At 71.5% G+C, this 55,676-nt stretch carries 56 protein-coding genes and 1 tRNA gene (2 of these 57 only partly in view); 25 read left to right on the top strand and 32 right to left on the bottom strand.

Annotated features, from left to right (window positions below; translation table 11 throughout):
• Positions 1-1,835 carry the start of a pullulanase-type alpha-1,6-glucosidase gene (gene pulA, locus RH861_RS02965; protein ID WP_310519679.1) on the bottom strand. It extends 4,423 nt beyond the left edge of the window, so 1,835 of the gene's 6,258 nt are visible here — the first part of the coding sequence; it begins with the start codon at positions 1,833-1,835; its stop codon lies beyond the left edge, outside the window.
• Between the two features lie 235 nt (positions 1,836-2,070).
• Between pulA and RH861_RS02960 the strand changes: the two genes are divergently transcribed.
• The gene (locus RH861_RS02960) at positions 2,071-4,173 is read left to right on the top strand and encodes a carbohydrate binding domain-containing protein (RefSeq protein ID WP_310519678.1); all 2,103 of its coding nucleotides are present in this window, start codon (positions 2,071-2,073) and stop codon (positions 4,171-4,173) included.
• A gap of 249 nt (positions 4,174-4,422) precedes the next feature.
• On the opposite strand, the gene ccsB is transcribed toward RH861_RS02960, so the two are convergent.
• The 5 genes from ccsB to RH861_RS02935 all read right to left on the bottom strand — a co-directional run bounded on the left by ccsB (position 4,423) and on the right by RH861_RS02935 (position 9,327).
• Positions 4,423-5,418 (bottom strand): c-type cytochrome biogenesis protein CcsB, encoded by a 996-nt coding sequence (ccsB, locus tag RH861_RS02955; protein WP_310520272.1) that lies wholly within the window; start codon positions 5,416-5,418, stop codon positions 4,423-4,425.
• 114 nt (positions 5,419-5,532) lie between these two features.
• Complete coding sequence (resB, locus tag RH861_RS02950) at positions 5,533-7,335, bottom strand: cytochrome c biogenesis protein ResB (RefSeq protein ID WP_310519677.1); 1,803 nt, start codon at positions 7,333-7,335, stop codon at positions 5,533-5,535.
• On the bottom strand, positions 7,313-8,065 hold the full coding sequence (locus RH861_RS02945; protein ID WP_310519676.1) for a cytochrome c biogenesis CcdA family protein: 753 nt from the start codon (positions 8,063-8,065) through the stop codon (positions 7,313-7,315). The genes resB and RH861_RS02945 overlap by 23 nt, the downstream gene beginning before the upstream one ends.
• Before the next feature lie 12 nt (positions 8,066-8,077).
• Positions 8,078-8,683: a TlpA family protein disulfide reductase gene (locus tag RH861_RS02940; protein WP_310519675.1), complete on the bottom strand. Its 606-nt coding sequence runs from the start codon at positions 8,681-8,683 to the stop codon at positions 8,078-8,080.
• Positions 8,683-9,327, bottom strand: coding sequence for a histidine phosphatase family protein (locus RH861_RS02935; RefSeq protein ID WP_310519674.1), 645 nt, complete (start codon positions 9,325-9,327; stop codon positions 8,683-8,685). The genes RH861_RS02940 and RH861_RS02935 overlap by 1 nt, the downstream gene beginning before the upstream one ends.
• 107 nt (positions 9,328-9,434) lie before the next feature.
• Between RH861_RS02935 and aspS the strand changes: the two genes are divergently transcribed.
• Positions 9,435-10,778, top strand: a complete 1,344-nt coding sequence (gene aspS / locus RH861_RS02930) for an aspartate--tRNA(Asn) ligase (RefSeq protein WP_310519673.1) — start codon at positions 9,435-9,437, stop codon at positions 10,776-10,778.
• Positions 10,779-10,846: 68 nt separating this feature from the next.
• Here the strand turns inward: aspS and RH861_RS02925 are convergent, their stop codons facing one another.
• Positions 10,847-11,755, bottom strand: a complete 909-nt coding sequence (locus tag RH861_RS02925; protein WP_310519672.1) for an endonuclease domain-containing protein — start codon at positions 11,753-11,755, stop codon at positions 10,847-10,849.
• A 251-nt stretch (positions 11,756-12,006) separates the two neighbouring features.
• On the opposite strand from RH861_RS02925, the gene RH861_RS02920 reads away from it, so the two are divergent.
• Entirely contained in the window at positions 12,007-12,918 is a 912-nt protein-coding gene (locus tag RH861_RS02920) for a formylglycine-generating enzyme family protein (RefSeq protein ID WP_310520271.1), read from the top strand.
• 4 nt (positions 12,919-12,922) lie between these two features.
• On the opposite strand, the gene RH861_RS02915 is transcribed toward RH861_RS02920, so the two are convergent.
• The 3 genes from RH861_RS02915 to RH861_RS02905 all read right to left on the bottom strand — a co-directional run bounded on the left by RH861_RS02915 (position 12,923) and on the right by RH861_RS02905 (position 15,111).
• Entirely contained in the window at positions 12,923-14,575 is a 1,653-nt protein-coding gene (locus RH861_RS02915; protein WP_310519671.1) for an FAD-dependent oxidoreductase, read from the bottom strand.
• 81 nt (positions 14,576-14,656) lie between these two features.
• On the bottom strand, positions 14,657-14,932 hold the full coding sequence (locus tag RH861_RS02910; RefSeq protein ID WP_310519670.1) for a glutaredoxin family protein: 276 nt from the start codon (positions 14,930-14,932) through the stop codon (positions 14,657-14,659).
• A gap of 80 nt (positions 14,933-15,012) precedes the next feature.
• Positions 15,013-15,111: a 30S ribosomal protein bS22 gene (locus tag RH861_RS02905; protein ID WP_003792170.1), complete on the bottom strand. Its 99-nt coding sequence runs from the start codon at positions 15,109-15,111 to the stop codon at positions 15,013-15,015.
• A 139-nt stretch (positions 15,112-15,250) separates the two neighbouring features.
• Here RH861_RS02905 and RH861_RS02900 point away from each other — a divergent pair, with 139 nt between their 5' ends.
• Complete coding sequence (locus tag RH861_RS02900) at positions 15,251-15,760, top strand: GNAT family N-acetyltransferase (protein WP_310519669.1); 510 nt, start codon at positions 15,251-15,253, stop codon at positions 15,758-15,760.
• A gap of 5 nt (positions 15,761-15,765) precedes the next feature.
• Here RH861_RS02900 and RH861_RS02895 read toward each other — a convergent pair whose 3' ends face one another.
• Entirely contained in the window at positions 15,766-16,206 is a 441-nt protein-coding gene (locus tag RH861_RS02895; RefSeq protein WP_310519668.1) for an ArsR/SmtB family transcription factor, read from the bottom strand.
• Between the two features lie 64 nt (positions 16,207-16,270).
• On the opposite strand from RH861_RS02895, the gene RH861_RS02890 reads away from it, so the two are divergent.
• Both RH861_RS02890 and RH861_RS02885 read left to right on the top strand, forming a co-directional pair.
• Positions 16,271-17,737 carry a TrkH family potassium uptake protein gene (locus tag RH861_RS02890; RefSeq protein ID WP_310519667.1) on the top strand — a complete coding sequence of 489 codons (1,467 nt, stop codon included), beginning with the start codon at positions 16,271-16,273 and terminating at the stop codon, positions 17,735-17,737.
• Positions 17,730-18,398, top strand: coding sequence for a potassium channel family protein (locus RH861_RS02885; RefSeq protein WP_067948273.1), 669 nt, complete (start codon positions 17,730-17,732; stop codon positions 18,396-18,398). Before RH861_RS02890 ends, RH861_RS02885 begins: the two co-directional genes overlap by 8 nt.
• Before the next feature lie 19 nt (positions 18,399-18,417).
• Here the strand turns inward: RH861_RS02885 and RH861_RS02880 are convergent, their stop codons facing one another.
• The gene (locus RH861_RS02880; RefSeq protein ID WP_067948271.1) at positions 18,418-18,813 is read right to left on the bottom strand and encodes a hypothetical protein; all 396 of its coding nucleotides are present in this window, start codon (positions 18,811-18,813) and stop codon (positions 18,418-18,420) included.
• 101 nt (positions 18,814-18,914) lie between these two features.
• Between RH861_RS02880 and RH861_RS02875 the strand changes: the two genes are divergently transcribed.
• From RH861_RS02875 to rlmC, 3 genes are read left to right on the top strand one after another with little or no spacing between them, the layout of a single operon-like run.
• Entirely contained in the window at positions 18,915-19,847 is a 933-nt protein-coding gene (locus tag RH861_RS02875; protein WP_310519666.1) for an ABC transporter ATP-binding protein, read from the top strand.
• Entirely contained in the window at positions 19,844-21,466 is a 1,623-nt protein-coding gene (locus RH861_RS02870; protein ID WP_310519665.1) for an ABC transporter permease, read from the top strand. The genes RH861_RS02875 and RH861_RS02870 overlap by 4 nt, the downstream gene beginning before the upstream one ends.
• Positions 21,467-21,518: 52 nt before the next feature.
• On the top strand, positions 21,519-22,649 hold the full coding sequence (rlmC, locus tag RH861_RS02865) for a 23S rRNA (uracil(747)-C(5))-methyltransferase RlmC (RefSeq protein ID WP_310519664.1): 1,131 nt from the start codon (positions 21,519-21,521) through the stop codon (positions 22,647-22,649).
• A 130-nt stretch (positions 22,650-22,779) separates the two neighbouring features.
• Here rlmC and proC read toward each other — a convergent pair whose 3' ends face one another.
• The gene (proC, locus tag RH861_RS02860; protein WP_310519663.1) at positions 22,780-23,631 is read right to left on the bottom strand and encodes a pyrroline-5-carboxylate reductase; all 852 of its coding nucleotides are present in this window, start codon (positions 23,629-23,631) and stop codon (positions 22,780-22,782) included.
• Positions 23,632-23,654: 23 nt separating this feature from the next.
• On the opposite strand from proC, the gene RH861_RS02855 reads away from it, so the two are divergent.
• Positions 23,655-24,617: a cation diffusion facilitator family transporter gene (locus RH861_RS02855; protein ID WP_310519662.1), complete on the top strand. Its 963-nt coding sequence runs from the start codon at positions 23,655-23,657 to the stop codon at positions 24,615-24,617.
• Entirely contained in the window at positions 24,614-25,399 is a 786-nt protein-coding gene (locus RH861_RS02850; protein WP_310519661.1) for a glutamine amidotransferase-related protein, read from the top strand. Before RH861_RS02855 ends, RH861_RS02850 begins: the two co-directional genes overlap by 4 nt.
• Here the strand turns inward: RH861_RS02850 and tadA are convergent.
• A complete protein-coding gene (tadA, locus tag RH861_RS02845) occupies positions 25,324-25,794 on the bottom strand; it encodes a tRNA adenosine(34) deaminase TadA (RefSeq protein ID WP_310519660.1) in 471 nt (156 codons plus the stop codon). The genes RH861_RS02850 and tadA overlap by 76 nt on opposite strands.
• A 77-nt stretch (positions 25,795-25,871) precedes the next feature.
• On the opposite strand from tadA, the gene upp reads away from it, so the two are divergent.
• From upp to RH861_RS02830, 3 genes are all read left to right on the top strand, one after another.
• The gene (upp, locus tag RH861_RS02840) at positions 25,872-26,504 is read left to right on the top strand and encodes a uracil phosphoribosyltransferase (RefSeq protein WP_310519659.1); all 633 of its coding nucleotides are present in this window, start codon (positions 25,872-25,874) and stop codon (positions 26,502-26,504) included.
• A 529-nt stretch (positions 26,505-27,033) separates the two neighbouring features.
• Entirely contained in the window at positions 27,034-27,837 is an 804-nt protein-coding gene (locus RH861_RS02835) for a winged helix-turn-helix domain-containing protein (RefSeq protein ID WP_310519658.1), read from the top strand.
• 310 nt (positions 27,838-28,147) lie between these two features.
• Positions 28,148-28,627 (top strand): MarR family winged helix-turn-helix transcriptional regulator, encoded by a 480-nt coding sequence (locus RH861_RS02830; protein ID WP_248597960.1) that lies wholly within the window; start codon positions 28,148-28,150, stop codon positions 28,625-28,627.
• A gap of 36 nt (positions 28,628-28,663) precedes the next feature.
• Here the strand turns inward: RH861_RS02830 and RH861_RS02825 are convergent, their stop codons facing one another.
• The 4 genes from RH861_RS02825 to RH861_RS02810 all read right to left on the bottom strand — a co-directional run bounded on the left by RH861_RS02825 (position 28,664) and on the right by RH861_RS02810 (position 32,081).
• The gene (locus tag RH861_RS02825) at positions 28,664-29,545 is read right to left on the bottom strand and encodes a manganese catalase (protein ID WP_310519657.1); all 882 of its coding nucleotides are present in this window, start codon (positions 29,543-29,545) and stop codon (positions 28,664-28,666) included.
• Between the two features lie 438 nt (positions 29,546-29,983).
• The gene (locus RH861_RS02820) at positions 29,984-30,301 is read right to left on the bottom strand and encodes a GNAT family N-acetyltransferase (RefSeq protein WP_310519656.1); all 318 of its coding nucleotides are present in this window, start codon (positions 30,299-30,301) and stop codon (positions 29,984-29,986) included.
• Positions 30,298-30,750 (bottom strand): Hsp20/alpha crystallin family protein, encoded by a 453-nt coding sequence (locus RH861_RS02815; RefSeq protein ID WP_310519655.1) that lies wholly within the window; start codon positions 30,748-30,750, stop codon positions 30,298-30,300. Before RH861_RS02815 ends, RH861_RS02820 begins: the two co-directional genes overlap by 4 nt.
• A gap of 83 nt (positions 30,751-30,833) precedes the next feature.
• A complete protein-coding gene (locus RH861_RS02810; protein WP_310519654.1) occupies positions 30,834-32,081 on the bottom strand; it encodes a DUF998 domain-containing protein in 1,248 nt (415 codons plus the stop codon).
• Positions 32,082-32,270: 189 nt separating this feature from the next.
• Here RH861_RS02810 and RH861_RS02805 point away from each other — a divergent pair, with 189 nt between their 5' ends.
• On the top strand, positions 32,271-34,208 hold the full coding sequence (locus RH861_RS02805; protein ID WP_310519653.1) for an alpha-amylase family protein: 1,938 nt from the start codon (positions 32,271-32,273) through the stop codon (positions 34,206-34,208).
• Between the two features lie 62 nt (positions 34,209-34,270).
• On the opposite strand, the gene RH861_RS02800 is transcribed toward RH861_RS02805, so the two are convergent.
• Positions 34,271-34,343: transfer RNA gene (locus tag RH861_RS02800), tRNA-Arg, on the bottom strand.
• Positions 34,344-34,571: 228 nt separating this feature from the next.
• Between RH861_RS02800 and RH861_RS02795 the strand changes: the two genes are divergently transcribed.
• The gene (locus RH861_RS02795; protein ID WP_310519652.1) at positions 34,572-35,240 is read left to right on the top strand and encodes a DUF6766 family protein; all 669 of its coding nucleotides are present in this window, start codon (positions 34,572-34,574) and stop codon (positions 35,238-35,240) included.
• Positions 35,241-35,297: 57 nt separating this feature from the next.
• Here RH861_RS02795 and RH861_RS02790 read toward each other — a convergent pair whose 3' ends face one another.
• From RH861_RS02790 to RH861_RS02775, 4 genes are all read right to left on the bottom strand, one after another.
• Positions 35,298-36,242 carry a carbohydrate ABC transporter permease gene (locus RH861_RS02790; RefSeq protein ID WP_310519651.1) on the bottom strand — a complete coding sequence of 315 codons (945 nt, stop codon included), beginning with the start codon at positions 36,240-36,242 and terminating at the stop codon, positions 35,298-35,300.
• Entirely contained in the window at positions 36,239-37,246 is a 1,008-nt protein-coding gene (locus RH861_RS02785) for a carbohydrate ABC transporter permease (RefSeq protein ID WP_310519650.1), read from the bottom strand. Before RH861_RS02785 ends, RH861_RS02790 begins: the two co-directional genes overlap by 4 nt.
• Positions 37,246-38,631, bottom strand: a complete 1,386-nt coding sequence (locus tag RH861_RS02780; RefSeq protein WP_310519649.1) for an ABC transporter substrate-binding protein — start codon at positions 38,629-38,631, stop codon at positions 37,246-37,248. Before RH861_RS02780 ends, RH861_RS02785 begins: the two co-directional genes overlap by 1 nt.
• Positions 38,632-38,792: 161 nt before the next feature.
• Positions 38,793-39,974, bottom strand: coding sequence for an alcohol dehydrogenase catalytic domain-containing protein (locus tag RH861_RS02775; RefSeq protein WP_310519648.1), 1,182 nt, complete (start codon positions 39,972-39,974; stop codon positions 38,793-38,795).
• Between the two features lie 105 nt (positions 39,975-40,079).
• Here RH861_RS02775 and RH861_RS02770 point away from each other — a divergent pair, with 105 nt between their 5' ends.
• Positions 40,080-40,403, top strand: coding sequence for a DUF7882 family protein (locus tag RH861_RS02770; protein ID WP_310519647.1), 324 nt, complete (start codon positions 40,080-40,082; stop codon positions 40,401-40,403).
• A gap of 27 nt (positions 40,404-40,430) precedes the next feature.
• Here RH861_RS02770 and RH861_RS02765 read toward each other — a convergent pair whose 3' ends face one another.
• Entirely contained in the window at positions 40,431-40,634 is a 204-nt protein-coding gene (locus tag RH861_RS02765) for a hypothetical protein (RefSeq protein ID WP_310519646.1), read from the bottom strand.
• 137 nt (positions 40,635-40,771) lie between these two features.
• On the opposite strand from RH861_RS02765, the gene RH861_RS02760 reads away from it, so the two are divergent.
• Positions 40,772-41,365, top strand: a complete 594-nt coding sequence (locus RH861_RS02760; protein ID WP_310519645.1) for an SRPBCC family protein — start codon at positions 40,772-40,774, stop codon at positions 41,363-41,365.
• A 4-nt stretch (positions 41,366-41,369) separates the two neighbouring features.
• On the opposite strand, the gene RH861_RS02755 is transcribed toward RH861_RS02760, so the two are convergent.
• Together RH861_RS02755 and RH861_RS02750 are read right to left on the bottom strand one after the other, a co-directional pair.
• Complete coding sequence (locus RH861_RS02755; protein WP_248597950.1) at positions 41,370-41,735, bottom strand: DUF7882 family protein; 366 nt, start codon at positions 41,733-41,735, stop codon at positions 41,370-41,372.
• Positions 41,736-41,811: 76 nt separating this feature from the next.
• Complete coding sequence (locus tag RH861_RS02750; protein ID WP_197466993.1) at positions 41,812-41,976, bottom strand: hypothetical protein; 165 nt, start codon at positions 41,974-41,976, stop codon at positions 41,812-41,814.
• A gap of 282 nt (positions 41,977-42,258) precedes the next feature.
• Here RH861_RS02750 and RH861_RS02745 point away from each other — a divergent pair, with 282 nt between their 5' ends.
• The 4 genes from RH861_RS02745 (at position 42,259) to RH861_RS02730 (ending at position 45,695) form a co-directional block, all read left to right on the top strand.
• A complete protein-coding gene (locus RH861_RS02745) occupies positions 42,259-43,140 on the top strand; it encodes an SDR family oxidoreductase (RefSeq protein WP_310519644.1) in 882 nt (293 codons plus the stop codon).
• A gap of 34 nt (positions 43,141-43,174) precedes the next feature.
• Positions 43,175-43,447 carry a DUF7218 family protein gene (locus tag RH861_RS02740; protein WP_067948234.1) on the top strand — a complete coding sequence of 91 codons (273 nt, stop codon included), beginning with the start codon at positions 43,175-43,177 and terminating at the stop codon, positions 43,445-43,447.
• 10 nt (positions 43,448-43,457) lie between these two features.
• Complete coding sequence (locus RH861_RS02735; RefSeq protein WP_310519643.1) at positions 43,458-44,441, top strand: DNA topoisomerase IB; 984 nt, start codon at positions 43,458-43,460, stop codon at positions 44,439-44,441.
• Between the two features lie 153 nt (positions 44,442-44,594).
• Entirely contained in the window at positions 44,595-45,695 is a 1,101-nt protein-coding gene (locus RH861_RS02730; RefSeq protein ID WP_310520270.1) for a fatty acid desaturase family protein, read from the top strand.
• Positions 45,696-45,755: 60 nt separating this feature from the next.
• Here the strand turns inward: RH861_RS02730 and RH861_RS02725 are convergent, their stop codons facing one another.
• The 3 genes from RH861_RS02725 to RH861_RS02715 form a co-directional block, all read right to left on the bottom strand.
• Positions 45,756-46,103: a DUF7882 family protein gene (locus RH861_RS02725; protein ID WP_310519642.1), complete on the bottom strand. Its 348-nt coding sequence runs from the start codon at positions 46,101-46,103 to the stop codon at positions 45,756-45,758.
• A 111-nt stretch (positions 46,104-46,214) separates the two neighbouring features.
• The gene (locus RH861_RS02720; RefSeq protein ID WP_310519641.1) at positions 46,215-48,704 is read right to left on the bottom strand and encodes an ATP-dependent DNA ligase; all 2,490 of its coding nucleotides are present in this window, start codon (positions 48,702-48,704) and stop codon (positions 46,215-46,217) included.
• Between the two features lie 90 nt (positions 48,705-48,794).
• Positions 48,795-49,292, bottom strand: a complete 498-nt coding sequence (locus tag RH861_RS02715; protein WP_310519640.1) for a hypothetical protein — start codon at positions 49,290-49,292, stop codon at positions 48,795-48,797.
• Between the two features lie 163 nt (positions 49,293-49,455).
• On the opposite strand from RH861_RS02715, the gene RH861_RS02710 reads away from it, so the two are divergent.
• From RH861_RS02710 to RH861_RS02700, 3 genes are all read left to right on the top strand, one after another.
• The gene (locus RH861_RS02710) at positions 49,456-50,805 is read left to right on the top strand and encodes a glucose-6-phosphate dehydrogenase (protein WP_310519639.1); all 1,350 of its coding nucleotides are present in this window, start codon (positions 49,456-49,458) and stop codon (positions 50,803-50,805) included.
• Positions 50,806-50,855: 50 nt separating this feature from the next.
• A complete protein-coding gene (ku, locus tag RH861_RS02705) occupies positions 50,856-51,797 on the top strand; it encodes a non-homologous end joining protein Ku (protein ID WP_310519638.1) in 942 nt (313 codons plus the stop codon).
• A 62-nt stretch (positions 51,798-51,859) separates the two neighbouring features.
• Positions 51,860-52,171 (top strand): hypothetical protein, encoded by a 312-nt coding sequence (locus RH861_RS02700; protein WP_248597943.1) that lies wholly within the window; start codon positions 51,860-51,862, stop codon positions 52,169-52,171.
• 21 nt (positions 52,172-52,192) lie between these two features.
• Here RH861_RS02700 and RH861_RS02695 read toward each other — a convergent pair whose 3' ends face one another.
• From RH861_RS02695 to treY, 3 genes are all read right to left on the bottom strand, one after another.
• A complete protein-coding gene (locus RH861_RS02695) occupies positions 52,193-53,320 on the bottom strand; it encodes a hypothetical protein (RefSeq protein WP_310519637.1) in 1,128 nt (375 codons plus the stop codon).
• A 69-nt stretch (positions 53,321-53,389) separates the two neighbouring features.
• Positions 53,390-55,141, bottom strand: a complete 1,752-nt coding sequence (gene treZ, locus RH861_RS02690; RefSeq protein WP_310519636.1) for a malto-oligosyltrehalose trehalohydrolase — start codon at positions 55,139-55,141, stop codon at positions 53,390-53,392.
• Positions 55,138-55,676, bottom strand: the 3' portion of a protein-coding gene (gene treY, locus RH861_RS02685) for a malto-oligosyltrehalose synthase (RefSeq protein ID WP_310519635.1). Its footprint extends 1,858 nt past the window's final position; only the last 539 of its 2,397 coding nucleotides appear in the window; its start codon lies beyond the right edge, outside the window — the gene reads right to left on this strand; its stop codon occupies positions 55,138-55,140. Before treY ends, treZ begins: the two co-directional genes overlap by 4 nt.

Here is a 55,676-nt window from a genome sequence, read left to right as displayed (position 1 = left end):
AGCCCGGCGATGTGCTCGTAGAGCGGCGCGTCGGTGCCGTAGCGGTCGACGCTGCCGGCGTTCTCGCCGGTGACGAGCGGCTGGTTCACGTACTCGTCGACCTGGCTCGCGAAGAGCGTCTGGCGAGCGTCCTTGTCGCCGCCCGTGCCCGCGAAGCCCTGCTCGTCGCCGTAGTAGACGACCGGCTGCCCGCGCGTGAGGTACATGAGCTCGTGCGCGAGCTCGTTGCGCTGCACCGCGGTGGCGCCCGAGTTCGCGAGGAAGTAGCCGATGCGACCCATGTCGTGGTTGCCGAGGAAGGTCGGCAGTGCCGTGGCCGACGAGTCGGGCGTCGTGTAGTAGTCGTCACCGGCGAACAGCGACTGCAGGTTCTTCGCCGAGTTGCCCGCCGCGAACGACACGGCCTGCGACTGGAAGGTGAAGTCGAGGACCGAGTTCATGTCGGTCTTGCGCACGTACGGCGACAGCTTCACCGGGTCGGCGTCGTAGACCTCGCCGAACATGAAGAAGTCGGGCTTGCCCTGGGCATGGGCGTAGTCGAGGACCTCGGTCGACCACTCCTCCCAGAACTCGAAGTTCACGTGCTTGGCCGTGTCGATGCGGAAGCCGTCGATGCCGAGGTCGACCCAGTCCTGGTACACGTCGATGAAGCCGTCGACCACGGTCGGGTGCTCGGTCATCAGGTCGTCGAGGCCGACGAAGTCGCCGAACGTCACCGATTCGCCCGACCAGGTCGAGTCGCCGCGGTTGTGGTACAGCGTCGGGTCGTTGAGCCACGCGGGGACCTTGACGTCGGCCTCCTCGGGCGCGACGGTCGGCGTGTACGGAAAGCTCGTGGCCGGGTCGAGCGCCGGGAAGTCGGCGCTGCCCGCGATGGTGCTCGGGTCGAACACGTTGCCGTCGGCGTCGCGGTACGGGCTCGTGGCCTTGTCGATGTACGAGTACTGGCCCTCCTCGTACGAGATCACGTCGGCCGTGTGGTTCGTGATGATGTCGAAGTAGACCTTGATGCCGCGCTCGTGCGCCTCGTCGATGAGCGCCTCGAGTTCGGCATTCGTGCCGAGGTGCGGGTCGATCTGGGTGAAGTCGGTGATCCAGTAGCCGTGGTAGCCGGCGCTCGCGTTCGCACCCTCGCCCTGCACGGGCTTGTTCTTGAAGCTCGGCGTGAACCAGATGGCGGTCGTGCCGAGGCCCTCGATGTAGTCGAGGTGATCGCGGATGCCCTGGATGTCGCCCCCGTGGTAGAAGCCCTTGTCGGTGGGGTCGAAGCCGTGCGCGAGGCGGTCTCCCTCGATGCCGGCGGTGTCGTTCGACTCGTCGCCGTTGGCGAAGCGGTCGGTCATGACGAAGTAGAAGTTCTCGGCGCTGCCCGCCTGGCGGACGGGCGGCAGCGCGAGCGCGGCATCCGCCTGCTCGTCGTACGCGCCACGGGTGCTCAGCAGCTCGAGGCCGACGCGCTTCTGGGTGTCGTCGAACACGACGCGCACGTCGGTGTCGCCGCCGACCGTGAGCGGGATGTTGTCGCCGCCCCCGTCGAGACCCCACGAGGCGTCCCACGCGTCGTTCGCCGCGACCTTGTACTCGTACGAGCCCGCCGGGACGGTGAACTCGGCGGCGTACAGGCCCGCGGTGTCGGTGGGCAGCAGCTCGGTGGCCTCGCAGCTCGGCTGCCAGTCCTCGGAACAGCCCAGTTCGCTCTGCAGCGAACCGACGAGTGCGAACGTGTCGCCCTCCTCGGCCGCAGCCCCGATGGGAACGACGGCGAGCACGGATGCCGCGACGGCGCCCGTCACCCCCAATGCCAACCAGCTGCGAGCGCGCGCTCGATGCGTCATCTTCGACTCCCGATTTCACGGCACGACGACGTGCCTGAACGACATTGGGTGCGACGCTATCGCGGCAGCACGGTTAATGCAAACGCTTGCAACACACCTCTTGCGCTCGTCGGACCCCGTGCCTATCTTGGGGGGCAGTCGTCGTCGTGACGCGGCTGCCGCAGCGACGCGGCAGTGGCGCGGTCTTCTCAGGGATCCCGGCCTGGAACCGCAGAACTGCAAAGGAATCGGCTCCATGACAGGCCTTCCCGACTCCGGGACGCTTCGACGCCCCGGCCCGCGCAAGCGTTTGCGAACGCTGATCGCAGTCACCGCCGCCGCGGTCCTCGCCGGCCTCGCCGCGATCGGTCCCGGCGCCCCCGCCGACCCCGCCGAGGCGGCCGCCCCCGGCCCGAAGGACGCCACCGCGGTGCTCTTCTCGTACACCTGGAACGCCATCGCCCGCGAGTGCACCGAGAACCTCGGCCCCGCCGGCTACGGCTACGTGCAGACCTCGCCGCCGCAGGAGCACGTGCAGGGCCCGCAATGGTGGATCCACTACCAGCCCGTCAGCTACCGCGTCGAGTCGCGCCTCGGCACGCGCGCCGAGTTCAAGGCCATGGTCGACACGTGCCACGCGGCCGGCGTGAAGGTCATCGCCGACGCCGTCATCAACCACATGAGCGGGTACAGCGCGGGCGGCGTCGGCTGGGCCGGCTCGTCCTTCCAGCACTACTCGTACCCCGGCATCTACCAGTCGCAGGACTTCCACTCGTGCCGACGCGACATCGCGAACTACCAGGACCGGTGGGAGGTGCAGGAGTGCAACCTCGTGAACCTCGCCGACCTGAACACCGGCTCGGCCTACGTGCAGGGCCGCATCGCCGCGTACCTCGACGACCTCGTCTCGCTCGGCGTCGACGGGTTCCGGATCGACGCCGTCAAGCACATCTCGGCGGCCGACATGAACGGCATCCTCTCGCGCGTCAACGACCAGGCGCGTCTCTACCTCGTGCAGGAGGTCATCCGCGCCGACGAACCCGTGCAGCCCGAGGAGTACCTGGGCCTCGGCGACATCCACGAGTTCGCGTACGCGCGCAAGCTCAAGGAGGCGTTCGGCGGCCGCACCCTGAACTGGCTCATCAGCGGCGCCGGCATCGGCCCGAGCTGGGCCGGCTTCCTGCAGAACGCGGATGCGGCGGTGTTCGTCGACAACCACGACACCGAGCGCAACGGCGAGACGCTCAGCTACCGGGACGGCGCGGCGTACGACCTCGCGCAGGTGTTCACACTCGCGTGGAACTACGGTTCGCCGTCGATCCACTCCGGCTACCAGTTCTCGAACAAGGACGCCGGACCGGCGCTCGCAGGCGACGGACGCGTGGTCGATCCCGTGTGCGGCCAGAACGGCTGGACCTGCAAGCACGCCCAGACGAACATCGAGAACATGGTCGGCTTCCGCACGGCCACCTACGGCACCGCCATCACGAACAAGTGGGACAACGGCTCGTCGGCGATCGCGTTCGGTCGCGGCGACAAGGGCTTCGTCGCCATCAACCGCGGCACCGGGGCGGTCGACCGCACCTGGCAGACGTCCCTGCCGGCCGGGCGCTACTGCAACGTGATCGTGGGGCTGCCGACGGCGAGCGGATGCAGCGCCGGAGGCGTGATCACGGTCGACTCGAGCGGTCGGTTCGCGGCATCCGTCGCCGCCGACACCGCGCTCGCCCTGCATGTCGGCGCGAAGGCCGGCGGCACCGGCACGACCCCGCCGCCGACCGGATCGACGATGACCGTGTACTTCGCGACCACGAAGGGCTGGACGAACCACTACGTGCACCACCGCGTCGGCTCGGGCGCATGGACCGCCCTGCCCGGCGCAGCGATGGCGGCGGCGTGCACCGGTTGGGTGTCGAGGACCATCGACCTCGGATCCGCGACGGGCATCACCGCGGCGTTCACCGACGGCGCGGGCGCTTGGGACAACAACGGCGGCCGCGACTACGCGCTGACCGGATCCGTCGCCGCCGTGAAGGACGGGGTCGTCACCGCGACGAACCCGTGCGCCGCGCAGCCCACCTCGACCACGGTGTACTACGCGACCGGATGGAGCACCGCGAACATCCACTACCGCGTCGGCTCGGGGTCGTGGACCGCCGTGCCTGGCGTCGCGATGGCGAACGCCTGCGCGGGCTGGAAGTCGAAGACCATCGAGCTCGGCGCGGCATCCGGCATCACTGCGGCCTTCAACAACGGCGCCGGCACGTGGGACAACAACGGCGGGAAGGACTACGCGATCGGGGCGGGCGCGATGAAGGTGCAGAACGGCACCGTCACCGCCGGGAACCCGTGTAGCTGAGAGACCTCACGGCGGCCGGGGCTTCCGGCGCCGTGAGCCGGGAAGGGGCGGCGTCGGCGATCGCGTCGGCGTCGCCCTGCCTCCGTCGGCTCGAGTCCGGACTGCCAGCCTCGCTACTCGCGCACGAACCGACGGCGGCGCCGCGGCAGCCGCTCGAGTGCGCGGTTTCGCGACGAGCGCGCATGCCTGTTGGCGCGCACTGGTCGCGAAACCGCGCGCTCGACGAAGGGACGCGCGCGGGCGGCCGGATCAGAGACCCGAGTACGCGTGCAGGCCCTTGAAGAACAGGTTCACCACGGTGAAGTTGAACAGCACCGCCGAGAAGCCGATGATCGCGAGCCACGCCGAGCGGGTGCCGCGCCAGCCGCGCGTCGCGCGAGCGTGGATGTAGCCGGCGTAGACCACCCAGATGATGAAGGTCCACACCTCCTTGGTGTCCCAGCCCCAGTAGCGGCCCCAGGCCTTCTCGGCCCAGATCGCTCCGGCCATGAGGGTGAAGGTCCAGAGGATGAAGCCGATGATGTTGATGCGGTACGCGAGGTTCTCGAGCGAGGCCGCGCTCGGGAGGGTCGCGAGGAACGACTTCTTCGCGGCATCCGCCGTCGCGGCGATCGCCTCGCGACGCGACTGCATGAGCTGCACGACCGACAGCGCGAAGCCGAGCGCGAAGAAGCCGACCGCGGCGGTCGCCACGAACACGTGGATGACGAGCCAGTACGACTGCAGCGCCGGCGGCAGCGGAACGACGCTGACGTAGAAGTTCACGGTCGCGACGCCGAGCGAGACGAGCACGAGGCCCGTGATGAACGTGCCGAGGAAGCGCAGGTCGGTCGTGCGCGAGAACGTGATGACGACGAGGTAGACGGTCGTGATGACGAGGGTGCCCGTGAGCGCGAACTCGTACATGTTGGCCCACGGCACGCGCTCGGCGGCGATACCGCGCAGCACCGTCGCGGCGAGGTGCAGCGCCCACGCGATCACGGTCATGGCCACGGCGACGCGCAGCGACGGCGAGCGGCCGTACGCGACGGCGCCGTCGCGGTCCGGTCGAGCGGATGCCGCCTTCGCCGGGGCGTTCGCCTTCACCGCGGTCTGCACGGAACCACCGGCCGCCGCGGTCGCGGCGGCCTTCGAGGTCGCGCCGGATGCGGCCGCGACCTGGGCGTCGGCCGCCGTGGCGGACGCCGCCGATCGCTTGGCGAGGTCGATCGAGTAGGCGATGAACGCGATCGCGTACACGGCCATGGCCGAGTACACGGAGAGGATGGAGATCTCGTCGAGCGTCACTGTTCTACCTTACGTCGAAGAATGTTCGGGTTCGCTGGGCGGGTCTCGGTACGCGTGCGGCTCCGCCGCGCACTACTCGGCCACCGGTTCCTTCCCGGCGTGCGCGTCGGCGAACTCCTCGACCGCGCGCTCGAGGCCCGGGTCATCGCCGCGGGCGAGGCCCGCGTACTGCAGCACCGTCGAGCCGTCCGCTCGGGTCACCGCCTTGACCCACATGCGCCGGCGCGGCACGAACAGCGACAGCAGCAGCCCACCGAGGATCAGCACCGAGAACACCAGCACCCAGCCCTGCGACGGGTCGTGGTGCACGTCGAACGAGGCGAACCGCGGCACGCTCTCGGAGTAGTCGCCGTCCGCGGAATCCGGGGTCGCGTTCTCGAACTCGACCGTGCCGAGCCCGTTCGGCAGCTCGGCGGACTCGCCCGGCATGAGCTCGATCGAGTCGACGCCGGTCTGGCCGCCCGTGAGCTGCTCCATGCCGCTCGTGTCGAGCTGGTAGACCGAGCGCGGGGTGCCCTCGTCGATGCCGAGGTCGCCCTGGAACACGTTGAGCGTCAGGACGGGATACACGAGGTCGGGGTACGACGACGTGAACGCGCCGGACGACAGCGTGGTCTGCGTCGGATAGAAGAAGCCGACCATGCCGACCTGCTCGTCGAGGCCGTCCGGCACCTTGACGACGCCGATCGAGGTGAGGTTCGCGTCCTGCGGGAGGAACGGCACCGAGTCGGTGAACACGACCTCGCCGTCGGGGTCGCGGACCGTGATCGTCGGGGCGTACCCGTTGCCGAGCAGGTACACGTCGGTGCCGTACTCGTAGAGCGGCTCGTTGACCTTGAGCTCGCGGGCCGCCGCCTCGCCGTCGCCCGTGATCGAGACGCGCGCCGTGAAGTCGATCGGCTGCCCGAGCGCGTCGCGGTTCTCGGTCTCGTAGACCGCCTCGAGCTCGTCGAGCGTGAGCCGGTACGGGGTGAGCGACGTGTCGTCGAAGAACCGGCCGGGGTTGAACGAGTCGTAGGCGGCGAGGGTGTTCACGAACGACTGGCCCTCGACGATGACGCGCTGACCCGCGAAGCCGAACCCGCCCCCGATGCCGACGGCGACGAGCACGCCGACGAGCGCGGTGTGGAACACGAGATTGCCGGTCTCGCGCAGGTAGCCGCGCTCCGCCGAGACGGACGGCGCGCCGCGCACGTCGTAGCGCTCCACCCGGTATCCGGCGCGCTTCAGGTCGGCGGCGGCCCGCTCGATCGCGGACTCCGCGGTCGGGCCCTCATCCGTCGCGTCCGACGAGGCGAGGGGGCGCTCGACGTACGCCGGCAGCCGCTCGAGCCGCGCCGGGGTCTTCGGCGGCCGGGCACGCAGCGCCTGGAAGTGGTGCTTCGTGCGCGGCACGATGCAGCCGATGAGCGAGACGAACAGCAGCAGGTAGATCGACGAGAACCAGACCGACGTGTACACGTCGAACATCTGGAACGAGTCGAGCACCGGCGCGAGGTCGGGGTTGTCGGCGAAGTACTGCACGACGCCGTTCGGGTCGCTCGAGCGCTGCGGCACGAGCGAGCCGGGGATCGCGGCGATCGCGAGCAGCAGCAACAGCAGCAGCGCCGTGCGCATGCTCGTGAGCTGCCGCCACGCGAAGCGCAGCCACCCCACCGGTCCGAGCTTCGGCGCCGTGACGGCGTCGCCCCGGTTCCGGTCAGCGGATGCCGCGCGGCCGGGGTCGCCCGCGTCCGCGCCCGCGTCCGTGCCCGCACCCGCGTCCGCGCCCGTCGTGCCGTCGTCGTAGTCGGACGGGCGCAACGGGTCGACGCCGGTGTCGCGCGCGGACGCGGCATCCGCTCGCTCAGCCTCAGATCGCCGGGACGAAACCACTGATCACCGCCTGCAGGTCGTACATCCAGATGGTCCACAGGCCCGACACCATCAACAGGCCGATCACGATGAGCAGCGCGCCACCGACGATGTTCACCGCACGGATGTGGCGCCGCACGAACGCGAGCGCGTTCGCCGCCCAGCCGAACCCGAACGCGACGAGCACGAACGGGATCCCGAGCCCGATGCAGTACGCGAGGCCCAGCAGCGCACCGCGACCCGGGTTCGCGGAATCCGCGCTGAGCGCGAGCACGACGGCGAGGGTCGGGCCGATGCACGGCGTCCACCCGAGGCCGAACACGATGCCGAGCAGCGGTGCCCCCGCGAGCCCCGTCGCCGGACGCCACGACGGCTTGATCGTGCGCTGCAGGAACGTGAACTGCCCGATGAACACGAGACCCATGACCACCAGCACCACGCCGAGCACCCGGATGATCAGGTCGGAGTACAGCCGCAGCCATGCCCCGAGCACCCCGAACGCGGTCGTGAAGATGAGGAACACGAGCGTGAACCCGGCGATGAACAGCAGCACCCCGAGCAGCAGGCGACGACGCGCGCGGCGCTGCTCGTCGACCTCGGCGCTCGCCTCGGCGAACCCGCCCAGGTAGCCGAGGTACCCGGGCACGAGCGGCAGCACGCACGGTGACAGGAACGACACGAGGCCCGCCGCGATCGCGATGGGAACGGCCACGAGCAGCTGGCCGCTGAAGACGATCTCGCCGAGTTCCATCCGTCGCCGCCGCTACGCCGCCGCGGCCTCGTCGACGAGGTCGCCGACGATGGTCGACAGGATCGACGCGTCCTTCAGCTGCCCGAGGATCCGCGCCGCGACCCGGCCCTCGGCGTCGAGCACGAGCGTGGTCGGCACGGCCGACGGGGGCACGTCGCCCGCGAACGCGTACTGCACGGCGCCGTCGTTCACGTCGATGATCGACGGGTAGGTGATGCCGTAGTTCTCCTCGAAGGATGCCGCGGTCGCCGCCTGGTCGCGAACGTTCACGCCGACGAACGCGGCGCCCTCGCCGTCGAACTCCTCGTGCACCTGCTGCAGCAGCGGCGCCTCGGCGCGGCACGGCGCGCAGCCGGCGTACCAGAAGTTCACGACCACGACCTCGCCCGCCAGGTCGGCCGAGTCGATCCTTTCGCCCTCGATGGACTCGCCCGCGAACTCGACCGGCTCGCCGCGCTGGTCGGCGGGGAACTCGGCGATCGTGCCGTCACCGGCGATGTAGCCCTTGTTGTCGCCCGCGCGGTACTGCTCGGCCAACGGGTCGCTCGAGCATCCGGCGAGCACGAGCACGGATGCCGCGGCGAGCGCCACCGCAGCGGAGAACCTCCGGTGGCCCATCACACCGCCCCCACATCGGTCGCCTGCTCCTGGAGCCCGGCGGCGGGGTCGCGGTACCCGACCTCGACGAAGCGGCGGCCGCGCCGCTCGAACGTGGTGATGCTCGAGAGCGCGCAGCGGCGGCGGCGCGGGTCGTGCGCGAGGGACTTGCCGGCCACGCGGCGGTGCACCATCCAGATCGGGAGCTGGTGGCTGACGAGCACCACGTCACCGCCGTCGACGGAGTCCGCGGCGTCGGTCATGGCGGCGAGCATGCGGTCGGCGATCGAGCGGAACGGCTCGCCCCAGCTCGGCTCCCACGGGTTGACGAGGAACGCCCAGTTGCGCACGTCGCGCAGGGCCGAGTCGCGCCCCGACATCCGCTTGCCCTCGAACCGGTTCGTCGGCTCGATGATGCGCTCATCGAACGTCGGCTCGAGCGAGAACGCCTTGCCGATCGGCTCAGCCGACTGCTGGGTGCGCTGCAGCGGCGAGGAGATGAGCGCGGCGACGTCGCGCTTGCGCATCGCGAGGTCGACCGCGGCCGCCTCGGCCATCGCGTGACCGAGGTCGCTCAGTCCGAAACCGGGGAGGCGACCGTAGAGCACGCCCTGGGGGTTGAAGACCTCGCCATGGCGCACGAGATGGATCTGCTCGGCCGGCACGCCCTCCAGTCTACGAAGCGGTTCCCTTTGAATCCCCCGAGCGCCGGCGCGGGAGCGGGAAGGAGCCCGGTCCGGCGGGGAAACCGCGGCCGGTAGGATGGGCGCTCGTGAACACGCGCACCCTGGTCAAGCAGCTCGCCGCCCTCCCCGACGGCCCCGTCACCGTCGCCGGATGGATCGAGACCGTCCGTGATCAGAAGAAGGTGCAGTTCATCATCCTGCGCGACGAGTCGGGCGCGGTGCAGCTCGTGAACCCGGCCGTGCGCGAGCTCGACCCCGAGGGCGTCAGCGTCGGCGCGGCCGAGGCGTTCGCGCTGACCGAGCAGATCTCGGCGCTCGGCCACGGCACGTTCATCACGGTCACTGGGCAGCTGAAGCACGACGAGCGCGTGAAGCTCGGCGGGCTCGAGGTGAAGATCGAGTCGCTCGAGGTCGTCACCGAGGCCGAGGAGACGCCGATCGCGGCGGACTCGAGCCTCGACAAGCGCATGGACTGGCGCTTCCTCGACCTGCGCCACCCGAAGCAGAATCTCATCTTCCGCGTGCAGACCACGTTCCTGCACGCGCTCCGCACGTACTGGGTCGAGCGCGACTGGGTGGAGATCCAGACGCCGAAGCTCATGGCCTCGGCATCCGAATCGCGGGCCGAGCTGTTCGAGCTCGGGTACTTCGAGGGCAAGGCGTACCTCGCGCAGAGCCCGCAGTTCTTCAAGCAGATGGCGCAGCCCGCGGGCCTCGGCCGCGTGTTCGAGGTGGGCCCGGCGTTCCGCGCCGACCCGTCGTTCACGTCGCGCCACGCGACGGAGTTCACGTCGATCGACGCCGAGATGAGCTGGATCGACTCGCACGACGACGTCATGCGGATGCACGAGGAACTCCTCGTCGCGGGCTTCACGGCCGTGAAGGAGAAGCACGGCGCCGAGATCGCCGAGCTGTTCGGCGTCGAGGTGACCGTGCCGACCACGCCGTTCCCGCGCATCCCGCTCGCCGAGGCGAAGGAGATCGTCGCGTCCCGCGGCTACGTCGTCCCGCGCGCCGACGCCGACATGGACCCGGAGGGCGAGCGCCAGATCTCGCAGTACGTCAAGGAGGAGCTCGGCCACGAGTTCGTCTTCCTCACCGACTACGCGTCGAGCATCCGGCCGTTCTACCACATGCGCCACGAGGGCGACCCGTCGCTCACGAACTCGTACGACCTGATCTACAACGGCGTCGAGATCTCGACGGGCGCGCAGCGCGAGCACCGCATCGACGTGCTCGTCGAGCAGGCGAAGGAGAAGGGCCTCGACCCCGAGGAGCTCGGGTTCTACCTCGACTTCTTCCGCTACGGCGTGCCTCCGCACGGCGGCTTCGGCATGGGCCTCGCGCGCCTGCTGATGCTCATGCTGCACGAGCACTCGATCCGCGAGACGACCTACCTCTTCCGCGGTCCCACCCGCCTGCTCCCCTGACCGTCTCCCCGTGAGCGCGTCGAGATGACGCGGAACGTCGTCCACCGGCCCGTGAACAGCCGATCGCGTCATCTCGCGGCCGACGCGGTCCAGCCGGCGGCGGCGAGGGCGTCGCGCACGCGTTCGATGCGGTCGCTGCGGCGACGGCCGACGTGCGTGGCGTTGAAGCGGATGACGCGCCACCCGGCGTGCGCCAGGTCGTCCAGCCGATCGACGTCGCGGCCGTACTGCCGCCGCTCGAGCCGGTGGTGCTCCCCGTCATACTCGACGATCACGCGCCACTCGGGGTAGACCAGGTCGGCGATGGCGATCTGCCGTCCGTGGGCGTCGTGGATCGCGACGTTCACCTCGGGCTCGGGCAGCCCCGCGTCGATGAGGTCGAGCCGGAGCTCGGTCTCAGCCGGCGAGTCCGTGCGGGCCCGCACCTTCGCGAGGGCGCGCACGAGCTTCCGGCTCCCGCGCCGCCCGGCCATGCGCCGCGTCGCGGCCCGCAGCTGCTCGAGCGTGGCCGGTGCATGGCGCCGGCGCACGAGCGCGTCGCCCAGCACGACCAGCTGCCGCTCGGTGAGCTCGGCCGCGAGCTGGCACCACGCGTCGACCGGCGAGACGACCCTCAGGCCGTCGAGCTCGACGACGCTGATCAGGTCGGGCCGGAGACGGTGCCCGCGGACTCCACGGGCGCGCGGGATCCCGTGGGGTTCGCACGCCCCCACGTCGATGAGCCCGTCGCCTCGCGACGGGACTGGGAGGCCGTGCAGTGCTGCCGCGGTCAGGTGCGTGAAGGCCTCGCAGGGCCGCATCCGCTCGCCGTACGCCCGGCATCGCACGCGCAGGTCTGGGTCGACGGATGCCGCGAGCCGGACCCCGTGGAACGGCCGGGTGAGATCGGCGCCCCGGAGCCGGCCCGGCCCGAGGCCGGCGGCCCGGCCCCGCTCGAGGGAGAACGGGCCGCTCGCGACCTCGTCCGGCAGTCTCACGCGCGCACCCACCGCGCCAGTGTCCCGCCCGCGCACCGACGCCCTCACCCGACCGCCCCTCCCCGTGGACGCGCCCCCCGTCCCCCCTTCCCTGTGGAGAACCAGTCCCCCCTCCCCCTCCCCACCCCCTCCCGGCCGTGAGATGACGCGAAGCGCCGCTTCGGCGCGCTCCACGAGCGATTCGCGTCATCTCACGGCCCGGCGCCGAGGGGCGGGCGTAGGCTCGGGGCGTGGGGGCGACGACGACCCGGATGGTGCGGCTGCCCGGCGGCGCGTTCCGCATGGGCTCGACCGAGCAGCCCGAGGAGGGCCCGGTCCACGTGCGCGAGGTGCGCGCGTTCGAGCTCGACGTGCACCCGGTGACGAACGCGCAGTTCGCCGCGTTCGTCGACGCCACCGGGTATCTCACGGTCGCCGAGCGCGACCTCGACCTGTCCGACTTCCCCGGCGCGGATCCGGCCGAGCTCGTGCCCGGGTCGCTCGTGTTCACGCCGACCGACGGGCCGGTCGACCTGCGCGACTGGCGCCAGTGGTGGCGGTGGGTGCCGGGCGCGAGCTGGCGGCATCCCTCCGGGCCGGGCACGACCGTCGACGACCGGCCGGACCACCCGGTCGTGCACGTCGCCTTCGAGGACGCCGCCGCCTACGCGGCCTGGGCCGGCAAGCGGCTCCCGACCGAGGCCGAGTTCGAGTTCGCGGCGCGCGGCGGGCTCGACGGCGCCCGGTTCGCGTGGGGCGACGAGGAACGCCCGGGCGGCCGCCTGATGGCGAACAGCTGGCAGGGCGACTTCCCGTACCGCAACATCGGGGCGAGCGGATGGCGCGGCACCTCCCCCGTCGGCGCCTTCCCGCCGAACGGCTACGGCCTCGTCGACATGACCGGCAACGTGTGGGAGTGGACGACCGACTACGCCACCCCGCGCCACGTCGTGCCGGGCGCCGAACCGGGCCGGGGCGTCGACCGCGGCGGCCGCCGCGACCTGCTGACGGATGCCGCGGCGAGCGCCGAACCCGGCTCGCGCATCCCCCGCCGGGTGCTCAAGGGCGGTTCGCACCTCTGCTCACCGCAGTACTGCCTCCGCTACCGACCCGCAGCCCGGTCGCCGCAGGCGGAGGACTCGTCGACGACGCACGTCGGCTTCCGCTGCGCGCGGGACGCCTGACGCGTCATCCGCTCGTCGTCGCGCTGCGCGTGGCGGTGGGGCCGGGTGCTGCCTCGCCGCCCACGGCAGCCGGTTCCTCGACCCCGGCGTCGCGTTCGGCGGTCGCGCTCGAGCGCGCGGCGCGGAGCACGACCTCGAGCGGTGCGGCGTCGGCTCGGGCGAGGTCGGCGACTGCGGGCCCCTCGATGCGGCGTCCGCGGTGGTCGAACCGGGAGGCGTGCAGCGGGCAGTCCCAGGTCGACTCGGCGGCGTTCCAGTTCAGCACTCCGCCGAGGTGCGGGCACACGGCCGACACCTCGCACGTGTCGCCGCCGACCGTCGAGATGCCCACCGGGCGGAGTCCGCGCCGGGCGATGCCGCCGGCCCCCTCTGTGGGCGTGGGTGCGATCTCCGCCTCGGGGGAGCGGAGCGCGCCGACCCATCCCTGCACCGCCGCGACGCCGGTCCGGATGCCGGCCACGGCCCCGTTCGCGACGTCGGCGGGCCGGGTGAGCCGCGTGCCGATCGTGCGGGCCCAGTCGGGTCGGCGAGCGCCGAGGATCTCGTGCGAGATGCGGATGCCGGCGGCGACGCCGTTGGTGAGCCCCCACTTGCCGTACCCGGTGCCGAACCAGACGCGGCCGCGGCCGCGTGGCATCCGCCCGACGAACGGCACGGTGTTGAGCGAGTGGTAGTCCTGCGCGGCCCAGTGGTCGGGGTCGCCCGCTTCCGGCCACCAGGCGCGGGTCCAGTCGAGGATCTCGTCGAGCAGCTCGGCGGTGTCGGCGCGACCGGTCGGGTGGTCGCCCCCGCCGACGATGAGGCGGGTGCGTCCGCCCCAGTCGGCCGAGCGGATGCTGCGGGACGGGTCGTCGACCGACAGGTAGAGCCCGTCGGGCAGCCCGGTCCCACCGCCGCGCGATCCGGCCGGTCCCGCCGACGGCAGCTCGAACGACACGAGCATCGAGCGCACGCCGCTCGCCTTCGCCCAGTACAGGCCGCGGTCGAGGATGGGCGTGCCGGTCGCGATGACGACGGATCCGGCGGTGAAGACGCCCGCCGAGGTGCGCACGCGCACCGGGTCGGTCGCCCGCACGCCCAGCACCCGGATGCCGGTGACGAGGTCGCCGCCTGAGGCGACGAACAGCTCGGCGAGTCCGCGCATGAGCTCGGCCGGGTCGAGCGCGAGCTGTCCGTCGAGCGCCGCCGCCCCGGCGAGCGGGAACGGCACGTCGTCGGCGACATCGCGCACCCGCCGTACCGGCAACCCGGCTTCGCGCCCGGCGCGCACCTCGGCGTCGACGGCATCCAGTCCGTCGACGGACTGCGCGTAGCTGTACGCCGTCGCCTCGCGGAAGCCCACGCCGGCGCGCTCGCACGCGCGTCGCAGCCAGTCCTGCCCCGCCCGATTGGCTTGCGCATAGGCCCGGACCAGCGCCGCGGGGTGGTGCCGGCGGATGGTCGACAGCCGCGTGCCCTGCAGCAGGCTCGCCTTGCCGGTGTTGCGTCCGCTCGCGAGCGCGCCCGGGACGTCCTGCTCGAGCACGATGACGCGGCGGCCCGCGTCGCGGAGCATGATCGCCGTCGAGAGCCCGGTGATGCCCGCGCCGACGATGATCACGTCGGCGTGGTCGGGCACGCCGGGAAGGGCAGCAGCGGGCGCATCAGTGGTCGTCATGCGGCCAGTCAACGCCACGCGGCATCCGTCGTCACCCCCTTGAGCGAACGGATGCCGCAGGCTAGCGCCGCACGGGCGCCCTCAGCCGCGTGCGAGCAGCGCGGTCTTCAGCCGCACCGGGTCGAGCCGCCAGTAGGCGTGCATCTCGCCGTCGATGAGGAGCACGGGGATCTCCTCGGCGTACCGGGCGCGCAGCCCCTCGTCGTCGAGGATGCTCAGTTCGTCGAGCGTCGTGCGGGGCGAGCCGGGCGTGGCGGCGAGCTCCTCGCGCACGCAGGCGACCACCTCGCGTGCGTCGTCGCACAGGTGGCATCCGGGCTTGCCGATGAGGGTGAGACGGATGTCGCGGGGGGTCATGCGCTCAGGATACGTCGCCTGAAGGCAGCGAAAAGCGCCAGGCCGACGGCCTGACGCTTCGTGCCGATCGCCGGAGCGACCTACTTCTTGTTGCGACGCTGGTGGCGCGTCTTGCGAAGCAGCTTGCGGTGCTTCTTCTTCGCCATGCGCTTGCGACGCTTCTTGATGACGGAACCCACGAAAACCTCACAAAGATCCGAGTCGGCCGCGCGTGCCGCAGCCGAGGGCCGAAAGGCCTCGCGGTAGTCTAGCCCATTCGCCGATCAGGTCGCGAAACGCCCGGGTCGACGCGGGTGCGGCATCCGCTACCGTCGAGGGATGCCGCGACCCGAACTCGTGATCCGCACCACCGGCGAAGACGACTGGCAGGCGGTGCGCGCACTGCGACTCGAGATGCTGCGCGACACACCCATCGCCTACGCCGACACGCTCGAGCGGGCCCTCCAGTACGACGAGGCCGAGTGGCGCGTGCGGGCGCGCCGCGGCGAGGGGCCGAACCAGACCGTCGTCGTCGCCATCGAGGACGAGCGGTGGGTGGGCACCATGGGCTGCTACGTGCCGGATGCCGAGACCGGCCCGCTCCTCGTCGGCGTCTACGTGGCGCCCGACCGGCGCGGCGACGACGCCGGCGTGACGCGCGCGCTGCTCGCCGAGATCGAACGCTGGGCCTCGGAGCGAGCCGACACGCTCCGGCTCGAGGTGCACGAGGACAACCCGCGGGCGCGGCGGTTCTACGAGAAGCTCGGCTTCACGCTCACCGGGCACACCCGCCCGTACGAGCTGGAGCCCGGCGGGCTCGAACTCGAGATGGCGAAGCGACTGCGGTAGGTCGCCTAGCGGCGCTTCGTGGCGGCCACGACCGCCGTGACCTGGTGTGCGGTGTCGGCGAACGCCTTGCCGAGCGCCGAGGCGAACGCGCGCTGCTCCTGCCTGAGGCTCGCGTCGCCGGCCGCGTCGACGCCGGCGAGGGCGGCCGCATCGGCCGCGGCATCCGTCGACACGAACGGGATGAGCCAGTCCTCGAGCCGCTCGAGCGGCCCCCGGTCGAGCCGGTAGTAGCGGTGCTGGCCCTCCTCGCGCACGAACACGAGACCGGACTCGCGGAGCACCTTGAGGTGCTTGGACACCGTCGGCTGGCTGACGCCCAGGGCCGTCACGATCTCGCCCACGCTGATCTCGCCGTGCGACTCGGGTACCGAGGTCTCGCGGTCGAGGAGCACCCCGAGGATGTCGCGCCGGGTCGGATCCGCCACCACGTCGAAGATGTCCGCCATGCGTCAAGGGTAGTCACTCGCGACGGGGAGTACCATGACACACGCGTCGAGCGGAGGAGGGCGGATGGCCGCGCAGCCGGGGAGACGCCGTCGACCCTCGCAGCGCCCGCCCGGAGCGAGTCAGCGTCGCTCGTGGCTGGCCGGCGTCCGCGAAGCCGTCGACTCGCTGGTCCGCACGTCGCCCGCCCGCTTCGCGATCCTCATCTTCGCCGGACTCATCGGCATCACGACGCTCCTGCTGTCGCTGCCGATCGCGCGCGCCGGCGAGGTGAGCGCCACCCCGCTCGCCGACGCGCTCTTCACGGCGACCTCCACGATCTGCGTGACGGGCCTCACGACGGTGGACATGGCGACGTACTGGTCACCCTTCGGCAACGCGGTCATCTTCATCGGCATGAACATCGGCGGCATGGGCGTGCTGACGATGGCGTCGATCCTCGGCCTCGTGGTCTCACGCCGACTCGGCCTGCGTGCGCGGCTCATCGCCGCGAGCGACACGAACGCCGCCCGCGCGCACGCCGGACCCGTGTCGGAGCAGCAGGCGATCCGGCTCGGCGAGGTCGGCGGGCTGCTCGCGACCGTCGCGCTCAGCACGCTCGCGATCGAGTTCGTCATCTTCGTCGGCATGATCCCGAGCGTGCTCGCGCAGGGCTACGACTTCGGCACGAGCGTCTGGTACTCGGCCTACTACTCGGTCAGCGCGTTCACCAACACGGGCTTCAACCCGAACCCGCAGGGGCCGGTCGAGTTCTTCGACGACTACTGGTTCCAGTCGCTCATGATGCTCGCCGTGTTCCTCGGCAGCCTCGGGTTCCCGGTGATCTTCGCGCTGCTGCGCACGTGGCGGGTGCCGCGGCGCTGGAGCGTGCATGTGAAGCTCACGCTCACGACGACCATCAGCCTCTGGATCGCCGGCGCCCTCGCCTTCCTCGTGCTCGAGTACGACAACCCGAAGACCTACGGTGCGTTCGGGTTCGGCAAGACGCTGTACGAGGCGTTCTTCATGTCGACGATGACGCGGTCGGGCGGGTTCGCGACCATCGACATGGCCGACCTGTACGGCTCGAGCCTGCTCGTCACCGACATGCTCATGTTCGTCGGCGGCGGCTCGGCGTCGACCGCGGGCGGCATCAAGGTCACGACGCTCGCCGTGCTGTTCCTCGCCGCCTACGCCGAGGCCCGAGGCGCGCCCGCGATGGAGGCGTTCGGCCGCCGCATCCCGCGCGACATGCTGCGACTCGCGGTGAGCGTCGTGCTGTGGGGCGCGACGATCGTGGCCGTGTCGACGGTCATCATCGTGCAGATCACGAAGGCGCCGCTCGACTTCGTGCTGTTCGACGTCATCTCGGCGTTCGCGACCTGCGGACTGTCCACCGGCCTCACCGAGTCCCTCCCACCGGAGGGCAAGTACGTGATGGCTGCGACCATGTTCATGGGACGTGTCGGCACCGTCACGCTGGCCGCGGCCCTCGCGGCGGCGCAACGGCGCCAACTGTTCAAGCGACCGGAAGAGAGGCCCATCGTTGGTTGATCGCATCAAGCACGACGCCCCCGTGCTCGTCATCGGACTCGGCCGGTTCGGGGCGGCCACCGCTGGCCAGCTCGACCGACTCGGCCGCGAGGTGCTCGCGGTCGACGAGGACGAGAACCTCGTCCAGAAGTGGGCGGAGCGCGTGACGCACGCCGTCGTCGCGGACGCGCGCTCGCTCGAGGCGCTGAAGCAGATCGGCGCGCAGGAGTTCTCCATCGCGGTGTGCGCGGTCGGCTCCTCGATCGAGGCGTCGGTGCTCATCACCGCGAACCTCGTGGACCTGAAGATCCCGCAGATCTGGGCGAAGGCGATCTCGAGCTCGCACGGCAAGATCCTCGAGCGCATCGGCGCCAACCACGTGATCTACCCGGAGCGGCAGGCGGGCGAGCGCACCGCGCACCTGGTGAGCGGCCGCATGCTCGACTTCATCGAGTTCGACGACGACTTCGCGCTCGTGAAGATGTACCCGCCGAAGCCGATCCGCGGCAAGAACCTCACGGAGTCGGGCGTGCGCTCGAGGCACAACGTCACGGTGGTGGGCGTGAAGAGCCCCGGCAAGCCCTTCACGTACGCGACCGAGAAGACGGTGGTCTCGACGCACGACCTCATCATCGTGTCGGGCACCGAGGGCGACATCGAGCGGTTCGCCGCGCTCGAGTGACGGATGCCGCGACGCGGCGTCAGTCGATGAGGCCCGCGACCGTCGACGCGATCGTCGCGAGCAGGCCGATCGAGAGCAGGATCGCCGCGAGGCCGCCGAGCGCGCGCGGCAGCGGCGAGTCGGGCTGGAAGCGGAGCCGGTCGGGCGTGCGGCGCCGGTAGTACGCCGGCTGCGACTCCCCCGGCTCGATGTGCTGGCGCTCCTCCTCGTCGAGCGGCCGCTCGTGGAACTCGCCGCCCGCGAACCAGCGCACGCACCGCCCGGCGGGTCCGTCGGCGACGACGGCTTCGGTGGGCTCCCAGGTGCCGTCGACCATGCGTGCGAACGCGAACGCCAGCAGGCACAGGGCGCCGCCGACGAACGTGATCCACGCGACCACCTCGCCGACGAGCGCGATCACGACGAGCACACCCATGCGCTGAGCGTACCGGCGCGATCGGGCGACGGATGACGCGGGGCCCGCGCCGCGACATCCGCCCCTACCGTCGCGACCGCGCCGGGCGTACCATCCGCGCCATGACCACCGTGATCAGCACGCGCGCCCTCGAGAAGCGGTTCGGGCGGACGGTCGCCCTCGACGGGTTGGACCTCGAGGTGCGGGAGGGCGAGATCCACGGCTTCCTCGGGCCGAACGGTGCGGGCAAGTCGACGACGATCCGCATCCTCCTGGGGCTCGCACGACCCACCGGCGGGCAGGCCCGGCTGTTCGGCGACGACCCGTGGCGGAACGCCGCCGCGCTGCACCGGCGGGTCGCGTACGTGCCGGGCGACGTGAGCCTGTGGCCGAACCTCACGGGCGGCGAGGCGATCGACCTGCTCGCGCGTCTTCGCGGCGGCGTGACCGACCGGCGGACGTACGAGGAGCGGAAGGCGCGGCTGCTCGAGGCGTTCCAGCTCGATCCGCGCAAGAAGGGCCGGGCCTACTCCAAGGGCAACCGGCAGAAGGTCGCGCTCGTGGCCGCGCTGGCGACGCCGGCCGAGCTGTACATCCTCGACGAGCCGACGAGCGGCCTCGATCCGCTCATGGAGCAGGTGTTCAACCGGGAGATCACGCGCGCGGCGGGCGAGGGCGCGACGGTGCTGCTGTCGAGCCACATCCTGTCCGAGGTCGAGGTGCTGTGCGACCGCGTGACGATCATCCGGGCCGGGCGGCGGGTCGAGTCGGGGACGCTGCCGGAGCTGCGGCACCTCACCCGCTCGTCGGTCGCGTTCGCCCACCGCGCAGGGCAGGAGTCCGAGCTCGCCGCGCTCGAGGGCATCCACGACCTCGCCGTCGACGACGGCCGTGTGAGCTTCACGGTCGACAGCGATCGCATCGCGCACGTCCTCCCCGAACTCGGGCGTCTGGGCGTGCAGGGACTCACCGTCGCGCCGCCGTCGCTCGAGGAACTGTTCCTCCGCCACTACGGCGACGAGCTGTCGCCGGTGCGCGAGGGGGCGACCCGGTGAACCGGCTGGCGGTGCTCCTCGGGCACCGGATGCGACGCGATCGGGTGCAGCTGGCGCTCTGGATCGTCGGCACGGCGGCCCTCGCGCTCATGGCCACCACGGCCGTCGCCGACACGTTCGGCGACCGGGCCGAGCGCGAGTCGATCCTGCGGCTGACGATCCTCGCCCCGGCGATCCTCGTCTTCCGCGGCACGCCCAACGGGGCCGGTGAGGGCGAGTTCGCGATGTTCCTGATCCTCGCCTTCCTCGCGCTGCTCGCCGGGCTCATGAGCACCTTCCTCGCGGTGCGCCACACGCGCGGCGACGAGGAGCAGGGGCGCGCCGAACTCGTCGAGGCGACACCGGCCGGGCGCACGCTCCCGACGGCCGCGACCGTGGTGCACGGCGTGCTCGCGAACGCGCTGCTCGGCATCGCGGTCGCGCTCGGGTTCGCCGTGAGCGGGCTGCCCGCCGACGGCTCGGCGGTCGCGGGCGCTGCGGTCGCGGCGACCGGGCTCGCCTTCTTCGCGATCGGCCTCGTCGCCGCCCAGGTGTTCCGCACGTCGCGCGGGGCCAACGGGTTCTCGGTGGCGATCGTGCTCGCCGCGTACCTGGTCCGCGGCCTGGGCGATGCCCTGGGCACGGCGTCCGAGGACGGGCTGACCCGCACGGCCGCGTGGCCGAGCTGGCTGTCGCCGATCGGCTGGGCGCAGCGGACCGAGCCATTCGCGGCGAACGACCTCGCACCGCTGCTGCTGTCGGTCGGCGTCGCGGCGCTGCTCGTCGGCCTCGTCTTCGCGTTCCAGGCCGCTCGCGACAGTGGCGCGAGCATCCTGCCCGACGCGCAGGGCCGGTCGCACGCCGGTCCGCTGCTCGGCAGCGCGATCGGCCTCGCGTGGCGGCTCAACGCCGGCGCGATCCTCGCCTGGGCGGTGGGCGCGACGGTGTTCGGCGTGCTGGCCACGACGATGTCGCCGCTCGTCGACGAGATCGGCTCGGACGCGCCGGCGATCGCCGAGACACTCCGACGGTTCGCGGGCGAGACCGCCTCGTTCGAGGAGGCGTTCGTCACGACCTTCTTCACGATGGTCGGCATCCTCGCCGCCGCCGCGGCACTCCAGGCGGTCATGCGCGCCCGGCTGGAGGAGGCGCACGGCACGGCCGAGCCCGTGCTGGCCGCACCCGTCGCCCGGGAGCGCTGGCTCGGCGGGTACGCCGCGGTCGCCACGATCGCCGCGGCCGTGGTCGTCGGCCTCTCCGCGGTCGGCGCGGTGGTCGGCGCGCAGAGCACCGACGACCCGGGCGCGACGACCGAGCTCGCGCTGCGCGCGGCGGTCGCGCAGCTCCCGGCGGCGCTCGTCTACCTCGGTGCCGTGCTCCTGCTGTTCGTGCTCGCCCCGCGACTCGTCATCCCGTTGGGCTGGGCGCTGCTCGCGCTCGGGGCGTTCTTCGGCGTGTTCGGCGAGCTGCTCGGCATCCCCGAGTGGATGCACGAGCTGTCGCCGTTCGCGCACGTGCCGGTGCCCGTCGGTGGCGACGTCGACTGGACCGGCGGGTCGTGGCTGCTCGCGATCGCGGTCGGGCTCGTCGCGGCATCCGTCGTGGGGATGCGCCGCCGCGAGCTCGTCACCGAGGGCTGACCGCGGGCCGGCCGCGGGGCCGACCGCGCGACGCCCCGCGTACCCTTGACGGGTGCAGTGCCCGTACTTCGACGCGGGGCGATGCCGGTCGTGCTCGCTCATGGGTCGGCCGTACCCGGCCCAGCTCGCCGACAAGCAGGCGCTCGCCGAGCAGCTGCTCGCCCCGTTCGACGTGCCGGCGTGGCTGCCGCCCGTGGCCTCCGGCGAGCGCGACTACCGGAACAAGGCGAAGATGGTCGTCGGCGGCACGGTCGAGGCACCGACGATCGGCATCCTCGACGCCGACGGGCACGGCGTCGACCTGCAGGCGTGCGGCATCTGCTCGCCCGGGCACCGGGCCGCGTTCCCCGTGCTCGCGCGGTTCATCACGCTCGCGCGCATCACGCCGTACGACGTCGCCGCCCGGCGCGGCGAGCTCAAGCACGTGATCGTCACGGAATCACCCGACGGCGAGCTCATGGTGCGCTTCGTGCTGCGCTCGACCGAGCCCCTCGGCCGCATGCGCAAGCACCTGCCGACGCTGCTCGCCGAGCTGCCGAACGCGCGCGTCGTCACCGCGAACCTGCTGCCCGAGCACAAGGCCGTGCTCGAGGGCGCCGACGAGGTCGTGCTCACCGAGGCCGACACCCTCCCCATGCGGCTGAACGACGTGACCATGCACCTGCGCCCGCAGAGCTTCTTCCAGACCAACACCGCGATCGCCGAGGCGCTCTACGCCGAGGCGCGCGACTGGATCCGCGACCTCGCGCCCGAGGACGCGTGGGACCTCTACTCCGGCGTCGGCGGGTTCGCGCTGCACCTTGCCGACCGCGCGGGGCGCACCGAGGTCACCGGCATCGAGACGAGCGTCGAGGCGGTCGCGAGCGCCGAGCTGAGCCGAACGGATGCCGCGCTCTCGCGGATCCGCTTCGCCGCGGGTGACGCGACCGCGTACGCCCTGGCCGCGGCATCCGCCCCCGACCTCGTGGTCGTGAACCCGCCGCGACGCGGGATCGGCGCCGAACTCGCGGGCTGGCTCGAGCGGTCGGATGCCGCGCACGTGCTCTACTCGTCGTGCAACGTCGCGTCGCTCGCGAAGGACCTCGCGGCCATGCCGTCGCTGCGGCCCGTGAAGGCGCGCGTGTTCGACATGTTCCCGCAGACGACCCACTTCGAGGTCATGGTCCTCCTCGCCCGCACCTGAAGCGTTTCTCAGGACGCCCGGCCGGAAACGGCACCGTTCTCAGGAGGACAGGCCGCCCGCGTTCGCGACCCGCCGCATAACTCCTGAGAAACGCACGCACGCACGCACGTCCTGGGAAGGGGCGGCGGGCCTAGGCGCCGGCGGCGAGCTCGCGGGCGCGGGCGAGGGCCGCGTCGGTCGCGCGGTCGAAGAGGCCGGCGAGGTCGGCCTCCTGCAGGACGGCGACCGCGCGTTCGGTGGTGCCCTTCGGGCTCGTCACCCGGCGCCGCAGTTCGGCCGGGTCGTCACCGGATGCCGCGAGCAGCTCGCTCGCCCCGCGGAACGTGCCCTGCACCATGACCGCCGCCTGTTCCGGCGTGAAGCCCTTCGCGACGGCCGTCTTCGTGAACTCCTCGATGAGCAGGAACACGTAGGCGGGGCCGGAGCCGGAGATCGTGGACAGCGCGTCGAGCTGCGCCTCGGGCACCACGAGCACCTCCCCGACGGTCTCGAACATCGACACCACGAGCGCCAGGTCGGCGTCGCCCGACCGGGTGCCCGCCGAGACGCCGGTCACCGCGCGACCCACGACCGCGGGCGTGTTCGGCATCGTGCGGACCACCGAGACGTGCGACGGGAGGTGGGACTCGAAGGTCGCGACCGTCACCCCGGCGGCGACGCTCACCACGACCGCGCCCGGCTCGAGCGCGTCGGCGATCTCGTCGAGCAGGTCGGGCACCATACCCGGCTTCACCGCGACCACCACGAGCTTCGCGCCGGCGACCGCGCGACGGTTCGCCTCGGCATCCGCCTCGGTCGCGTACGCGGTGACCCGCGGCTCGTCATCGAACTCGGCCGCCTTCGCCGCCGACCGGTTCGTCGCGCGGATGCCGCCGGCGACCTCGACGTGCGGCTGGAGCAGCCCCGCGAGGATGGCGCGGGCCATCGAACCGGCCCCCAGGAAGGCGATCGCGGGCAGGTCAACGGGCTGGCGGGAGGTCATGGCGACCATCCTAGGATTGGCCCATGAGCGCATCCGGCGGCACGAAGGCGATCCTTGCGGCATTCCTCGCGAACACCGGCATCGCCGTGACGAAGTTCATCGCGTGGCTCGTCTCGGGGTCGGCGTCGATGCTCGCCGAGGCCGTGCACTCGGTCGCCGACGCCGGCAACCAGCTGCTGCTGTTCCGCGGCGGTCGCAAGGCCCGCAAGGAGGCCGACCGCGAGCACCCGTTCGGCTACGGCCGCGAGCGGTACGTGTACGCCTTCGTGGTCTCGATCATCCTCTTCGCCCTCGGCGGCATGTTCTCGATCTACGAGGGCGTGCAGAAGATCCTCGACCCGCACGAGATCACCAACGCATGGGTGCCGCTGACGGTGCTGGCCATCGCGATCGTGCTCGAGGCGTTCTCGCTGCGCACGGCCGTGCGGGAATCGAACCGGGTGCGCGGCAAGCAGAGCTGGGTGCAGTTCGTGCGCCGCGCGAAGGCCCCCGAACTCCCGGTGGTGCTGCTCGAGGACGTCGCGGCGCTCGTCGGTCTCGTCTTCGCGATGTTCGGCGTCGGCCTGACGGTGATCACGGGCGACACGATCTTCGACGCGATCGGCACGCTCATGATCGGCACGCTGCTCGTCGTCATCGCGATCATCCTCGGCATCGAGACGAAGAGCCTCCTCGTCGGCGAGGGCGCAAGCGAGGGCGACGTGAGCCGCATCGAGGAGGCGATCCTCGCGGGTCCCGAGGCCGAACGCATCATCCACATGAAGACCCTCTACCTCGGTCCCGACGAGCTGCTCGTCGCCGCCAAGCTCGGGTTCCACGCCGACCTGCGCCTGCAGGAGGTCGCGACGGCCGTGAACGTCATCGAGCGCCGCATCCGCGACGCCGTGCCGGCCGCCCGGGTCATCTACCTCGAACCCGACATCTGGGTCGACCCGAACCTGCAGGCGCCGCCCACCGACGCCATCGTCATCAAGGGGCTCGAGTGACGGATGCCGCCGGCCGCCCGACCGCGCTCGTCCTCCGCCACGACTCCGCCATCGGCCTCGGCAACCTCGGGCCCGTCCTGGAGGAGCACGGCTACGAGCTCGTCGTCGTCGACGCCCCTCGGGAGGACGTGACGGCGATCGACGCGCTCGAACCCGACCTGGTCGTGGTGCTCGGCGGCGACGAGGCCGCGTACGAGACCGACCGCTACCCGTACGTCGGGCACGAGATCGAGTTGCTCCGGCAGCGGGTCGCCGCGGGGGCGCCCGTCTTCGGCGTCTGCCTCGGGGCCCAGATGCTCGCCGAGGCGATGGGTTCCCGCGCGTACCGCGGCCCTCGCAAGGAGGTCGGCTGGCTCGGCGTCGACCTCACCGAGGCGGGGGCGTCGTCGCCGGTGCGCCACGCGCGCGGCATCCGCTTCGTGCAGTGGCACGGCGACACGTTCGACCTGCCGGAGGGCGTCGAGCGGCTCGCGTCGTCGCCGCAGTACGCGAACCAGGCGTTCCGTGCGGGCGACTGGCTGCTCGCGGTGCAGTTCCACCCCGAGGTGACGCCGGCGATCCACGAGAACTGGCTGGCCGCGTGGGGCGACGAACTGCCCGAGTACGACCTCACGGTCGAGCGCATGCGCGCGCTGCAGGGCGAGTACGGCCCGGCGGCGGAGGCGGCCTCGCGCGCGATCCTCGGCGAGTTCCTCGACGGGCTGGGTCAGGGCCGGCGCGCCGGGTCCTCGAAGAAGTCGACGAGCAGCTTCGACGCGGCATCCGCTGCGACGCCCGCGTAGACCTCGACGCGGTGGTTGAGCCGCCGGTCGCGCAGCACGTCGTAGAGCGAACCGCCCGCGCCCGCCTTCTCGTCCCACGCGCCGAACACGACGGTCGGCACGCGCGCGGCCAGGATGGCGCCCGCGCACATCACGCACGGCTCGAGGGTGACGACGAGCGTGCAGTCGGTGAGGTGCCGGTCGCCGGTGACGCGGGCGGCCTCGCGGATCGCGAGCAGCTCGGCGTGCGCCGTCGGGTCGCGGTGCAGTTCGCGCTCGTTGCGTCCGGTCGCGATGACCTCGCCGTCGCGCACGACCACGGCGCCCACGGGCACGTCGCCGGTGGCGAGGGCGGCGGATGCCTCGGCGAGGGCGAGCCGCATCCACTCGACGTGCTCCGGGCGGGGCAGCGGCATCCGTTCGGCCCTTTCTCACCGGCGGGCGGCCCCACCGTCTTCACGCGCGGGAACCCCCCGCAACTAGACTCGAGCCTATGCGAGTCCATGTTGCCGACCACCCGCTCATCACCCACAAGCTGACGGTGCTCCGCGACTCGCAGACCACCTCCCCCGTCTTCCGCGCGCTGGTCGAGGAGCTCATGACCCTCCTCGCGTACGAGGGCACGCGCGACGTCCGCGTCGAACCGGTCGACATCATCACGCCCGTCGCGCCGACCACGGGGGTGCGCATCGCCGACCCGAAGCCGCTCATCGTGCCGATCCTCCGTGCGGGGCTCGGCATGCTCGAGGGCATGGTCAAGCTGCTGCCGTCGGCCGAGGTCGGATTCCTCGGCATGGCACGCAATGAAGAGACGCTCGAGCCGACGACGTACGCCGAGCGCCTGCCCGACGACCTGTCGGGCCGGCAGTGCTTCGTGCTCGATCCGATGCTCGCGACGGGCGGATCGCTGATCGCGGCGATCGACTTCCTCCTGCAGCGGGGGGCGACGGATGTCACGGCCATCTGCATCCTCGCCGCGCCGGAGGGGCTCGAGGCGGTCGAGAAGGCCATGTACGGGCGCGACGTGACGGTCGTGCTCGGCGCGGTCGACGAGAAGCTCAACGAGCACGGCTACATCGTGCCGGGCCTCGGCGACGCCGGCGACCGCCTCTACGGCACCGTCTGAGTCGCCGGTCGCGTCGCGCCTGCCAAGGTGGGCGCGGGTGTGCTAGCGCGCCTCACATCGCAGGATCTTCGTCGTGAGACACGCCGTCGCGGATGTGATCTGGCGAAATTCGACGAAGTCGCCGGATATCGAAGGATCTTGCATACGACTGGACGGGTGCGCGGAACCCCTCTGCCCCACGCAGGGCGCGCGCACCGCGTGCGACGTCGCGACGCGTCATCCGTCGTCACTATTTGACACATCCTCGGCGTCCCGGTTGACTTCCCCCATGACTGACACCGCACGCACCCTGATCGCCCTCGAGGCTCAGAGGTCTGCCGGCACGATGATGCCGGCGCGTGCGCCCATGTGTTGTCGAATGTGCCGCTGACCAGCGAACCCCCCGCCGAGTCACGCGACTGATCCCACCCCGATCGGCGCGGCTCCGTCGAACCCGATGCGCTTCCGGGTTCTCCCGGCCCATCTCGCGGCCATCGCTCCGACCCCATGACCGGGGTCCACGACGCATCCTCAGCACTAGGAATCCGCCATGTCTCTCACGCTCGCCCGTCCCGTCCGCACCACCCACCCCGCCGTGCGCACCGCGCACCCCGCCGCCTACGTGCCGCAGCCCGCCGCTCGCCCGGTCGCCGCACCCGCACCGACGCCTCGAGCCGCCTCGGTGCCGGCCTCGCCCGCTCCGGCGGTCGAGCGCTCGGCGCCCCGCGTCCGCGCGGTGCCCGAGGGCACCGAGGCCCGCGGCTTCGTGCTGTACGTCGGCATCGACGAGGCGAAGGCCGAGGCCGACGGCACGAGCCTGCACCGCATCGTCGAGGCCCTCCGCACCCTCACCGCCGAGCTCGCGCCGTCGGCCGAGACCTACGCCGCCGTCGCGCTCGCGCCGGAGGGTGCTGGCGGCCGCGACGTCGACGTCGTCCGCCTGGCCCTGCAGGACCCGGCGGCGCTCGCCAAGCAGCGCGAGGAGCAGGGCTCGGGGCTGCGCGCCGACGCCGACCGCCACCCCGACGGCGTGATCATCGACATCTCGCGCAAGCGGGTGCTGCTCGACGGCGAGCCGGCCGGCCTCACCTACAAGGAGTTCGAGCTGCTGCAGTACCTCGTGCTCCGCGAGGGTCGCACCATCGACCGCCACGAACTCATCGACGGGCTGTGGTCGGACGAGGACGACGTCCCCAACGAGCGCACCATCGACGTGCACGTGCGCCGCCTGCGCGCGAAGCTCGGTCACTACCAGGACATCGTCCGGACGGTTCGCGGGGTCGGATACCGCTTCGACCGGCACGCGGACGTCTCGATCCGCCAGGCCTCCACGCCGAGCCCGGACGTCTTCTAGGACGCCCCGCATTCGGGGCACAGAGGACTAGCGCCCGTTACCTTTCCGTTATATATTCGGAGTGCGCCGGTTGTTTGCTGTGGCGGCCGGCGCGGAATGTGATTGCAGGACACTCTTGGTGCAAGGGCGAGGGCCGGTCGTCAGCCTCTACGACCGGCCCTCAACCGTTCCCCGGCGCGGTTTCCCCCAGAAGGGGTGACGTGCGCGCACGGTCCCCCGCACCGGGCCCGCGCTTCCCTATCCTTGACAGACCGGCGGCACGTCGCCTCGACGGCGTGGCAGCCGGGACGACCCGAGGAAGGAGCACGGCGTGGGGGATCGCGCGGCGGCGGTGGCGGCATGGGAGGCGCTGTTCCGCGCCCAGGTGCAGGTGATGCGCGGACTCGCCGCCGAGTTCCCGACCGAGGTGATGTCGTTCAACGAGTACGACGTCCTGCTCTACCTCTCCCGGGCTCCCAACCGGTCGCTCCGACTCAAGGAGCTCAACCGCCACGTGCTCATCTCCCAGCCGAGCGTGAGCCGGCTCATCGACCGCCTCGCCGGGCGCGGGCTCGTCGAGAAGTCCGACGACCCGAACGACGGCCGCGGCACCCTGGTCCGCCTGACCCCGTACGGGTTCGAGCAGTTCCGGCGCGCCGCCATCCTGCACATGCAGTCGATCACCGACCGCGTCGGCACCGCCCTCGAGGACGATGAGCTGCGCGAGCTGACCGCCCTGTGCGACCGGCTCCGCGAGGCGCAGGAGGAACGCGCGGCTCGGACGCGCTCGAACACGCCGGCCGTGGACTGACCGCGCGTCGAGGGGACGCGCGGGCAGTGCCGCGCGTCACTCCTTGTTGAGCTTGTCCTGGATGCGGCCGGCCACCTTCTCCACGGTGTCGGGCACGTCGGTCGTGCCGTAGAACCGCGCGTCGGGATGGGTCGGCGGCGGCATCGGAGCGGAGGTCGTCGGGCCGTCGTGGTAGCTGAACTCGCCCTTGCCGTCGGGCGTGGGGCCGGACGCCCAACCGCCCTCCGCAGCGGCGGCCCCGTCGCTGAAGTTGAGGTATTGGTAGGCGACGTCGCGGTTCTCCTTGGAGAGCGGGAAGTTGCTCGGCACGGGCAGTTCCTCGACGCCCTCCTCGCGGAGTTCCGCCGCGGCGGCGAGCCACTGGTTCTGGTGCATGGTGTCGCGCGCGAGGAGGAACCCGAGCAGGTCCCGGATGCCGTGGTCGTCGGTCATGTGGTACAGCCGCGCGACCTGGATGCGTCCCTGCATCTCGGCGTTGGCGTTCGCGGTGAAATCGGCCAGCAGGTTGCCGCTCGCGGTGATGTAGCTCCCCTGCCACGGGTTGCCGTTGCTGTCCACCGGGCGCGCTCCGGCCCCGGCGACGATTCCCTGCTGCACGTCGGTGCCGCCGATGACCGCGGCCACCGTCGGGTCGTCCTGGACGGCATCGCCGGTGATGCCGAGCGGCGCCTTCTCGAGGAGCTGGGCGATCATCACGGCGAGCATCTCGACATGACCCATCTCCTCCGCTCCGATTCCGAACACCAGGTCGCGGTACTTGCCCGGCAGGTGCATGTTCCACGCTTGGAACTGGTATTGCATGGCCACGGTGATCTCGCCGTACTGTCCGCCGAGCACCTCCTGGAGCTTGCGCGCGTAGACGGCGTCCGGTGCGTCGGGCTTCGCGGAGTGCTGGAGTTCCTGTCGGTGGAAGAACATGGATGATCCCCTCGTTCGTGACGTTCAGTCGACGCAGGCGCGCACTGAAGCCCACCGAACGACGGAAGCGGCGAATCGCCGATGCCCTCCCCTGGCGGACGTGGGGGCCACGGTACGTTCCGGGCTCGTCGGCGTTGAGGGGCTTGACAGTCCGCTCGCGGAGATCGATCCTGAGCTCCCGTCACGGGAATGACGGTGGGGCGGGAACCCTACCTCCCGCCCCACCGCGGCCTCGCAAGAGGCCCTCCCCGCCGAGCGACCCGAACTGAGCTCGGCGAGCTGGATCCCGAGCGACCTCTGCTGGGACATCCGGTCGCATGTGGCGTCTTTCGACGACTGCCGGGCTCGGGAACCCGGCTCGGGTGTTGAGCGATCGTATCGTCCCGCGCGTGCCCGGCACACCGCCCCAGACCGGGGGTCACGCCCGGACGGCCCGGGTCAGCCCTCGCGCGGCGCGCCCTCGGGCCAGTCGACCGACGCCTCGTAGCCATCGTGGCGACGCAGGTACGCGGCGATGAACGGGCAGCGCGGCACGATGCGCTCCCCGCGGGAGACCGCGTCGTCCAGGACGTGGCGGGCGAGCATGCTGCCCAGCCCCTGCCCCTCGCGGCCGGGGAACACCACCGTGTGGGTGAACACGATGGTGCCCGCCGGCCGGATGCGGAACTCGGCGAATCCGGCGAGGTCGCCGTCGACGTGCATCTCGTAGCGGCGAGCCTCGTCGTCTCGACGGAACCGCACCCCGGTGTCGGTCACGACTCGACCGGCTGGATGGACTCGCCGCCCGCGGCGACGGACCGCGCCGAGTCGGCCGACTCGACGACGACCTTGCGCGGCTTGGCCTTCTCGCTCACCGGGATGGTGACGCTGAGCACGCCGTTGGCGTAGCTGGCCGAGATGCGCTCGGTGTCGACGCCCTGGCCGAGGCTCAGCTGGCGCAGGAACGAGGCGGCCTCGCGCTCGCGCGTGATCCACTTGACGTCGTCGCCCGAGGGCAGCGTGCGCTCGGCGCGGATCGTGAGCAGCTGCCCGTCGACGTCGATGTCGACCGAGCCCGGGTCGATGCCCGGCAGGTCGGCGGTCAGCACGTAGTGGTCGCCGTCGCGGTACAGGTCCATCGGCATGCGACGCGGCCCTCGGCGCGTCGTGTCGAAGATCGCGGACGCGAGGCGGTCCAGGTCGCGGAACGGGTCGTTGGTGGCCATGATCGGATCTCCTTTCGGTCGCGGCGAAGTTGAGTCGAATCGACTCATGCTCACCACAATCGTACGAATTGAGTCGGCTCGACTCAAGTTCTGATCGGAGTCAACCGCGCGAACGCCTCGGCCATTCCCGGCGGTGAGACGACGGATGCCGCGCGGCGGGCGGGTCCACCCGGCGCACCCGCCGGCTCGCGCACCGAAGTGCCGTCTGCGACGCCGCCCAGCGGGTCCTCGGCCAGTTCCTCGGCCGTTTCCTCGGCCAGTTCGTCGACCAGCGGCTCGAGCTCGGCGAGCTCGTGGATCACCACCGGGTGCGTCGTCACGACGAGCGTGATCAGCCAGACGAAGACGAGGGCGAACGCGACGATCTCGAAGACCGTGAGCGAGACGAGTCCCAGCCGGTCGTAGATGACGAACGCCGACACCTCGAGCGCGAGCGACGCCCGCGACGTCCGGACCAGCACCCGCGGCATCCGTCGCACCAGGACGGGCGTGAGCGAGGCGAGCAGCGCGAACGCCGCACCGGCGCCGCAGGCGAACACGTTGTGCAGCACCTCGTCGGTGTCGATCGGCACGACGCCCACCCCGGCGAGCGCGACGCCGATGACGGCGATGAGCGCCCGGACGGTCGGCACCGCGCCGCGCCGGGCGTCGTAGGCGCGTCGGGCGATGCCGCTGGCGAGTCGGCCCGACATCGCGGCCATGGCACCGCCGGAGAGGATGAGGGCGAGGTTGAAGCACGCCGCGGCGATGTCGTTCGAGGTGCCCAGCGTGCTGAAGTTCAGGGACCACCAGTCGCCCGTCGAGGTCAGGCTCATGCTCGCCAGGCAGCCGGCCGCGAGCAGCATGGCGACCACGTTGAACGACCGGTACGCCGACTGCCGGTGCGCCCGCCGGTGCACGGCGCCCGTGACGGCGGCCAGCGCTCCCGCGATCAGCGCGGCCGCCACGACCGCACCGCCGGGAAGCGGGGTGAAGGCATCCCCGGCCGCGCCGACCGCGAGCGCGGCGATCGCCGCCCACACCGCGGCGTTGGCCGCGGCACGACCGCCGCTCGTGAGCCGGAGGGTGCCGCGCGACGCGACCTCGGCCCGGGGCTGGTGATCGGCGCCGGCGACGATGAGCGCCCCGAGCAGCACGGTCGCGACGACCACCGCGACGATGAGGCACGCGGTGGCCACCGCCGCATCGACCGCATCGATCGCCCGTCCCGACCATCGCAGCAGCAACTGCACGACGGCGACGGCCACCGCGAATGCGATGGCCGTCATGGCGGCGAGCATCGCCGCGCGACGGATGATCGGCGCCTGGCCGATCGTGGTGGTACCCCTCATAGTCGACCCCGATCGCGGAAGACAAGCCGGTTCCGAGGGTAACCGGGACACCCGAGTGCGCGACATCGCGTTTCGCCTCGGGACGGCCCGCCGGGGCCCGTGACCGCCGCAGATCCGCGTGATCACGCGGAAAGCGCGGTTGTCCCCCAAACCGGGGGACACGGGCCCGGAATGGTGCAGTCTTGACGTATGGCACGCCTGGGAACCGACGCCGCACGAGATCTCGCCGACATCCGCCGGGCGCTGCCCGCGGCATCCGTCACCGCCGACGCGGCGTTCGGTGCGCGTCTCGCCGCGCACTTCCCCGCCCTGCACGGGCTGTTCCGACGCCTGTACGGCGACCGGCCCGACGCGCTCGAGGCCCTGACGGGCGTCATCGCCGACGCCGGTGCGTCGTGGGCGGCCCGTCCGGCCGACCTCAAGGCCGCCGACGCCCGCCGCGAGCAGGACACCGGATGGTACCTGTCGAACGGGATGCTCGGCGGGGTCTGCTACGTCGACCGCTACGCGGGCGACCTCGAGGGGGTTCGCGCGAAGATCCCGGAGTTCGTGGAGCTCGGCCTCACCTACCTGCACCTCATGCCGCTGTTCGCGGTGCCCGAGGGCAACTCCGACGGAGGTTACGCGGTCACCAGCTACCGGGCGGTCGCCCCGCACCTCGGCACCATCGACGACCTGCAGCAGCTCGCGACCGAACTCCGCGCCAACGGCATCTCGCTCGTGCTCGACTTCATCTTCAACCACACGGCGTCGAACCACGAGTGGGCCGAACGCGCGGTCTCGGGCGACCCCGCGTACGAGGACTTCTACCTGATCTTCCCCGACCGCACGATGCCCGACGCCTACGAGCGGACCGTGCGGGAGATCTTCCCCGACGACCACCCCGGCTCGTTCGTGCAGCTGCCCGACGGCCGCTGGATCTGGGCGACGTTCCACTCGTTCCAGTGGGACCTGAACTACGCCAACCCCGCGGTGTTCCGCGCGATGGCCGGCGAGATGCTCTTCCTCGCGAACCTCGGCGTCGACGTGCTGCGCATGGACGCGGTCGCGTTCATCTGGAAGCGACTCGGCACGCCGTGCGAGTCGCTCCCGGAGGCGCACCTGCTGCTGCAGGCGTTCAACGCCGTGCTGCGCATCGCCGCACCGAGCCTGCTGTTCAAGTCCGAGGCGATCGTGCACCCCGACGAGGTCGTCGAGTACATCTCGCTCGGCGAGTGCCAGCTCTCGTACAACCCACTGCAGATGGCACTCACCTGGGAGGCGCTCGCGACGCGCGACCCGCGGATGCTGCGGCAGGCGCTGGAGCGCCGGCACGCCCTGCCGGACGGGTGCGCGTGGGTCAACTACGTGCGCGGCCACGACGACATCGGCTGGACCTTCGCCGACGAGGATGCCGCCGAGTTCGGCATCGACGGGTTCGACCACCGCCGGTTCCTCAACGCGTTCTACGTCGACCGCTTCCCGGGCAGCTTCGCGCGCGGCGTGCCCTTCCAGGAGAACCCGCGCACGGGCGACGCGCGCGTGGCCGGCACCACCGCCTCGCTCGCCGGCATCGAGGCCGGCGACCCGCACGGCGTCGACCGGGTGCTGCTCGCCCACGCGATCGCACTGTCGACGGGCGGCATCCCGCTCATCTACCTCGGCGACGAGGTCGCGCAGCAGAACGACTACTCGTACGTCGACGACCCGGCGCTCGCCGACGACAGCCGCTGGGTGAACCGCCCGCACTACCCCGCCGAGGCGTACGCGCGCCGCCACGACCCGTCGACCCCGGAAGGCGCAGTGTACGCGGGGCTGCGTCGCCTCGTGCAGGTGCGGCGCTCCACGCCCGAGCTCGCGGGCGGGCGGCTCGTCCCGTTCGACGCGAAGCACCCCACGGTGCTCGGCTACCAGCGGCCGGGCGGGGCGGATGCCGCGGCATCCGCCGACACCACGGTCGTGCTCTGCCTGGCCAACGTGGGCGACGCGCCCGCGGCCGTCGACGCACTCACCCTCTCCGGGTTCGGGCCGGAGGCGCACGAACTCCTCACCGACCGTCGGATCACGCTCGAGCGCGGCATCGTGCTCGAGCCCTGCCACGTCGCCTGGCTGAGGGTGCGGACCGCCGACGCACCGCCGCGCTTCTGACGCGACCGGTCTCGGCCGGAAACGACGAACGGCCCGCCGAAGCGGGCCGTTCAGTGGTTCCGCGCGCCCGGAGGGACTCGAACCCCCAACCTTCTGATCCGTAGTCAGATGCTCTATCCATTGAGCTACGGGCGCATGGGATGCCGCCTGCGCGATCTCCGCTCATCAGGCAACCCCGTTACTCTAACCCACCCGCCGCCGCGGCGCCAATCGACGGCCGCGCACCCCGCGTCAACCCCGTGCCGAGAAGCGCTGCTCCGGGAGTACGTTCCGAGCATGAGACTCGTGTTCACCGCGTGGGTGGTCGGCATCTTCGCCGGGCTCGCCTACATGTTCGCCGTCGTCGCCCTCGGGAGGTAGGCCATGCGCGTCCGTCAGCACCTGCTCAGCATCTTCTTCGCCGTCATCTTCCTGGTCGCGCTCGCGCTGCAATCCATCGCGGGCCTGCTCGTGACGAACGAGGAGCGATCGACGCACGATCAGCCGCAGCTCACCTGGCTCGACTTCGTGACCTCGTCCGACTTCGTCGTGGACGTCTCGGAGAACTGGCAGTCGGAGTACCTCCAGTTCTTCCTGTTCATCCTCGCCACCATCTGGCTCGTGCAGAAGGGCTCCCCGGAGTCGAAGCAGCCCGGCGAGGAGGGCGTCGGCTCCGACAAGGAGTCGCTGGTCGGCCGGTACGCGGTCGACGGATCACCGACGTGGGCCCGCGCCGGTGGCTGGAAGCTCTGGTTCTACAGCAACTCGCTGCTCATCACGATGGGGGCGATCTTCCTCCTGTCGTGGTTCGTGCAGGCGCTCTCCGGCCTGAACTTCTTCAACGAGGAGCAGGCGATGCACGGTGAGCCGCCCATCGTGCTGGCCGAGTACCTGACGAACCCGGATTTCTGGAATCGGACCCTGCAGAACTGGCAATCGGAGTTCCTGGCGGTGGGCAGCATGGTCGCACTCTCGATCGTGCTGCGACAGCGCGGGTCGAGCGAGTCGAAGCCCGTCGGCACTCCGCACGAGATCACCTCGGTCGAGAACTGAACGGATGCCGCGAGGCGGGGCGTGGGGGGCGCGGCCGGCCCCGCGGCATCCGCTCGTCTAGCCCTTGAGTCCCGTCGAGGCGACCCCGTCGATGATGCGCTTCTGCGCGAGGAAGAACACGATGATCAGCGGGATCGTCGTGATCACGCTCGCCGTGACGATGATCTCCCAGTGCCACTCGCCGCCGAAGCCGTAGGCGTCGACGAGCGACTTGAGGCCGCGCGGCACCGTGAAGGTCGACGAGTCGCGCAGGTAGATGAGCGCGCGCATGAGATCGGTCCACACCGCCTGCACCTCGAACACGAGCACCACGGCGAGCGCCGGGCCCGTGAGCGGCAGGGCGATGCGCCAGAAGACCCCCCACTGGCTCGCCCCGTCGATGCGCGCCGCCTCGAACAGGTCGCGCGGCAACCCGAGGAAGAACTGCCGCAGCAGGAAGATGTAGAACGCGCTGCCGAAGAGGTTGCCCGCCCACAGCGGGGTGAGCATGCCGACCTGCCCGAGCGCGTTCCAGATGAGGAAGGTCGGGATCATCGTCACCGCGCCCGGCAGCATCATCGTCGCGAGGACGAGCCCGAACAGCACGCCGCGACCGCGGAAGCGGAAGTACGCGAACCCCCAGGCGACCATCGCGCTCGAGATCGTGACCGTCACCGCCGCGAGCACCGTCACGATCGCGGTGTTCAGGAGCCAGAGGGCGAGCGGCGCCTCCTGCCAGACCTGGATGTAGTTGTCCCACGTGAAGGTCTCGGGGATGAGCCGGTTGTCGAACACGTCGCTGCGCGGCTTGAAGGATGCGCTGACCAGCCACACGAACGGGTAGACGAACACGATGCCGAGGAGCGAGAGCGCGACCCACGCGAGCACCGTGCCCACGCGTCGGCGGACTCGGGCGCGACCCCTGGGGCCGGCGGGGATCGACCGCGTGGCGGCATCCGTGCCGTCGCGGCCGGGCTGCACCGCCTCGGATTCGGCGGCCGCCACGCGGATGTCGGTGCTCATCGGTCCCCCTCGTAGTAGACGAGCCGGCGCGAGACGACGAGCTGGATCGCGGTGATGACCATGATCACGAGGAACAGCAGCCACGCCATGGCGGACGCGTAGCCCATGTTCAGGAACTCGAACGCCTGCTGGAACAGGTAGATGACGTAGAACAGGGCGGCGTCGTTGCTGTACGTCGAGTTGCCGGCCCCGAAGAACGCCGTGTAGGCCTCGTCGAACGTCTGGAGGGCCGCGATCGTGTTGACGACGATGATGAAGAACAGTGCCGGGCTGATCATCGGCAGGGTCACGCTGGTCGCCTGCCGCCAGAAGCCGGCGCCGTCGAGCTGCGCCGACTCGTAGAGCTCCTTCGGCACGTTGCGGAGGGCGGCGAGCAGGATGATGACCGACGCACCGACCGTCCAGAGCGACATGAGCACGAGGCCGGGCTTCACCCAGTTCGGGTCGGTCGTCCAGGACGGACCGTCGATGCCGACCAGCCCGAGCGCGCCGTTCACGATGCCGTTCGAGCCGTTGAACAGCAGCAGGAACAGCACGCCCACCGCGACCGGGGGCGTCATCTTGGGCAGGAAGAACACCGTGCGGTAGAACCCCGACGCCCGGCCGGCGCGGTCGAGCAGGAGCGCGAGGCCGAGCGAGACCACCACGTACAGCGGCACCTGGAGCAACGCGAAGAACGCGGTGTTCCCGAGGGCGAGGAGGAGCTTCTCGTCGGAGGCCATCGCCACGTAGTTCTCGATGCCGACGAACTCGGGGTTGTTGATCACGTCGTAGTCGGTCAGCGAGAGGTACGCGCTGTAGATCATCGGCCACGCCGTGAAGACGAGGAAGCCGATCATCCACGGGCTGAGGAACAGCAGCGCCGAGAGGAGGTTCCGTCGGCGCGCCCGCGCCCGATTGCGGGGGGCCGCCCCGGTCGGCGGCGCGACGCGCGCGCCGCCGACCGGGGGCTTCGAGTCATCCGGCTGGGAGCTGATGCCGCCCGGCCGGGTCGCCGTGGTCATCAGTCACCGCCCTCGAGCTCCGCCCATGCCTCGTCGAGGGCCGCCTGCGCGGTCTCCTGTGCCTTGGCGAGCGCCTCGGCCGGCTCGGCCTGCCCGTTCAGCACCCGGTTCACCGCCTCCTGCATCGCGTCGTCGAACTCGGCATCGGCCGGGTTCGCGGGGAGCGTGCGGGTGTTCTGGTTCGCCTCGTACATGGCGGCGACGCCCTCGCTCCACGGCGCCTCGTCGGCGGTGGTCATGCCCTCGATCTCCTCGTCGGCGACCGTGTTGCCGGTGAGGATGCCGGTGAAGGGCAGGCCCTCCTCCTCGCGGAGCGCGAGGCGGGCGTCCGCTGCAGCGCGCCAGGCGTCGACGGAGGTCATCACGCGAGCCCAGCGGCAGGCCGCCTCGGGATTGTCGCTGCCGGCGGGGATCGCCCACGCCGAACCACCGGCGAACGCGATCGGCTCGCCCTCCGTGGTACGCACCGTGTCGAAGACCATCGGCGCGTCCGGCGACACCTCGTTCAGCACGTTGAGGTACCACTGCTCCATGGGCATGGCGCCCAGCGTGTTCGTGGCGAACTGGTTGCCGCCGCCGAAGAAGTCGGCCGCGTCGCGGGTCGCCTTGATGGCGCTGAACCCGCCCTGCTGCTCGTAGATGTCGACGGCCCACTCGAGCGATTCGACGGTCGTCTCGTCGTCGAGCTGGGCGGTGCGCCCGTCCTCGCTCATGACCGAGCCGCCCGCGGCGGCGACCCACAGCGGGAGGAACTCGGGGAGCTTGGAGTCGACGCCGATGACGCTGACCTTGCCGCCGTCGCGCTGGACCATCGCGGCCGCCGCCTCGGTCATCGCCTCGCGGTCCGACCCGTTGACGTCCTCGATGCTCATGCCGGCCCCTTCGAGCAGGTCGGCGTTCGCCATCGTGAGTTGCACCGTGTTGAACTCGGGGATCCCGTAGACGCTGCCGTCCAGCGTCACCTGGTTGAGCGCCGACTCGACGAAGTCGCCGGTCTCGATGCCCTCGCCGTCGATGCAGTCCTCGAGCGGGATGATCGCGCCACGGGCCGCGAGCGAGCCGATCTGGTCGCGGTCGGCGTAGAGGAGCGACGGCGGGTCGCCGGTCGCCACGGCGGAGAGGAACTGCTGGATGTCCAGTTCGCCCTCGATGAGCTTCACGTTCACGTCACCGAGTTCGGACTCGGCGAGTTCCATGCGCGAGGTCGCCACCTCGTCCACGCCCGAGAACCCCATCACCGTCAGGTCGCCCGAGAGCTCCGCGCCGGAGTCGAACTCGGCGTCGGTTCCCCCGGACTGTCCGCCCGTGCCGACGGCGCAGCCGCTCAGCAGCAGGCCTGCCGCGGCGACCACCCCCAGCGCACGTGCGCGTCGATCGATACCCATGCCAACCCCATTCGTCTGCGTCCCAGTCCCCCGGACGGAGCAAAGCTAGGGCGGACGGGGCACGGCGAGAAGACCCTTGACAGAAGCGCTTCTCTGGAGAAGCGGTTGTCCCCCCGCCGGGGGACAACCGCGTGTCGGCCCGGCGGGCGCCGCACCGGGGCTCAGGGCTTCAGGACGACCTTCACGCAGCCCTCCCGCTTCTCCTTGAAGAGGTCGTACATGGCCTCCGCCTCGGTGAGCGGGGCGCGGTGCGTCGCGAAGTCGGCGAAGCCCAGAGGATCGTCGTCGGCCTCGGCGAGGGGCACGAGGTCGTCGAGCCACCGCTGCACGTTGGCCTGGCCGAACCGCACGGTGAGCTGCTTGTCGAAGATCGTCATCATCGGCATCGGGTCGGCGTTCCCGCCGTACACCCCGACCACCGACAGCCGGCCCCCGCGGCGGACCCCGTCGATCGACAGGTTCAGCGCGGAGAGCCGATCGACACCGGCCTTCATCAGCATGCCCTTCGCGAGTCCCTTCGGCAGCGACCCGACGACGTTCTGCATGAGCGCCGCACCCGGACTCCCGTGCGCCTCGGTGCCGACGGCGTCGATGACCGCGTCCGGCCCCGCGCCGCCCGTCGCGCTCAGGAGGCCGTCCACGGCCTGCTCGTGCCCCGCGTAGTCGAGCGTCTCCACGCCGTACCGCTCGGCCATGAGCCGACGCTCCTCGACCGGGTCAACGCCGATCACGCGGTGGCCGCGGTGGCGGGCGATGCGGGCGGCCATCTGGCCGACCGGGCCGAGTCCGACCACCGCGACGGTGTCACCCGGCTCGAGCCCCGCGTACTCCACCGCCTGCCAGGCCGTCGGCGCGACATCCGTCAGGAAGAGGTAGCGCTCGTCGGGCAGGTCACGCCCGACGACGCGCAGGTTCGCATCCGCGAGGAGCACACGCAGGGCCTCGGCCTGCCCGCCCATCACCCGCCCGTAGAGCTCGGTGTACCCGTACAGCTTGGCCCCGGTGCCCTGGTCCACGTTGCGGGTCGTCTCGCACTGCGTGTTCAGGCCGCGCCGGCACATCGAGCACACCCCGCACGAGATCACGAACGGCACGATGACGCGGTCGCCCACCGCCACGCGGTGCACGTCGGCGCCCACCGCCTCGACGACCCCCATCGCCTCGTGGCCGAGGATGTCGCCACGGTGCATGACCGGCCCGAACACGTCGAGCAGGTGCAGGTCGGATCCGCAGATCGCCGTCGACGTGACCCGCACGATGGCGTCGGTCGGATCGACGATGCGCGGGTCGTCGACCTCGTCGACTCGGATCTCTCGGGCAGCGTGCCAGGTCACGGCTCTCATGTGTGCCATCCCAGCGACCGCTGCGGCGAGGCGTCAGGGGGTTGACACCGTTTCGCGGCCGTCATGCTACGTGGCGGGGGCCGTCCGGCGCGTTAGAGTCTCGGCATGGGCAAGCTCATCTACAACTCCTCGAACCGCGAGATCGAGATCGAGGACCGGACGCTCGCGCACCTGCGCGTGGCGATCATCAACAAGCTGCGCCGCTCCGAGAGCTTCGCCATGACCTGGGAGCACGGCATCGAACACGGAAGCGGCCGCACCACCCTCTGGCTGCACGAGTCGATCCCGCTGCAGTTCGTCTTCAGCGGCAACCGTCCGCCGAAGCTCAACCGCCTGTGGATCGAACAGCTGCTGCTGTCGGCGAACAGCACGGCGGGCCTGCAGTACGTGCCCGAGCCCACCGAGGACGAGCCGCTCGAACTCGAGTGACGCGCGTCGCGCAGCGAATCGAGCCGGTCAGTCGACCGGCTCGATCTGCGTGCGGATGAACCGCACGTCGGCGTCGGAGAGCCGCTCGGGCGCCTCGCCGTCCGAGTGCTCCGCGATCTCGCGTCGCACGTGCTCGGGCAGGTCGCCCTCCAGGTCGTCGAGGACGGCGTGCTTCGCCTCGATCGACACGTGCGGCCACCACCGCTCGGCATCCGTCGCCTGATCACCCATTCGCGCACCCCCGAGCTGTCGTCGTCCCTCCGTGGTATCAGCGGCCGACGGATGCTGCAACCCCTCGACCCCTCGCAGGCGCCTGCCTAGCGTGAGGTCTGGGCGCGCACCGCGCGTGCCCGGAACGGAGGATCAGCATGAGCACGACCGTCACCGCTGACATCGAGGTGGACGTGCCCGTTCGCGTGGCCTACGACCAGTGGACGCAGTTCGAGTCGTTCCCGCACTTCATGAGCGGCGTGGAGTCCGTCACGCAGGTCGACGACACCACCACGCACTGGGTGGTCTCGATCGCCGGTGTGAAGCGCGAGTTCGACGCCGACGTCTCCGACCAGGTGCCCGACGACCACGTCGCCTGGCGCAGCACCGCTGCCGAGGTCCAGCACCGCGGCCGCGTCGACTTCCGGCCCGGATCGGACGGACGCACCCGGATCGACCTCACCATCGAGTGGGAGCCCGAGGGCTTCATCGAGAAGGCCGGCGCTGCGCTGCAGCTCGACGACGCGCAGGTCAAGCGCGACCTGCACCGGTTCAAGGAGTTCATCGAGGACCGCAACGCCCCCACCGGCGCCTGGCGCGGCGAGGTGCACGGCGGTCAGGAGACGACGCCGGGCACCGGCGGCACCGCGGGCACCACGACCGGCCTCGGCGGCGGCACCGCCGCACCGGGTTCCGTGAACCCGCCCACGAGCGAGGGCGTCGCGGGCAGCGACCCCGACCTCCGCGCCTGACGCCCTAGTCGGCGCGCACCCCGACACCGGGTTCGATCGCGAGCGGGTCCACCGTCGCGATCGGCCCGGTGTCGAGCTGTTCCGGCACGAGTCGGATGCCGCCGGTGGAGTTCGCCGAGCGCATCAGCTCCTCGATCCACGCCCGGCTGAGTTCCGGGGGCTCCGGCTCGTCGAACACGAACCGCAGCGGGATGTTGGGATGCAGCCAGAGCGTCGATCGCCCGCGCGGCTGGTCGTCCGCGTGCTGCCATGAGACCGTGAAGGACTCCCCCCGGCGCAGCTTGGTGATGATCGCGACCTTGAGATGAGCGAGCGCACGATCCTCGATGCCGATCGGGGTCGCGGCGTCACCGTAGAACAGCGTGCCCATGCCCCGAGGGTACTCCTGCACGACGACGGCGGGCGCCTCCCGAAGGAGACGCCCGCCGTGAGGTCGGTGCGGTCGGTCAGACCGCCTTCTTCCCACCGAGGTAGCGCACCAGGAACACGATGACGGCCAGGACCGCGAGCACCAGTCCGACCCAGAGCAGGAACTGCAGGGACTGCACGACGCCGCCCGTGATCAGCAGCACGATGGCGGCGATGGCGATGATGGCGATGAGGATGTTCATGATCTCTCCTTCGGGTTCCGTCGCATGGACGGTTCACGGCCCGCCGGGCTCGGCGGGCCTCCGAGGCAGCCGGTGGCCTCGTGCCCTCGAACGTACGGGGGACGCGACGCCGGTCGCGAGGGGTTGCCGCTGCTTCGCGGCGCGTGATACCCGCGCGGCATCCGCTCGCCCCGCCCCCGTGGCGCAGCGCCTCGACGGCGCCTGTCAACCCTTCGCGGCGGCCGTCGGCCGCGCGTACGGTGGCATGGTCCGGACGAGCTGGAACCGACATGAGGAGGTCCCGTGACCGACCACCTGATCGACCCCACCACCAAGCACGCGGCCGAGCCGTTCCCGCGGCAGGAGCAGCACCCGCCCGGCCTGACGCCGGCGATGTCGCCGCAGCCCGACCACGGCGAGTACAGCTACCGCGGCTCGGGGCGGCTCACCGGCCGCCGAGCCCTGATCACCGGCGGCGACTCCGGCATCGGCCGCGCCGTCGCGATCGCCTTCGCCCGCGAGGGCGCCGACGTCGCCATCTCCTACCTGGAGTCGGAGCAGGCCGACGCGGAGGAGACCGCCCGCTGGGTCACCGACGCCGGTCGCAAGGCCGAGCTGCTGCCGGGCGACCTGCGCGACGAGCAGCACTGCGCCGACCTCGTCGACCGTACGTGCGACGCGTTCGGCGGCATCGACCTGCTCGTGCTCAACGCGGCCCACCAGCGCGACCGCGGCGGCATCGACGAGGTGCCGTCGGCCGACTTCGACGCCGTCATGCGCATCAACCTCTACGCGAGCGTGTTCCTCGCTCGGGCCGCCGTGCCGAGGATGCAGGCCGGGGCGTCGATCATCACGACCTCGTCGATCCAGGGCTTCGACCCGTCGTCGCGGCTCGTCGACTACGCCATGACGAAGGCGGCGCTCGTCGCGTTCACGCGTGCGCTGGCCGAGGAGCTCGGGCCCCGCGGCATCCGCGTCAACTCGGTCGCGCCGGGTCCCATCTGGACCCCGCTCATCCCGGCGACGGGATGGCCCGACAAGCTGCCGAAGTTCGGCCAGGACACCCCGCTCGGCCGTGCCGGTCAGCCGGCCGAGCTCGCCGGCGCATACGTCTACCTCGCCTCGGACGATGCGTCGTACACGTCGGGGGCGATCCTCCCGGTCACCGGGGGCAAGCCGCTCTGAACCACGGGCGGCAGCTACGAGGAAGGAGCAGGTCATGCCGGCGAATCGACGGGGACAGTCGTCCCTGAAGGACCCGGAGCTCTACGAGAAGCTCCGGGACGAGGGCAACTCGAAGGAGAAGGCGGCTCGGATCTCCAACGCCGCCGCCGCGCGCGGCCGCAGCTCGGTCGGTCGCAAGGGCGGCAAGTCGGGCGACTACGAGGACTGGACCGTGCCCGAGCTGAAGAAGCGGGCGAAGGAGCTCGGTCTCTCCGGATACAGCAGCAAGCGCAAGGGCGAGCTCATCAGCGCCCTGCGCAACCACTGAGGGGCAGCGGATGCCGCGACTGCGACGCGTGGAACCGTACGCGTCGCCCGGCATCACGCGGCTCCGCCGGGGTCGCGGCTTCGCCTATCGGCACGCCGACGGCACGCCCGTCGATCGCGTCGACCGCAACCGGATCGCCGACTTGGCCATCCCGCCCGCCTGGAACGACGTCTGGATCGCCGAGGCGCCGAACGCGCACATCCTCGCGGTGGGGGTCGACGCCGCCGGGCGCCGGCAGTACCTGTACCACCCGGTGTGGCGCGAGCAGCAGGACATGGAGAAGTTCCTGCGGATGACCGCCCTCGCCGAGGCGCTGCCCGGTGCCCGGCGCAGCGTGCGCCGCGACCTGGCCCTCGCGGAACTCGTGCGCGAGCGCGTGCTCGCAGCGGCGTTCCGGACCCTCGACCTCGGTGCCATCCGCATCGGGTCGGAGGAGTCGCTCGCGACGGCGCGCAGCCGCGGCCTCACGACGCTGCTCGTGCGCAACGCCCGGCTCGAGGGCGAGGACGTCGTGCGCCTGAAGTTCCGTGCGAAGGGCGGCATCTCGCAGGACCTGAGGCTTTCGGACGAGTCGCTCGCGGCGTTCATCGCCGCGATGGAGGGCCGCTCCCCCAGCTCCCGGCTGTACGCGTTCAGCCACGGACGTCGCATGCGGCCGCTCGGACCGGTCGACGTGAACGAGGACATCCGCGGTCGCACGGGCGGCGACTTCACGGCGAAGGACTTCCGCACGCTGCGCGGCACCGTCGCCGCGGCCGATCGGCTCGCGCAGCTCGGCACTGCCGTCACCAAGCGGGCTCGAGCGGCATCCGTCAAGGAGGCGATCGTGCACGCGAGCGAGGTGCTGGGCAACACCCCGGCGATCGCGAAGGCGAGCTACGTCGACCCGCGGGTGATCGAGGCGTACGAGCACGGGCGCCTCGTGAACCTCCGCGGCACCCGCGAGACGGCACTGCTCCAGCTCCTCGTCGACGACGCCTCCGAGTCGTCGTAGCACCGCCCACCCGTGTGCCGGGTGCCGGTCTGCTGGGGATCTGCCGGACATGCCCCACGCGGTACGCAGCCCGACGTACGCTTGCGACATCCGCAACGGGCATCCGCTCGTGCTCCACCGGCTGGGAAGTCGACGACGACGACAGGCCGGATCATCACGACGCTCAGCCCTTCCGCGCACCTCGGTGCCGTTCGCTCCACCTCGCCCCGCGGGAACCGTCCCGCGGTCACCCAGAGCTACTCCGCGCTCTCGCAGGTCATCAAGGAGAGCGGCCTGCTGCGACGCACGCCGTGGTTCTACGGCCTGCTCGTGGGCGGGCTGGCGCTCGCCCTCGGCGGCGCCATCGCCGGGTTCGTCCTGCTCGGCGACTCGTGGTTCCAACTGCTCATCGCCGCGGCGCTCGGCATCATCTTCACGCAGTTCGCGTTCTTCGCACACGAGGCCTCGCACCGCGCGGTGCTGTCCTCGGGCAAGGCGAACGACCGCGTCGGCCGGGTGGTCGCGACCGCCGTGGTGGGCATCAGCTACCAGTGGTGGATGACCAAGCACACCCGGCACCACGCCAACCCGAACCAGGTCGGCAAGGACCCGGACATCGAGTTCGACACCGTCTCGTTCACCGAGGAGTCTGCGGCGAAGCAGCGCGGCCTCATCCGCTGGATCACGCAGCGCCAGGGCTGGCTCTTCTTCCCGCTCCTGCTGCTCGAGGGCATCAACCTGCACGTGACATCGATCCGGTCGCTCTTCGAGCGGCGAGTCGTGCCCGGCCGCGCGCTCGAACTGGGGCTCATCGGCGGGCGACTCGCACTGTACGTGGGCGTGGTCTTCTGGTTCCTGCCCCTCGGGATGGCGTTCGCCTTCCTCGGGGTGCAGCTGGCCGTCTTCGGCGTCTACATGGGCGCCTCGTTCGCCCCGAACCACAAGGGCATGCCGCTCGTGCCGGCCGGCGCGAAGCTCGACTTCCTGAGCAAGCAGGTGCTGACCTCGCGCAACATCACCGGCCGGTGGACCAGCCCGCTGATGGGCGGCCTCAACCACCAGGTCGAGCACCACCTGTTCCCGAGCATGCCGCGCCCGCACCTCGGCAAGGCGCGCGACATCGTGCGGGAGCACTGCCGCTCCCTTGACATCCCCTACACGGAGACGACCCTCATGCGCTCGTACGGGATCGTCGTCGAGTACCTGAACCGGGTCGGGCTCGCTGCCCGGGATCCCTTCGACTGCCCCGCGGCGGGCGAGCTGCGGCGCCGCTGACGGCATGGCGGATCCCGGCCGTCCCGTATCGGACGGCCGGATGCGTCGGCGTATCCCCGGTCAGGCCGCTTCGACGGGCTTCGGCCCGACGTGCGTGCCGAGTTCCTTCGCCATCCGCTCGGGGTCGAGCTGGATGCCGCCGCCGGAGTTCGCGGACCGCATGAGGTCCTCGATCCAGTCGCGACTGAGTTCGCCGGCCTCGACCTCTTCGAAGACGAAGCGGAGCGGGATGGCGGGGTGCAGCCAGAGCGAGCTGCGCCCGCGAGGCTGGTCGGGGCCGTGGCGCCACGAAAGCATGAAGCTCTCGCCGCGCCGCAGCTTCGTCGTGATCGCGATCTTCAGATGCGCGAGCGCGCGATCCTCGACCTCGACCGGAGTACCGGAATCGCCGTAATAGAGAGTGCCCACGAGGCACAAGGTACCCCCGTTCGGGGGCGACCGCACGCATGTTGTTCCACAATGACCGCTCTGTACGTCGATTCACAGGTCGTTCGGTCAACCGCGTTCCCGTGAACGATCTCAGGCGCCGTTCTGCGGCTCCTCCAGCCGGATGTCCTCCGGCCGCTTGTCGGGTCGCAGCCCGCGCCATCTGGGGTGTCGCGCGACCCCAGTGCGCGTCCACTCGCCGAACTCGATCTCGCCCACGAGCTCGGGTCGCACCCAGACGGCGTCGACGAGGTCCTCGCCCGGCACGCCCGGCACTGGCGGCTCCGGCACGGTCATCCCGTCGAGCCGGTCGAGCAGGCGTTCGGCGTCGCGCTCCCGCAGGCCCGAACCGACCCGTCCCGCGTAGCGCCATCCGCCATCTGCCGTCGGCACGCCGAGCAGCAGCGAGCGGATGCGACCGGCACGGCCGCCCACGCCGCGCCGGTACCCCGCGACCACGACCTCCTGCGTGCGCGAGAGCTTGACCTTCACCCAGTCGTCGCTGCGCGCCCCGGGACGGTAGGTCGAGCGGCGGCGCTTGGCGACGAGGCCCTCGAGGCCGCGGCGACGGGCCTCCTCGAGCGCCTCCTCGGGCGGCATCCCGACGCCGGCCGGGAGGTCGACCGGGACGTCGTCGCGACGCCGCACGAGCCGCTCGAGTCGCTCGCGCCGCCGCTCGTAGGGCTCGTCGACGGTCGGCGTGCCCGCGACCTCGAGCACGTCGAACAGGTGCAGCACGACCGGCACGGATGCCGCGGCCGCCTCGATCTCGCGCGGCTTCGACAGGTTCATGCGTCGCTGCAGCAGCCCGAAGTCGGGCCGCTCGGCCTCGTCGAGCGCGACGATCTCGCCGTCGACGACCGCGTCGGCGCGGAGCACGCGTGCGAGTTCGGCGAGCTCCGGGTAGGTGGCGGTGACGTCGATGCCGTTCCGGCTCACGAGCCGGGTCTCGCCGTCCTCGACCTGGGCGATCACGCGGATGCCGTCCCACTTCCACTCGAGCGCCCAGTCGTCGCCCGTCACGCGGCCGACGGTGCCCGAGGTCGCCAGCATGGGCTTCGGCACGGCCGGAAGTCGAGCGGATGGCGCGGACCCGCCGCGGACCCGCAGCCGGCGGGCGGCCGGCGGCGCGGCGTCGGCGACCGGGGCCCGGGCGGCGGGCTCCGTCTCGGCCCGGGTCGGCTCCGCGGCCGACGCCGCGTGCTGCTGCTCCTTCATGCGGTGCAGCAGCCACTGGCTCTTCTCGCCCTCGCCCTCGGTCCGGATGAGCGCGAGCCGCACGCGGCCGAGCGGACCGCCGACCCGACCGGAGAGCGTGAAGATGACCTCGTCGTCGCGCCACTTGTCGGTCTCGTACGTGCCGGTGTCCCACACCGTCATCGAGCCCGCCCCGTACTGTCCGTCGGGGATCGTGCCCTCGAAGACGAGGTACTCCATCGGGTGGTCCTCGGTCTGCACGGCGAGGCTGTTGCGCTGGGCCGTCTCGGGCACGCCCTTCGGCACCGCCCAGCTCTTCAGCACTCCGTCCCGCTCGAGCCGCAGGTCGTAGTGGAGTCGGCGGGCGTGGTGCTCCTGGATCACGAACCGCGGGTCCCCGTCGTTCGCGACGCCCCAGGGCGACTCGGGCATCGGCTCGGGGGTCGCGCCCGCGGTGCGCATGGACAGGTACGTGCTGAGCGGGCCCTCGGCCGACGCCTGCGTCACCGCCAGCATCGGGTCGCCCCGCTCGGCGACGAGGGCGACGACCTCGTCGGCCTCGAGGTGCCGCAGCTCCGGGTCGTCGAGCTCCTCCCACGTGCGCGGCGCCGCCACGGTGGGGCGGAACCGGCCCCGCAGCGAGTACGGCGCGATGGTCGTCTTCTTCCCGTTGTTCTGGCTCCAGTCGATGAGCACCCGGCCGGCGCGGATGCTCTTCTTCATGCTCGACACGATGAGGTCCGGGTGGTCGGCCTCGAGCGCCTTCGCCAGCTCGTGCGCGACCGCGGAGATCTGGTCCGAGGTCTGCGACCCGTCGAGCGCGGCGTACAGGTGGATGCCCTTGCTGCCGCTCGTGACGGGCACCGCGTCCAGCCCCATGCCTGCGAGGATGCCGCGGACCATCCGGGCGACCTCCGCGCACTCCGGCAGCCCCATGCCCTCGCCCGGGTCGAGGTCGAAGACCATCCGGTCGGGGTTGCCCTGGTCGCCCGCGGGCGTGAACCGCCACTGCGGCACGTGCAGCTCGATCGCGCCCATCTGCGCCAACCAGACGAGCGTCGCCCGGCTGTCGGCCATCGGGTACGACTTGTCGCCGTCGCTGTGGTGCTGCACGCCCCGGCGGATCCACTCCGGCGCGTGCTCCTCCAGCTGCTTCTCGAAGAAGGCCTGCTCCGGATGCCGCGGCGTGCCGACGCCGTTCACCCACCGCTTGCGCGTGATCGGCCGGCCCGCCATGTGCGGCAGCATCGCCGGGGCGATCTCGGCGTAGTACGCGATCATCTCGCCCTTGGTCATGCCCGTCTCCGGGTACATGACCTTGTCGAGGCTCGTCAGGCGCAGCCGCCGTCCGTCGACGTCGACCATCTGGTACGGGCCCTGCGCCATGACCCCATCCTGCCGCGCCTGTCTCACCCTCACGCCGACTCACGCGAAAATGCCCTCGAGGGGACCGATTCGCGTGGTCGCGGGACGGGATCATCCCTCTGGCAGGTACGGCGCGTACGCCTCCAGGCTACCGTCGCGGACCGGGACCTGGAGGGTGACCTCCTCGCCGCCGGCCGCAAGCGTGATCTCCACGTAGGAGCCGGGGATCTGCTCGACCGTCTGCATCAGGAACTCCTGCTCCTCGAGAGCGACCAGATCGCCCGCGGGTATCTCGACCAGGACCGAGTCGTCGGCGTCACTCAGCTCGACCTCCACGGCGTCGTCTCCGCGGTTGAAGACCGTACCGAGCAGTCGACCCGGCTCGCCCTCGTCGGCCGCGACGATGACGATGCTCCGCGCTGCGACGTCGCCGGCCTCGCCGTTCGCACCGAGCGCGATCGCCTCCAGTTCCTCGGGCGGGAGCGGTTCCTCACCCCCGGTCATCGCGCACCCGGACATCGAGGCGAGGGCCGTGGCGGCCATCAGCGCGGCGGCGGCGCGACGCAGTCGGGTCTTGGGAGACGGGCTGGGGTACGGTGGCGTCGTCATCGGGCGGCCCTCCTTCGGCGGGGTGACGTGCGGTCGGACGATTCCACGCAACCCGGCGACGGCGCGGAGTTCAAGGGGGTTGCTCCTCGCGGGAGTGGAGCGCACCCTGTCAACCCCGGACCGATCGCAGGCCCGGGGCAGCGATCGGTTCTAGCGTGACCTCATGACGGTTTCGGCGACACTGCTCATCCTCGGCGCGGACGGCGACCTCACGAGCCGGCTGCTGCTGCCCGGACTCGGGACACTGCTCGCCGCTCACGACCTCGATCTCGAGGTCGTCGGGTCGGGCCTGCGCGATCTCGACGAGGACACGTGGCGCGGCCTCGTCGCGAGCGCGCTCGGTGCGGTGCCCGAAGGGCGACGGATGCCGCTCCTCGCGTCGACGCGGTACTTCCGCGCCGACGCGACGGACCCGGAGGCGCTCAGCCGACTCCTCGACGAATGCGCCGCGGTGCCGGTGGTCTACTTCGCGCTGCCGCCCGCCGTGACCGCGCGGGTCTGCCTCGCACTCGAGGCGATCGACACCCCCGAAGACCTGCGCCTCGCTCTCGAGAAGCCGTTCGGCACCGACCGGGAGAGCGCCCGGGCGCTCAACGAACTCCTCACCCGCATCGTGCCCGAGCGGCAGGTCTACCGCATCGACCACTTCCTCGGCCGGGCCACGGTACTGAACATCCTCGGCACTCGGTTCGCGAACCGCCTGATCGAGCCCGTCTGGAATCGCGGCGCGATCGAGCGCGTCGAGATCGTCTACGACGAGACGCTCGGACTCGAGGGCCGAGCCGGCTACTACGACCGTGCGGGCGCCCTCGTGGACATGGTGCAGAGCCACCTGCTCGCGGTCCTCGCGCTCGTGGCAATGGAGCCGATCGACCGGGTCGACGAGGTGGCTCTTCGGGACGCCGTGGCCGAGGTCCTGCGCAGGACCGCGGTGCGTGATGACGATCCGGTCACCGCCAGCCGTCGTGCCCGGTACACCGCGGGCGAGGTGGCGGGCCGCGACCTCCCCGGCTACGCGGACGAGCCCGGCGTCGATCCGCGACTCGGCACCGAGACGCTCGCGGAGGTCGTCGTCGAGGTCGATGCCGACCGCTGGCGCGGCGTGCCCTTCGTGCTGCGGTCCGGCAAGGCCCTCGGGCGTGCCCGCAAGGTCGCGCGGGCCGTGTTCCGGCCGGCCGCGCCGATCGACGGCCTCGAGGGGCGGCCGCACTCGGACTGGATCGAGCTCGATCTCCGCTCCGGCGAGGTCGAGGTCGGGCTGACCATGAACGGCGGGGGCGACCCGTTCGTGCTGGAGCAGACCACACTCGTGGCGAAGCAGGTGCCGGGGGCGCTGCTGCCGTACGGCGAGGTGCTGAAGGGCATCCTGAACGACGATCCGACGCTGTCCATCCGCGGGGATGTCGCCGAGGAGTCCTGGCGGATCGTCGAACCCGTGCTGGAGGCCTGGCGCGCGGGCCGGGTGCCGCTGGAGGCGTATCCGGCCGGCTCGACCGGCCCGGACGGGTGGTAGCCGCACCGCAAGGGGTACCGCTCGCGGCATCCTGGGTGTCTACTTGGAGCATGCGAGCCGTCTGGAAAGGGGCGGTCACATTCGGCCTGGTCAATGTGCCCGTCAAGCTGTACAGCGCCACCGAGGACCACGACGTGTCCCTGCACCAGGTGCACGACAAGGACGGCGGGCGGATCCGCTACCAGCGCGTGTGCGAGATCGACGGCGAGGTCGTGCCGTACCAGCACATCGACAAGGCGTACGACGACGGGGACCGCACCGTCATCATCACCGACGAGGACCTGAAGTCGCTGCCCGCCGAGCGCAGCCGCGAGATCGAGGTCGTCGAGTTCGTGCCCACCGAGCAGATCGATCCGATCATGTTCGACCGCAGCTACTACCTCGAGCCCGACTCGGCGTCGAACAAGGCGTACGTGCTGCTGCGCGAGGCGCTCGAGTCCACCGAGCGCACGGCGGTCGTGCGGATGGCGCTGCGGCAGAAGACGCGGCTCGCGGCGCTCCGCGTGTTCGGCGACGTGCTCATGGTGCAGACGCTGCGGTGGAGCGACGAGGTCCGCGAGGCGAAGTTCCCCGCGCTCGACGAGCCCGCGAAGATCACGTCGAAGGAGCTCGAGCTGTCGAAGCAGCTCATCGAGAGCCTCTCGAGCGACTTCGACCCCGAGGAGTTCGTCGACGAGTACCAGCACGAACTCCGCACCCTCATCCAGGCCAAGCTCGAACAGGGCGACGCGATCGACACCGCGGCCACCTTCGGCGAGCAGCCCGAGGAGGAGGGCGGCGAGGTCATCGACCTCATGGAGGCCCTGCGGCAGTCCATCGCCGCGAAGCGCGGGGGCGGAGGCGCCGCCGAGGACGAGGACGCGGAGAAGAAGCCCGCGAAGAAGCCCGCGGCGCGGAAGTCCACCGCCAAGGGCGCCGCCAAGGGCTCGTCGAAGGGCGACGACGAGGAGAAGCCCGCGGCGAAGCGCCGGACGTCGAAGAAGGCGGGCTGACGGCCCGCTCCGGGAGCGTCAACCCCTGTGCCCTCGCGACCGCGCCGACGTAGCGTGGCGCCATGAGCGACAACGACGACATCCTCTCGCGCTTCGCCGCCGGCGAGGGCGAGGACGGCCCGCCGCCGCCCCGCGCGGACACGAGCGGGTCCGGTGACGACATCCCCGGCGCGAACACCAATCCCGACGACGAGCGCACGAGCCCGAGCTCGGAGAACGAGACGGCGGCCAAACAGTCCGACCCCGTCCCCGACCGGGTCGCCGACGACGTCGACGAGTCGCAGATCCGCGCGGTGCCGGGCACCGGTGGCCCCGACGACGCCGGCGACGTCGAGGTCGACCCCGACGAGCTGAACCTGCCCGGTCGGAGCTGAGTCCGACCGGGCCGTTCCGGATCAGCCGAGGAGTCCCGCGGCGACCTCGCGCGCGATCGCGACCGCCTGGCCCTCGTCGTCGGACTGCACCTGGAGCCAGTCCGCGCCCACGACGAGGTCCACCGTGCACGTGTACTCGGTGCATCGCAGGAGCGCGCGGTCGAGTGCAGTGAGCCCCAGCGCCGGGTCGGATCCCGCCGGCACGAGCGCCCCCGCCTCGTCGAGGCGGTCGGCGGCCCAGCGACCGCCGCGGATCCACGAGACGGCGGCCACCGACTCCTCGGTGTCGGGAGCCGTCCACCGGCACCAGCCGTTCCCCGCGATCGACATGGCCTCGGCCCACTCGCTCCAGCCCCCGGCCGACGTGGTGGCGACGAGACCGCTCGTCCCGGTGAGCGACTCGACGGCGGTGGTCGGCACGAGCGCCTCGCACTCCGTCGGGATGGCGGAGTCGGGCTGCGTCGGAGCGGCCGACGGGCTCGCCGCGTCGATCGCGGCGGCCGCGGCATCTGCGACCGCGGCGGCGGCGGCCGAGTCGGCGGCGACCTCCTCACCGAGGCGGCTCTCCGCGGCGATCCAGGCGTCGGCCGTCGCGCGGGTCATCGAGCAGAAGCTCGCCTCGCACCGCTCCCCCGGCTGCGGCATCCCGTACTTCGTCGCGCGGGACGACCAACCGGCATCCGGCATCGGGACCACCGTCACGAGCAGCCCGACGTACGCGGGGTTGGTGCCGAACTGGCTGTTGTTGGGCTCGCCGTTGCTCCACTCGCACGCGAGGCCGCCGATGGCGACGACGGACGTCATGCGCGGAATCGAGGGTCCGGCGCTCGCGGCCGTCGCGAGCGGGTCGGCGGGACCGACCGCATCGCCCATGAGCGCGGCCACGAGGTCCGCCGGGACGAGGTCGTCGCAGTCGAGGTCGTAGCGCGACTCCGGCGCGACCGATCCGGGCACCGGCGTCGGGGCCGGCGTGGCCGTCTCGGTCGGGGGCGGAGCGGCATCCGTCGTCGCTGCAGGTGCGGACGGGAGACCGGCGCACGCGCTCAACGCGAGTGCGCCGACGATGACGACGATGCCGAGCATCGTCGTCGGGCGCCGGGTCATGGTGCGGGCGTCTCCGGAGGAGCGCTCGTGGTGAAGGGTGTCCATGGCCGAACAGTAGGGGGCCGGTCCCGACGTCGTCCTCAGGGGTGCCCCCGAGTCGCGCCGCCCTCCCGATCAGTGCACGAGCAGGACGGCCGCCGACTCGGCGGGCAGCGCCAGCACCCCGTCGGTGGGGACCTCGTCGGCGAGCGCCGGCCCCGTGGTCAGCAGGATGCTCGCGGGTTCGCCGAGTTCGACCTGCCACGCGTCGGGACCGAGGTTCGCCAGCACGACGACGCGTTCGGGGGCGCCGGGCGCGCCGCGTTCCATGCGGAACCGCTTGGTCGCGTCATCCGCCCAGGCGCTCGTGTGGCCGAACGCCGGGTCGGTGAGCTCGGGCCGCGCGCGGCGGAGGGCGATCAGGCGCCGGTGCAGGTCGAGCAGGCGGGCGTGCGCGCCATCCGTCGGCTCGGCCCAGTCGAGCTTCGACCGGCGGAACGTCTCGGGGTCCTGCGGGTCGGGCACGACCGACTCGTCCCAGCCCATGCGCGCGAACTCCGCGATGCGGCCCTCGGCGGTCGCCCGCCCGAGCTCGGGTTCCGGATGCGACGTGAAGAACTGCCACGGCGTCGACGCGCCCCACTCCTCGCCCATGAACAGCATGGGCGTGTACGGCGTCGTGAGGTTCAGGACCGCCGCGATCGCGAGCCGCGGCTCGGACAGGGTCTGCGAGATGCGGTCGCCCGTCGCGCGGTTGCCCACCTGGTCGTGGTCCTGCGTGAACGTGACGAGGCGCCACGTGGGCGTCGCGGGGTCGATGGGGAAGCCGTGGTCGCGGCCCCGGAACGACGAGAAGGTGCCGTCGTGGAAGAACCCGCGCGTCGTCGTCTTCACGAGCGCGTCGAGCGACGCGAAGTCGGCGTAGTACCCCGCCGTCTCGCCCGTGAGCGCGACGTGCATGGCGTGGTGGTGGTCGTCGCTCCACTGCGCGGTGAGGCCGTAGCCGCCGGCGTCGCGCGGGGTGATCAGCTTCGGGTCGTTGAGGTCGGACTCGGCGATGAGCGTGAGCGGCCGGCCGAGCTCGGCCGAGAGCGCGTCAGCGTGCTCCGCCAGCTCCTGCAGGATGTGCCGCTCGGAGCCGTCGCGCAGGGCGTGCACCGCGTCGAGCCGCAGGCCGTCGACGTGGAAGCCGCGCAGCCACATCATCGCGTTGTCGACGATGTAGCGGCGCACCTCGGACTCGTCGAGGTTCACCGAGTCGCCCCAGGTGTTGCGCTCGGCCGCGCGCAGGTAGGGTCCGAACCGCGGCAGGTAGTTTCCGCTCGGGCCGAGGTGGTTGTACACGACGTCCTGGATCACGCCGAGGCCGCGCGCGTGGCACGCGTCGACGAACCGCTGGTAGGCGGCCGGCCCGCCGTACCCCTCGTGGACGGCGTACCAGAGCACGCCGTCGTAGCCCCAGTTGCGGGTGCCGTTGAACGCGTTCACGGGCAACAGCTCGACGAAGTCGACGCCGAGGTCGACGAGGTGGTCGAGGCGGTCGATGGCGGAGTCGAGGGTGCCCTCGGGCGTGTACGTGCCGAGGTGCAGCTCGTAGATCACCCCGCCCGCGAGCTCGCGGCCCGGCCACGCGGCATCCGCCCACTCGTGCGCCCCCAGGTCGACGACCGCGCTGAGGTCGTGGACGCCGCGCGGCTGGCGGCGCGACCGCGGGTCGGGCAGGGCCCGGTCGTCGTCATCGAGGACGAAGCCGTACTCGTCGCCGACGGCGAGGTCGACGTCGGCGCGCCAGTGACCGGCGTCGTCGCGCCGCATCGGCAGGTCGTCGTGGCCGGGCCGGCGGAGCACCACCCGCTGCGGGATGGGCGCCCAGAGCTCCACGGTCATCGGGTCTCCTCGGGTTCGGCGGGGGTGAGCAGGGCCACGGGATAGGTCGCGAGCAGGTCGGCGAGGCGCACCCGGCCGCCGTCGAACCGCCGGCCGGTGAGCGCGTCACGCAGCGGATTCCGCCGCACGAGGACCGCGCTGTCGCCCCAAGCCTCGGGGCCGACGGATGCCACGCGGTCGCCCCCGGCACGCCGGGCGAGGCCGACGGGGAGTCGCGTGGCGACGGTGGTGGCGCCGCCGCGATCGAACGCGACCGCGTGCCGTGCCGCGTCGCCGACCACCTCGAGCGGGGTGTACCTCGTGAACCACTCGGGGCGGTCGCGCCGCAGCCGGAGGGCGCGCGAGGTGACGAGCAGCTTCGCCGCGGCGGTCCCGTCGACGTCCGGCAGCTCCCCCCGCTCGAAGCCGGCGTCGACCTCGTGCAGGAGGCTCCGCCGCAGGTCGAAGTCGACCGGGCGGCGGTTGTCGGGGTCGACGAGGCTCGTCTCCCACAGCTCGCTGCCCTGGTAGACGTCGGGCACGCCGGGCATCGTGA

This window comes from Agromyces indicus (assembly GCF_031432295.1).
GTDB classification, from domain to species: Bacteria; Actinomycetota; Actinomycetes; order Actinomycetales; family Microbacteriaceae; genus Agromyces; species Agromyces indicus.
The sequence above is the reverse complement of the archived record's forward strand: the minus strand, read 5'-3'. Positions and strand labels throughout refer to the sequence as shown.

Excerpts from the sequence above, each read along its gene's own strand:
- RH861_RS02960 (WP_310519678.1), top strand. The coding sequence starts at position 2,071 with ATGACAGGCCTTCCCGACTCCGGGACGCTTCGACGCCCCGGCCCGCGC.
- ccsB (WP_310520272.1), bottom strand. The coding sequence starts at position 5,418 with ATGGCCGTGTACGCGATCGCGTTCATCGCCTACTCGATCGACCTCGCC.
- RH861_RS02945 (WP_310519676.1), bottom strand. The coding sequence starts at position 8,065 with ATGGAACTCGGCGAGATCGTCTTCAGCGGCCAGCTGCTCGTGGCCGTT.
- RH861_RS02940 (WP_310519675.1), bottom strand. The coding sequence starts at position 8,683 with ATGGGCCACCGGAGGTTCTCCGCTGCGGTGGCGCTCGCCGCGGCATCC.
- RH861_RS02920 (WP_310520271.1), top strand. The coding sequence starts at position 12,007 with ATGGTGCGGCTGCCCGGCGGCGCGTTCCGCATGGGCTCGACCGAGCAG.
- RH861_RS02915 (WP_310519671.1), bottom strand. The coding sequence starts at position 14,575 with ATGACGACCACTGATGCGCCCGCTGCTGCCCTTCCCGGCGTGCCCGAC.
- RH861_RS02910 (WP_310519670.1), bottom strand. The coding sequence starts at position 14,932 with ATGACCCCCCGCGACATCCGTCTCACCCTCATCGGCAAGCCCGGATGC.
- RH861_RS02900 (WP_310519669.1), top strand. The coding sequence starts at position 15,251 with ATGCCGCGACCCGAACTCGTGATCCGCACCACCGGCGAAGACGACTGG.
- RH861_RS02895 (WP_310519668.1), bottom strand. The coding sequence starts at position 16,206 with ATGGCGGACATCTTCGACGTGGTGGCGGATCCGACCCGGCGCGACATC.
- RH861_RS02890 (WP_310519667.1), top strand. The coding sequence starts at position 16,271 with ATGGCCGCGCAGCCGGGGAGACGCCGTCGACCCTCGCAGCGCCCGCCC.
- RH861_RS02880 (WP_067948271.1), bottom strand. The coding sequence starts at position 18,813 with ATGGGTGTGCTCGTCGTGATCGCGCTCGTCGGCGAGGTGGTCGCGTGG.
- RH861_RS02875 (WP_310519666.1), top strand. The coding sequence starts at position 18,915 with ATGACCACCGTGATCAGCACGCGCGCCCTCGAGAAGCGGTTCGGGCGG.
- proC (WP_310519663.1), bottom strand. The coding sequence starts at position 23,631 with ATGACCTCCCGCCAGCCCGTTGACCTGCCCGCGATCGCCTTCCTGGGG.
- RH861_RS02855 (WP_310519662.1), top strand. The coding sequence starts at position 23,655 with ATGAGCGCATCCGGCGGCACGAAGGCGATCCTTGCGGCATTCCTCGCG.
- tadA (WP_310519660.1), bottom strand. The coding sequence starts at position 25,794 with ATGCCGCTGCCCCGCCCGGAGCACGTCGAGTGGATGCGGCTCGCCCTC.
- upp (WP_310519659.1), top strand. The coding sequence starts at position 25,872 with ATGCGAGTCCATGTTGCCGACCACCCGCTCATCACCCACAAGCTGACG.
- RH861_RS02835 (WP_310519658.1), top strand. The coding sequence starts at position 27,034 with ATGTCTCTCACGCTCGCCCGTCCCGTCCGCACCACCCACCCCGCCGTG.
- RH861_RS02825 (WP_310519657.1), bottom strand. The coding sequence starts at position 29,545 with ATGTTCTTCCACCGACAGGAACTCCAGCACTCCGCGAAGCCCGACGCA.
- RH861_RS02815 (WP_310519655.1), bottom strand. The coding sequence starts at position 30,750 with ATGGCCACCAACGACCCGTTCCGCGACCTGGACCGCCTCGCGTCCGCG.
- RH861_RS02810 (WP_310519654.1), bottom strand. The coding sequence starts at position 32,081 with ATGAGGGGTACCACCACGATCGGCCAGGCGCCGATCATCCGTCGCGCG.
- RH861_RS02805 (WP_310519653.1), top strand. The coding sequence starts at position 32,271 with ATGGCACGCCTGGGAACCGACGCCGCACGAGATCTCGCCGACATCCGC.
- RH861_RS02795 (WP_310519652.1), top strand. The coding sequence starts at position 34,572 with ATGCGCGTCCGTCAGCACCTGCTCAGCATCTTCTTCGCCGTCATCTTC.
- RH861_RS02790 (WP_310519651.1), bottom strand. The coding sequence starts at position 36,242 with ATGAGCACCGACATCCGCGTGGCGGCCGCCGAATCCGAGGCGGTGCAG.
- RH861_RS02785 (WP_310519650.1), bottom strand. The coding sequence starts at position 37,246 with ATGACCACGGCGACCCGGCCGGGCGGCATCAGCTCCCAGCCGGATGAC.
- RH861_RS02780 (WP_310519649.1), bottom strand. The coding sequence starts at position 38,631 with ATGGGTATCGATCGACGCGCACGTGCGCTGGGGGTGGTCGCCGCGGCA.
- RH861_RS02775 (WP_310519648.1), bottom strand. The coding sequence starts at position 39,974 with ATGAGAGCCGTGACCTGGCACGCTGCCCGAGAGATCCGAGTCGACGAG.
- RH861_RS02770 (WP_310519647.1), top strand. The coding sequence starts at position 40,080 with ATGGGCAAGCTCATCTACAACTCCTCGAACCGCGAGATCGAGATCGAG.
- RH861_RS02765 (WP_310519646.1), bottom strand. The coding sequence starts at position 40,634 with ATGGGTGATCAGGCGACGGATGCCGAGCGGTGGTGGCCGCACGTGTCG.
- RH861_RS02760 (WP_310519645.1), top strand. The coding sequence starts at position 40,772 with ATGAGCACGACCGTCACCGCTGACATCGAGGTGGACGTGCCCGTTCGC.
- RH861_RS02755 (WP_248597950.1), bottom strand. The coding sequence starts at position 41,735 with ATGGGCACGCTGTTCTACGGTGACGCCGCGACCCCGATCGGCATCGAG.
- RH861_RS02750 (WP_197466993.1), bottom strand. The coding sequence starts at position 41,976 with ATGAACATCCTCATCGCCATCATCGCCATCGCCGCCATCGTGCTGCTG.
- RH861_RS02740 (WP_067948234.1), top strand. The coding sequence starts at position 43,175 with ATGCCGGCGAATCGACGGGGACAGTCGTCCCTGAAGGACCCGGAGCTC.
- RH861_RS02735 (WP_310519643.1), top strand. The coding sequence starts at position 43,458 with ATGCCGCGACTGCGACGCGTGGAACCGTACGCGTCGCCCGGCATCACG.
- RH861_RS02720 (WP_310519641.1), bottom strand. The coding sequence starts at position 48,704 with ATGGCGCAGGGCCCGTACCAGATGGTCGACGTCGACGGACGGCGGCTG.
- RH861_RS02715 (WP_310519640.1), bottom strand. The coding sequence starts at position 49,292 with ATGACGACGCCACCGTACCCCAGCCCGTCTCCCAAGACCCGACTGCGT.
- RH861_RS02710 (WP_310519639.1), top strand. The coding sequence starts at position 49,456 with ATGACGGTTTCGGCGACACTGCTCATCCTCGGCGCGGACGGCGACCTC.
- ku (WP_310519638.1), top strand. The coding sequence starts at position 50,856 with ATGCGAGCCGTCTGGAAAGGGGCGGTCACATTCGGCCTGGTCAATGTG.
- RH861_RS02700 (WP_248597943.1), top strand. The coding sequence starts at position 51,860 with ATGAGCGACAACGACGACATCCTCTCGCGCTTCGCCGCCGGCGAGGGC.
- RH861_RS02695 (WP_310519637.1), bottom strand. The coding sequence starts at position 53,320 with ATGGACACCCTTCACCACGAGCGCTCCTCCGGAGACGCCCGCACCATG.
- treZ (WP_310519636.1), bottom strand. The coding sequence starts at position 55,141 with ATGACCGTGGAGCTCTGGGCGCCCATCCCGCAGCGGGTGGTGCTCCGC.